Origin of the sequence: Streptomyces sp. NPDC048664 (assembly GCF_040650555.1) — a bacterium.
Classification (GTDB): domain Bacteria; phylum Actinomycetota; class Actinomycetes; order Streptomycetales; family Streptomycetaceae; genus Streptomyces.
Genome location: NZ_JBEZHK010000017.1, coordinates 55,799 through 112,206, shown reverse-complemented (window position 1 = coordinate 112,206; position 56,408 = coordinate 55,799). Strand labels below are relative to the sequence as shown.

Here is a 56,408-nt window from a genome sequence, read left to right as displayed (position 1 = left end):
CGAGCACGTCCAGGGTGAGGGGTTCGCCGAGCCGGTGCAGCGCCCACTCACGGGTGGCCGCGAACCGCTCCCCGAGCGGCTCGGGCACGCTGCGCGGCACGTACTGCGCCTGGCCGCCGCTGCGGTAGGGGGCGGCCACCAGGCGGCGGGCCGCGTGGTTGGAGGCGGCCACCCCGAGGTCGCCGCGCAGGATGTGCAGGCACAGGTCGATGCCGGAGGCGGCGCCGGCCGAGGTCAGGACGCTGCCCTCGTCCACGAACAGCACGTTCTCGTCCACCCGCACGAGCGGATGCCGTGCCGCGAGGGCCGCCGTGTAGTGCCAGTGCGTCGTGGCCCGCTTGCCGTCCAGCAGCCCGGTGGCCGCGAGCGCGAAGGCGCCGGTGGAGATGGCGGCGAGCCGTGCGCCCCGGTCGTGGGCCGCGAAGAGCGCGTCCACGACGGGCCGCGGGGGGTCCTCGCGGTCCGGGGAGCGGTAGCCGGGGATGAAGACGATGTCCGCCCAGGCGAGCGCGTCCAGGCCGTGGGCGACGTGGTACGACAGCCCGTCGCCGCCGGTCACGAGCCCGGGGGCCGCACCGCACACGCGGACCTCGTACGGCATGCTCGCCCGGGTCGTGAAGACCTGTGCGGGGATGCCGACGTCGAGCGGCTTCGCGCCGTCGAGCACGAGGACGGCGACGCGGTGCAGGCGGGCGGCGGGCGCGGGGAACGGCATGGTGAGAGGCCAGGCGGTGGTCGGGGGCGGTGGGCGTCAGGCGGTCGGGGCGTGCGGCGCGGTCCCGATGCCGGGGTCGCGCTCGGCCGCCGCCAGGACGTGGTCGAGGAGGCCGGGGAAGCGCCGGTCGAGATCCTCGCGGCGCAGGCTCAGCATCAGCCGCCGTCCGTCGCGGCGCTGGTGGACGACTCCGCCCTCCCGCAGGACCCGCCAGTGGTGGCTCGCCGTGGACTTGGCGACCTCCGGGAGCAGGTCCCCGCAGGCGATCTCCTCCCCGGTCGGGTGGCGTGCGGCGAGCCGGTGCACCACCAGCAGGCGCACGGGGTGCGCCAGGGCCTCCAGCACCTCGGTGAGGCGGATGTCCTCGGTGCGCGGGGTTCTCAACGTGCTCACAGTTCGATGGTACTCGAACTTTGACGTGGAGCGGCGGGCGGTCTACCGTGAGCGACGTCGCGAACAGTTCGCGAACATACGAACAATCTGATCCGCCCGGACCGAGGAGCATCCCCATGACCGATCACCACGACAGGCAGCGCGTGGGCGAGGCCTTCCACACCGCGCTCACCCGGGCCGACTGGGACGGGATCCGCGCCCTTCTGCACGACGACGCGGTCTGGGTCCTGCCCGGCGACAACACGGTCTCCGGCCGGGTCGAGGGCGCCGACGCCATCGTGGAGCGGGCCCGCAGGATCGCCGGCTACGGGCTGTCCTTCGAGCTGCTCCACATCCTGGTCAGCGCGCACAACGTGGCGCTCTCGCTGCACAACACCGCCCGCCGGGGGGACGTGGTGCTGGACGAGCACCTCGCCACCGTCTGCGCCCTGAGGGACGGCAGGGTGGAGTCCATCGAGACCTACCTCTCCGACGTCGACGGCATGAACGCCTTCTTCGTGTGACGTCCCTCCGTATGACGTCCGGACGCCGCCGTCCGGACGTCAGCCCGACACGGCTCTCGGCCAGCCCTTGACGACGGTCGCCCACGCCTTGTTCAACTGCGCGTCCGTGGGGAACTGCGGCGTTCCCTCCACGGCCGGCAGTCGTGCCGCGGCCGCCAGGTCGAGGGTGCCGGCGGCCTTCATGGCGTCCAGGAGCACGGGGCGGGCGTAGCCGAGCAGGCGGAGGTTCTGGCCCTCGGCGCTGAAGAGGTACTCCTGCCACAGGCGCGCCGCCGCCGGGTGCGGGGCGTTCTTGCTGACCGCCTGCGCGTAGTACTGGGCGTAGCTCCCGTCGAAGGGGATCGCGGTCCGCCAGTCCACCCGGCGGTCGCGCAGCTGCTGCCCGTACGCGAGGTTGAGGTAGTCCCAGTTCACGCTGACGGGCGTACGGCCGTCGGCGACCGTCTCCATGGTGGACGCCAGGGGGTTGAAGTTGCCCTTCCTGGCGAGGTCGGCGAAGAAGTCCAGGCCCGGCTGGATGTCGTCGAAGGACCCGTTGTTCGCCAGTGCCGCCGCGAAGACGCCGGAGAAGGCGGCCTCGGAGCGGGCCGGGTCGCCCTCGAGCGCGACCCGGCCCGCGTAGACGGGCTTGAGCAGGTCGCTGAAGGTCTCCGGGCACGGCTTGACGCGCCGTGCGTCGCAGCCGATCGAGATGTAGCCCCCGTAGTTGTTGTACCAGTGCGCGTCGGTGTCCTTCTGCTCCGCGGGGATCGAGTCGTAGGGGAGGACCTTGTAGCGCGCGAGCAGGTCCTGCCGCGCGGCCGCCCGCGCGAACGTGTCGCCCACGTCGATCACGTCGGGGGCGTCGGGGCGGTGGCCCCGCTCCTTGACGGCGTTGATCTCGTCCTCGCTGTGGCCGTCCGGGTTCTCGACCCTGACCCGGATGCCGTACTTCTTCTCGAAGCCGCTGATCAGGCCGCCGTAGTTGGCCCAGTCACGGGGAAGCGCGATCGCGGTCAGCGCGCCCTCCCGCCGCGCGGCGGTGACCAGCGCGGACATCCCGCCCGCGTCCTTGGCCGAGGTGGCCTTCGAGGGGGGCTCGGTCGGGGCGGCCGAAGGGCTCCCGCAGGCCCCGGCGCCCAGTGCCACCAGGACGAGGCAGCCGAGTACGGCCGCTGCTCGGGCACGGGGTGCGCTCACGTCGGCTCCAGCGAGTGGGATACGAGTCAAGGGGCCGCCGAGGCCAGCGTACCCGGGCACCCGGTGCGGGGGCCGGTGACGGCGCGCGCTCGGCTCACGGCCCGACGTCGTCCCACTGGTCCAGCAGGGCCTCCCCGAGGACGTCCGACTCGGGGGCGGTGCCCGCGTGGAGGGACTGCTCGGCCCAGATGACCTTTCCGGTCGGGGTGTAGCGGGTTCCCCAGCGTTCGGCGAGCCGGGCCACCAGGAAGAGTCCTCGCCCGCCCTCGTCGGTGACGCGCGCGCGGCGCAGCCGGGGCGAGGTGCTGCTGGCGTCGGAGACCTCGAAGATCAGGCAACGATCGCGGATCACCCGGACGCCGATGGGTTCGCTGCCGTAGCGGATGGCGTTGGTGATCAGCTCGCTCAGGATGAGTTCGGCGGTGAAGGCGGCGTCGCCCACGCCCCACTCCGCCAGCCGGCGGGCGCACGCGGAGCGCACCCGGGCCACCGCCGCCGGGTCCCGGGGAACCTGCCACTGGGCGACCTGGGCCTCGGGGAGCCGCCGGGTGCGGGCCACCAGGAGCGCGATGTCGTCCCGGGGCCGGGTGGGCAGCATGGCTTCGAGCACCGCCGTGCAGGTCTCCTCGGGGGTGCGCCGCCCCGCCGCGGACGCGGCGAGGGCGGCGCGCAGGGCCGCCAGACCCGCGTCCAGGTCGCGGTCCTCGAACAGGCCGTCGGTGTAGAGCACCAGTTCGGAGTCTTCGGGCACGGTCAGCTCGGCGGACTCGAAGGGCATGCCGGCGCCCAGACCCAGCGGTGGGGCGATGGGCAGCTGGGGGAAGTCCACGGTGCCGTCGGGCCGGACGACGGCCGGGCCCGGATGGCCCGCGGTGGCGATGGTCAGCCGCCCCTGGACGGGATCGTAGACGCCGTACTGGCAGGTCGCGCCCGTGACCATCCCCTGCCCGTCCCCCTCGGCCGCGCCCTCCTCCGCGTCGATCTCGGCCACCAGCTCGTCCAGTCGGCCCAGCAGTTCCTCGGGGGGCATGTCCAGGCCGGAGAAGTTGTGCACCGCCGTGCGCAGTCTGCCCATGGTCGCCGCGGCGTGCAGCCCGTGCCCGACAACGTCGCCGACCACCAGCGCCACCCGGGCGCCGGACAGCGGGAGGACGTCGAACCAGTCGCCGCCGACACCGGCCTGGGCCGGCAGATAGCGGTAGGCCACCTCCAGAGCGGACTGCTCGGGCACCCCGCGGGGCAGCAGACTGTGCTGGAGGGCGACGGCCGTGCTGTGCTCGCGGGTGTAGCGGCGCGCGTTGTCGATGCACACGGCCGCCCGGGCGGCGAGTTCCTCGGCGCAGGAGACGTCCTCGTCGTCGAACGGCGGGGAGCCCTCCACCCGCCAGAAGTCGGCGATGCCGAGCAGCACCCCGCGCGCCCGCAGGGGCACCACCAGGAGCGAGTGCACGCCCAGTTCCCGCATCCGCTCGACGCGCCCGGCGTCCGGGGTGCGCCAGCCGTCGAACGCGGCCGGGTCGGTCACCAGGACCGCCGGCCCCTCGGAGAGTTCGGCGCACACGGGGCTGGTGACGACGAACGGGATCAGCCCGACGGGGTGGTCCGGGCGGGTCTCGGGCGCTCCCTGGACCGCGACGAGCCGCATCGGGGCCGGGGCGGCGGGCGACTCCTCGCCGCGCAGCACCGGCTCCAGCAGCTCGACGGTGACGGCGTCGGCGAACCGCGGCACGACGACGTCCGCCAGTTCCCCGGCGGTGCGTTCCACGTCCAGGGTGGTGCCGATGCGCGCCCCGGCGTCGTAGAGCAGCTTCAGCCGTTCGCGTGCGACCTCCGCCCTGCCGGACAGGGCGCGCAGCTCGGTGGTGTCGCGCAGGGTGATCACACTGCCGTCCGGGCCGTGGGGTCCGGTGAGCCGCTTGTTGACCGCGAGGAGCCGCTCGCCGGCCGGATGCACCTCGTCGGTGGCCGGGCGGTCGGAGGCCAGCAAGCGGACGAGGTTGTCCTCCAGGCCCAGCTCCGCGGCGCGGCGCCCCTCCGCGTCCGCCGGAAGGTCCAGCAGCCGCCGTGCCTCGTCGTTGGCGAGCACCAGGACGCCGTCGGCCCCGAGGATGAGCACTCCCTCCCGCACGGTGTGCAGGACCGCGTCGTGGTGCTCGTACATCCGGGTCATCTCGGCCGGCCCCAGTCCATGGGTCTGGCGCCGCAGCCGGCGGCTCACCAGGCCGGCGCCGCCCGCGGCGATCACGAGCGCGCCGGCGGCACCGCCGAACAGGACGGCCACCTGCTGGTTGAGCGTGTGCTGCACCTTCTCCACCGTGACGGGCGCGGAGACGATGGCGACCACCGACCCGTCGGGCGCCCTGACGGGGACCGCGGAGACCACGGAGAGACCGAGGGTTCCCTGGAAGGTCCGAGTGAACGCCTTGCCGTCGGCCGCCTCCCCGTAGGGACCGATGACGTGTTTGCCGATCTGGTTCGGGTCGCTGTTGGTGAGCGCGATCCCGTCCAGCGCGTAGACGATGACGGCGTCCACCCCGGCGGCCTTGCGCGCGCGTTCGGCGTACGGCTGGAGCACCGAGGTGGGGTCGGAACTCCTCAGCGCCTCCACGATGCCCGGGGAGTTCGCGAACGCCTGGGCCGCGGCGAGCGTGCGGTGCCGGGCGTCCGCCATGCTGTCACGCCCGGCCTGCACCACGAGGGCCGCCACCGCCGCGGCCACGAGCAGGACGACGACCGCCAGTTGCAGCAGGAACACCTGGCCGGCGAGGCTGCGCACCCACGGCAGGGAGCGCGGACCCCGTTCCGGCCCCTTCGCCCTCGAAGGATCAGGCACATGGGGCGATCTGCCACTGAATCGCCCTGAAGCTCCGCGCATACCCCCTTTCTATCCTTGCCGGACGCCGATCACGGGGAGTCGGGGGCGTGCCGCGACGCCGGGAACGCGCACGGGCCCTCGCACACACGCGGGTCCCGCCCTCATCGGATGAGGGCGGGACCCGGCGTCCGGTCCGTCCGCCGCTACCAGCGGTGGCCCTTCGAAGACTTCGAGTGCTTCGAGTGCTTCGAGTGCTTGGACGGCTTGGAGGGCTTGGACGGCTTCGAGGGCTTGGGGGTCTTCACCCTCGCGCTGGACACGGCCGTCACGGCGGGCCCGGTGGGGGGTGTGCCGGTGGCCTCGGCGGTGTTCTCCACCGATCGGGCACGGGCGTCCGAGGAGGTGATCCGGTAGACGGCCGTGCAGGTCATCGACGCGCCCGGGTCGAGCGTCGCGCGGGGGCAGGAGATCCTCGGCGAGCCTCCGGTCCCGGTGAACCGGGTCTCGGTCACCTTGACGTCCGTCAGCGGCACGTCGCCGGTGTTCGTGACCACGAAGCGGTACGTGATCCGCCCGCCGTCATGGCCGCCACCACCGCCGCCGCCGGCGCGCCACTTGTCCAGCGAGCCGGTCTTGTCCAGGGTGATGCCGGCGGCGTAGACGTGCGTCACGGTCGTCGTGGCGGTGGAGGTCGAGGTGACCGTCGCCCCGGTCGGGGGATCACCGGCGGCCCGCGCGGTGTCGGAGATCTCCGGCCGGCTCAGGTCGGACTGCGTGACGGTGTACTCCCCGGTGCAGAGCATCGACACCCCGGGCGCCAGCACCGTCTGCGGGCACGACACCTCGGGGGCCGGCCCGGTGCCGGTGAACTCCACCTCCCCGACGCTCACATGGGACATCGTCACATTGCCGGTGTTGGTGACCTGGTAGGTGTAGGAGATGTGCTGACCGGCGGCGGTGACCGTGCCGGGCACGGCCGTCTTGAGCAGCGTCAGGGACGGGTTCACCCGGGGGGTGAAGGTGCTCGTCGACTGGCTGGTGACGGGGGTGCCGCCGGGCGGGGTACCGGTGGCGCGGGCGGTGTTGGTGATCAGGCCCGCGTCGGTGTCCGCCTGGGTCACGACGTACTGCGCCGTGCAGGTCGTCGAGTCGCCCGGGGCCAGGCTGGTGCGGGGGCAGGAGATCTCGGGCGGTGTGCCGCTGCCGGAGAACGCGATGTCGCTGACGCCCACCTCGCCCAGGGTCACGTTTCCGTCGTTGTGGACCAGGAAGGAGTAGGTCAGCACCTCGCCGACCCGGAAGTCGCCGCCGTCGCCGACCACCGTCTTGACCACGGTCAGGTTCGCCGACTCCTGCGCCGTCACGGTCTGCCCCGAGGTCGCCGACACGGCGGGCCCGGACGGCGGAGTGCCGGTGGCGCGCGCGGTGTTGGTGATCTCGCCGGTGTCGACGTCGGCCTGCGTCACGGAGTAGAGCGCCGTGCAGGTCATCGACCCGCCGGGGGGCAGGGACGACGCGGGGCAGGAGATCTGCGGCGCGGTGCCGGTGCCGGAGAACGCCGTCTCCGCCACCGCGACGCCGGACAGCGTCACGTTGCCGGTGTTCGTGACCGCGAAGGAGTACGACACCTGCTGGCCCGCGGCGGTGACCGTGGCGGGCGACGCGGTCTTGGTGAGGGCGATGCCCGACTCCTGGCGTGCCGTCACCGACGCGTCGGCGGTCGCGCTCACCGCGCCGCCGCCGGCGGCCGTCGCCGTGGCGCGGGCCGCGTTGGTGACCTGGCCGGCGTCCATGTCCGCCTGGGTGACGGTGTAGGTGGCGGTGCAGGTGACCGTCTCGCCGACGGGGAGCGCCGTGCTCGGGCAGGTGATCGCGGGGGGTGTCCCGGACCCGCTGAAGTCGGTGTCCTCGACGTCCAGACCCCTCAGCGTCACGTTGCCGGTGTTCGTCACCTGGTAGCCGTAGGAGACCTCCTGGCCCGCCGCCGTCACCACGGCCGGGGTCGCGGTCTTCAGCAGCGAGAGCGCGGGGTTCCTCGCGGGGGTGAACCGCGCCGACGCCTCGTTGGACTCGGTCGCCGTCCCGCTCGGGGGCGTCCCGGTGGCCACGGCGGTGTTGGTGATCAGACCGGCGTCCACGTCGGCCTGGGTCACGACGTACTGCCCCGTGCAGGTCATCGACTCGTCGGGCGCGAGCGTGTCCTCCGGGCAGGAGATCTCGGGCGGGGTGCCCGATCCCGAGAACGCGGTGTCGGCGACGTCCACGTGGTTCAGCGTGACGTTGCCGGTGTTGTGGACCAGGAAGGAGTAGGTCAGCACCTCGCCGACCCGGAAGTCACCGCCGTCACCGACCACCGTCTTCGCCAGCGACAGGCTCGGGCTCTGCTGTGCCGTCACCGTCTGGCTCGACGTCGCCGAGACCGCCGGACCGGACGGCGGAGTGCCGGTGGCCCGCGCGGTGTTGGTGATCCGGCCCGCGTTCACGTCGGCCTGGGTCGTGCGGTAGTCGGCCGTGCAGGTCATGGACCCGCCGGGGGCGAGCGACGACGCCGGACAGGAGATGTCGGGCCTGGTGCCGCTCCCGGAGAACGCCGTCTCCGCCACGGCGATGCCGGTCAGTGTCACGTTGCCGGGGTTGGTCACCACGAACGTGTAGGAGACGTCCTGTCCCGCCGCCGACACCTGGGTCGGGGAGGCGGACTTGTCCAGGGTGATCGCCGGAGCCGCGGCGACCGGCGTGTTGGTGAACGTGCACACGATGCGCGGGCTGTTGCGGCCGGCTTCGGTGCGCGGGAAGTTCAGCTCGAACGAGGTGGCGGAACCCGAGGTGACGGGGGCGTCCTCGTTGGCCGTGTCCACGCAGGCGTAGTCCGTGGTGTAGTCGCCGAGGTCGCCCCCGGCCACGGCGGTCTCGGACAGGTGGTACGTCGTGTCGGCCACGCCCACGACCGGTCCCGCCACCTGGGACTGCACCCCGGTGCTGTCGCCGGTGGTGGTCGCGCTGGTACCGGACTGGTCGCCCGCGCCCGCGATGGCCAGGTGGAACTGGTCATGGGAGTCGGTCGACGTCTCGAAGCGCCCCACGATGTTCTTCTGCAGGACGAGCGAGGGGTTGGTCGAGCAGGCACCGAGGTCCACGGAGGTGAACGTCGTGTCCGACAGCAGCTTCGGCTGGGCGATCAGGGCACCGGTGTTCGGGTTGACCGCCTGCAGATAGGTCTGGCTGGAGTTCGGATCGCTGAACTCGATGAACAGCTCGCCGTCGTTGCTGAAGGCGATCCCGTTGTACTGGCGCTGCTGGGGGTTGGCGATGGTGGTCAGCCGCTTCATCTGCAGCTGCGCGCCCGTCTGCGAACCGGTGGTAGGCAGGGGCCCCTGGACGACGCCGATGGCGGCGTTGTCGGCGCCGTTGGCGGAGGTCACGACGTACAGGTTGCCGGAGCCGTCGAAGGCGATGTCGCCGTTGGCGCTGGCCCTGCTGGTGATGGGCATGTCGAAGCGGGCGATGACGCCCGGGATCGCCTGCTTGGTCACCGTGTTGAAACCGTAGACCGTGACCTGGCCCGGGGTGGTGGCCGTGCCGCTGCCGAGCACGGCGTAGTAGTAGATCCGGGAGGCCGGGTCGATCGCGCCGGCGACGACGACCACGCCGCTTCCGGGAGTCGTGCCCGCGTACTGCGTCCAGGTTCCGGTGCTCGCGTCGTAGCCGTGCACCACGATCGAGGACGCCGAACCCGTCCTGTTCACGAGGAACGCGCCTTCTCCGCCCGGTAGCACGCCCAGGGCGTTGGTCTGACCGCCCTGCGGGATCTTGCTGACCACGGTCGCCGTCACGGTCGGCGAATCCGTCTGCAGGGTGTGCGTGTTGAGCGCGAGCAGGGTGCCGTCCGCGGACGCGTTGGCTCCGTTCTGCAGGGCGTAGATGGTGTCGCCGGTGCACTCCAGCGGCGCGGCGGCCCTCTCGCGCGCCGCGGGCACGGAGGTGGCGCCGGCGGCGGGGGCGAAGGACGACGGGACGGCCCCGGCGCCCGTCGGGCTCGCGAGGAGCAGCGCACCGAAGCCGACGGACAGCCAGCGTTGCGACAATCGGACTGCACGCATCCTTGCGGGGACGCGTCTGGATCCCCCAGGGGATCGGACGAACGGCATACGGAAATCTCCCGAGATCGCGCGGTTCACATCGAACGCAGCCAATTCACCACAGACGACGATCGATCACCGGATCACCGCAACCGCGACACCACGGAATGGCGCCAAATGCCATTCCTACGGCGCACAGGACGCACCGAGGCCCGCACCCCTGCCGGTTGACGTCCCTCCGCGCCCGATGATCGGATGTCGATCATGAGTGACGACACGGAGCCTTCCGGGGCGGACGGTCTGGACGACGTCCTGGTAAGGGAGTTGATTGCCCGTCAGTTTCCTCGCTGGCAGGGGTTGGCCGTACGGCACCTGCCCTCCGGCGGCACGGTCAATGCCATGTACCGACTGGGCGATGACATGGTTGTCCGACTGCCACGTACGCGGGGCGGGGCGGACGACGTGCCGCTGGAGCACGAGTGGCTCCCGCGCCTGGCCCCCCATCTGCCCACGCCCGTACCCGAGTTGCTCGGAGCCGGGGAACCGGCCCTCGGGTACCCGTGGGCGTGGTCGGTCTACCGGTGGCTGCCGGGCGGACACCCGGCGGAGGGCGCCGTGACGGCGCCCGTGCCGCTGGCCCGGGATCTGGCCGCCTTCGTGGCGGCGATGCGGAGCATCACGCTGCCGGGCGCGCCGACGGCGCACCGGGGCGGACCCGTCGCCTCCCTGGACGCCGAGACCCGTGAGGCGATCGGCCTGCTGCGTGACATCCCGGCGGAGGGCGTCGACTGCGATGCCGTGACCGCCGTGTGGGAGGAGACGCTGTGTGCCCCGGAGTGGGACGGGCCGCCGGTGTGGCTGCACGCCGACCTGATGCCGGGCAACCTGCTGGTGGACGACCGGGGCGCACTGGCCTCGGTCATCGACTTCGGATGTGCGGGCGTGGGCGATCCCGCCTGCGATCTGTTCCCGGCGTGGAACCTGCTGCCCGCCGACGCCAGGGAGGTCTTCCGCGAGACGCTCGCCGTGGACGACGCCACCTGGATCCGGGGCCGGGGCCGCACGCTCTCGCAGGCGCTGATCGCGCTGCCGTACCACCGCGGGACGAATCCCGCGATGGCACACAACGCGCGCCATGTGATCCGCACCGTGCTGGACGAGGCCGCGGCCTGACGCGGTGACGCCCAGCAGGTCTCCGCTCTCCTGCCGGGTGTGCCCGGCGTCCCGGGCCTGCCCCACGCACAGCCGGAGCGCCTGCCCGGGTCGGCGGGGAGTCCCGCACCGTATGGACGAGTGCCCACCCCTCGGTGGTGCACCCCGGCACGGTCTGTGCAAGGCTCATGTCGACGTCCCAGGGCGGCCGGCGTGCGACAGACCCGGTCCGAGCGCGGCCGGCGGCCACCGGGCCCCCGGCGCGGTTCCCGACATCCGCGTGCCGCGCCCCGCCGCCCGGCTCCCCATGAACGCGACCGGCTCCCGTGTCCGTATCCACCGGGCGGACCGGGAAGCTCCGAAGGGCAGGAGGAACAATCGATGAAGGCACGTGCACGACGGCGCCGGAGCCTGCGCTCCACGACCCTGCGGACCGCGGCCCCCCTGGTCACCCTGATGCTGGCCGCCACCGCCTGCGGCGAAGGATCCTCGCACGGCGGCGGCACCTCCCGACCGGCCACCACCAGCCCCAGCGCCGCGAGTTCCGTTCCCAGCCGCAGCGGAGCCGCCTCCTCCACGGTCCCCGCCGCCGCCAGTTGCACCGACCGGTACTTCTCCGGCATGACCACCGCCCAGCGCGTGGGACAGCTGATCATGGGCGGCATATCCGCGGCCAAGCCCGACCAGGCCCAGATACGCACGCTGCGGGACAACCACGTCGGCTCGATCATGCTCACCGGACGCAGCAACGCCGGTGTGACGGCCACCAGGAAGGTGGTCGACGGGGTCCAGGGCCAGGCGGACAAGGTCGGCGGCAAGCGCGTCGGCATGCTCGTCTCCACCGACCAGGAGGGCGGCCAGGTCCAGGTCCTCAACGGGCCCGGGTTCTCGGCCATGCCCAACGGGCTGACCCAGGGCGGCTGGTCGACCGCGACCCTGCAGAGCCGGGCCGCCGGGTGGGCGGCGCAGCTCAAGGCCGCCGGACTCAACCTCAACCTGGCGCCGATCGCCGACGTGGTCCCGGCGAGCCTGGGCACCCGCAACCGCCCGATCGGCGCCTTCTCCCGCGAGTTCGGCCACACACCCGACACCGTGGCCGCGCACAGCAACGCCTTCGCCGCGGGCTTCAGGCAGTCGGGCGTGATGACCACGCTCAAGCACTTCCCCGGGCTCGGCAACGTGATCGGCAACACCGACGTCACCGCGAACGTGGTCGACTCCGTGACCACGGCGAACAGCCCCGACCTCATGCCCTTCCGCAGCGGCATCCAGGCCGGTTCGCCCTTCGTGATGGTCTCGTCGGCCACCTACTCCAAGATCGACCCCAAGCACATCGCGGCCTTCTCACCGACGGTGATCGGCCAACTGCTGCGCAACCAGCTCGGTTTCAAGGGCGTGGTCATCTCCGACGACATCGGGCAGGCGGTCGCGCTGAAGGCCTTCACCCCGGCGCAGCGGGCGGTGAACTTCCTCGCGGCGGGCGGGAACCTGATCCTCACCGTCAACCCGAGCGTCGTGGCCGCCATGACCCAGGCCGTCCAGGCCAAGATGAAGCAGGACCCCTCCTTCGCGGCCAAGGTGAACGACAGCGTGCACCGCGTCCTGGACGCCAAGCGCACCGCCGGTCAGCTCATGTGCGGTTGACGGGGGCCCGACGCGGGGACCGCTCCCCGCGTCGGCACCGCCGCACCGGCCGCGACCGGACGTCAGAGGTCGGAGTCGATGCCGGTGATCACCGCGGGGCCCAGGGGAGCGGTGGACTCGTCCAGTCCCGCCGCCCGCAGGGCCCCGTCCGCGAGGTGCTTGGCGCCCTGCTCCGCGTGGGGTCCGCTGTCCGCCTCGACGGTGAGACGGATCGTGAACGTGTTGTCGTCGTTGACGGTGAGGACGTCGAGATCCTCCTCCGCGCCCATCTGGGTGCGGTGCGGATCGGCCGGGCGCAGGGCCCTGGCCAGGTCGGCCCTGGTGCCGGCCCCGACGGTGCCGGTGAACGTGCCGGGCACGGAGATCACGTACGTCGTCATGGCGGTCCTTCCCTCGGATATCTGCCCACGTACCCCGTCAGCGGCGCCGCGCACATGATCGGCCGGGCTGTTCAGGTCAGCCGCTGGTTGAGCCTGCCGAACGGGACGTGGACGCTGGGAGTGGTGCGGGAGGTGCCCTCCAGATGGGTCACCTGGTCGTCGAAGAAGATGTGCGGATCGAGGACCCCCATGACGGCGCCCTTGTCGATGCCGCCGAGGAAGAAGGCGTCGTTCACGGTCAGCCCCCACTTCTTGAGGCTGGTCACCGGCCTCTCGTGCGCCGGGGCGTTACGGGCCGTGACGATGGAGACATGGACGCGGGGCCGGTAGCCCGGATCGCTCCTGCGGCGTTCCTCCTCGCGGCGCTGGATCCGGTTGACTCCGGCGAGGAAGTCGCGCAGCGGCCCGGGATCGTGCGGGGTCTCGGCGTGGCGGGCCTCGTGGGCACGGAACTCCTCCAGGCCGTCGCTCTGGTAGATCTGCTCCGAGGCGTCGCCCGCGAGGACCCCGTCGAAGTCGAAGGCGATGCGCAGGTCCTGATCGGCGAGATCGTCCGCGTGCGAGGAGCCCAGGACGTGCCCCGCAGGCCGCCCGGCGCTCACGGCCTCCCTGACGTCGTCCTCGTTGGCGGACAGGAACAGGGACATGTTCAGCGCGGGCATGAACGGGTGGGGCGAGCGGCCCTGCATGAAGATGGCCCGGCTGATCGGCAGGCCGTGCGTCTGGATGGAGCGCATGACGCGAAGGCCCGTGTCGGGGTCGTTGCGCGAGAGGATGATCACCTCGACGAGCGGGTCGCCGGGCTCACCGAGGTCGTTCAGCGCCAGCAGACGGCGTATGAAGGAGAACGCGACCCCCGGGCGCAGCGTCCGGCTCACATGCTCTTCCTGGTGGGCCCGGTACGCCTCCTCGCCGTGCTCGCGGAACACCTCGTCGGATTCGCTCAGGTCGAACAGAGCGCTGGAGGCGACGCCGACGACGAGTCGGTCCGCGAGTTCGTACGGTGGCATCGACAGGCCCTCTTGCTGGTAGGACGGTGGCGCTCCCCCATCATGGCAGCCCGCTCTCGCCCGGCCGCCGTCCAGGGAGGACGATGGGGGGAGGACGACCTAGGGAGGCGCGTGATGAAGGCCAAAACCCCTGGTGACGACACCTGGATCTACTCCCACACCCCGTCCCAGGCCGAGGGGGAGCGCGAGGAGCCCCCGGGGAGCAGGACCGTGCAGCACCCCGACGTGCCGAGGACCGAGCCGTCCCAGGCCGAGGGCGAGCGGTTGGAGGACCCCTGGGACACCCGGGGGCCGTCACAGTGAGAGCAGGCGCGCCGCGTTGCCGTGGCACACGGCGCGCAGCCATTCCTCGCCCAGGCCGAGCCGGGCGAGCCCGTCCAGGGCGTGCGCGTACGGATAGGGGATGTTGGGGAAGTCGCTGCCGAACAGGACGCGGTCGCCCAGGTCCGCCAGGCGCGGCAGCAGCGCCGGGGGGAAGGGCGCGTCGGCCTCGCTGAAGTCGGTGAAGGCCATCGTGGTGTCCAGGTGGACCAGGGGGTGGCGGTCCGCCATGTCGAGGAAGTCCGCGTACTCGGGCATCCCCATGTGCGCGACGATCAGGCGCAGGCGCGGGTGGCGCCGGAGCAGCCGGCCGATGGGTCCGGGGCCGGTGTACGCGGCCGGCACGGGTCCGGACCCGCAGTGGACGACGACCGGGATCCCGGCCTCGGCCAGCAGCCCCCACACCGGGTCGAGCAGGGCGTCGTTCGGGTCGAAGGCGCCGACCTGCAGATGGCACTTGAAGACGCGGGCGCCGGCCTCGACGGCCTCGCGCACGTACCGCGCCGCCTCCGGTTCGGGGAAGAACGTGGCGGTGTGCAGGCAGTCGGGGGTTCGGGCGGCGAACTCCAGAGCCCAGGAGTTCAGCCAGGCCGCCATGGCCGGCCGGTGCGGGTAGACCATCGCCGTGAAGGCGCGCACCCCGAAACCGCGCAGGGTGGCCAGGCGCTGGTCCTCCTCGCCCCGGTAGGCGATGGGCCAGGGCCGGCCGACCAGCGGTCCGGCCGCGTCGAAGTAGGCCCACACCTTGGCCATCACCCGGTCGGGCATGAAGTGGGTGTGCACGTCGATGACGCCCGGCAGCCCGAGCCCCTGCCAGAAGGCCGTCACCGCCCCGCCGGTGTCCCCACCATCGGTGCCCTCACCATCGGTGTTCTCGTCGTGCGACCGCACCGTGCCACCTCCCCGTCCGCCGCTGGGACTGTACCCGTCCCCGTCCGCCGTCCGGCAGGGGGAGGGCGGCGGCCCGGGCCACCGCACGGACGCCCGCCGTACATCCTCCGTCCGCCCGGACGGGGCAGGATCGGGTCATGAGCAGCACGACGACACCGCACGAGCCCGTGGAGTCCGTGGCGGCACTCCTCGCCCTCCTGGCCGACTGCGAGGACGTCTGGGACACCCCGGACCGCTCCGGTGACCCGGTGGACATCCTCGACCACGGACTGCAGGTGGCCGCGGTCCTCGCCGAGCGGTGTCCGCACGACGAGGAGCTCCAGGTCGCCGGGCTCGTGCACGACATCGGCCACCACCTGGTGCCCGCCGACGAGGCCGGGCACGGCGAGCACGCCGCCACGGCCGTCGCCGCCCTGCTCGGGCCGCGCACCGCGCGCCTGGTGGCGCTCCACATCCCCGCCAAGCGCTACCTCGCCGCCACCGACCCGCACCTGGCGCTGTCGCCCGAGAGCGCGCGCACGCTCGGCTGCCAGGGCGGTGTCATGTCGCCGGAGGAGATCACCGTGTTCGAGGCCGACCCCGACTTCGCGGCGGCGGTGGCGCTGCGCCGCGCCGACGACGCGGGCAAGGTCGTCGGCCTGCGGACGAAGGGCCTGGAGCACTGGCGTGCGGCGCTGGAGCGGGTGGCCGCCGCCGCGGCCGCGAACGGCGCCCGCCCCGTCCTCGACGCCGGCTGACACGCCCGGCGGCCCCGCCGCCGGGCACCTGATCCCCGGTACGGGAAGTCGGACCGCCCGGCGAGCGTTCGCACATGGTGTGAGGAATGCGCGACGCCGTGGAGGCGGCTGGAGCAGTTCCCTGAGGGCGCGGGCCGCCTCTCCCCTGGCCTGCCCCTTGATGCTGCTCGTCGGCATCGTCGGGATCAGCCTCGTCATCCCCCACGACGTCCACCTGGCGTCCCTGCTCATCGCCGTGCCCGCGGTGGCGGCGGTCTCGGCGACGGCGCGGGCCACCGCCGGTGTGGCGGGCCTGGCCCTGGTCGGCGCCGTGTTCTGCGACCTGTACGACGGGCTGCTCCACTCCCCCATCCTGCCGATCCACGCCGCGGGGCTGCTGACGGTCTCCGCCCTGCTCGTCGCCGCCTGCCGCACGCGGGAGCGCATCCTGCGCGAGGCGAGCCGGCTGCGGGTGGTCTCCGAGGCCACCCAGCACGTCGTCCTGCGACCGCTGCCCCGCCGTATCGCGAACCTCCAGGTGGCCTCCGTGTACCGCGGCGCCGAGACCATGGCGGAGGTCGGCGGCGACCTCTACGCCGCGGCGGGGACGCCGTACGGCACCCGGCTGGTGATCGGGGACGTCAAGGGCAAGGGCCTGCAGGCGCTGGACGACGCCGCGGCCCTGCTCGGCGCCTTCCGGGAGGCGGCGTACCTGTACCCCACCCTTCCCGACCTGGCCGCGGCGCTGGAGAACAGCGTGCGCCGGCACGTGGCGGAGGCGAGCGCGTCCGACGCGGACGCCCAGGAGCGCTTCATCACCGCGCTGCTGCTGGAGTTCCCGGCCGACGACGCCGTCATGAGGACGGTCAGCTGCGGGCATCCCCCACCGCTCCTGCTGCGCGAGAGCCGGCTGAGGTTCCTCGCGAGCCGCTCCCCCGCTCCCCCGCTGGGTCTGGCGAGCCTGAGCCCGGCGGCCTACCGGCAGCAGGACTTCCCGCACGCCCCGCGCGACGTCTTCCTGCTCTACACCGACGGCCTCGCCGAGGCCCGGGACCGTTCCGGCGCCTTCTACTCCATCACCGACCGGAGCATCCCCTGGCACACCGTCGCGAACGATCCGGAGGCCCTCCTCCAGCGGGTCCTGGCCGACCTGCTCCGGCACACCGGCGGCCACCTCAACGACGACGTGGCCCTGGTGGCACTCCAGTGCCTGCCCTGCCTGCCGCCCCCGGACGCCCCGGCCCCGCCGCGGGACGCCGCCGGGCCGTAGGGAGAACGCCGTAGACCGTCTCCCGTGCCCCCTGGTCAGGGGCGGGGGTGGCCGAGGAGGGCGGTGCGCAGGTCCAGGCGGTCGCCCAGGCGGGACAGGTCGCGGCCGGTGAGGTCCTCGACGCGCCGGATCCGGTAGTGGACGGTGTTGACGTGCAGGTCCAGGGCGGCGGCGGTGCGCGTCCAGGAGCCGTCGTGGGAGAGGTACGTCTCCAGGGTCCTCAGCAGCATGGCGGTCGAGGCGCGCCCTCCCTCAGCAGGGGTCCCAGCACGGCGTGGCTCAGGGCGGCGCGGACCTCCGGGGGCACCGCGGCGACCAGGTGCGGGAGACCGGTCGGGATGTCCGCGGCGGCGGGCGCGGCGTCGTCCGGTCGAAGGTCGTGGACGTGCATGCGCTCCGGCTCCTCACCCCTGGCTGGTCTCGCATTCACCAGGTGAATGCGGGTCCTGGCATCGTAAATGCAAGGGGCAGGGAACGGTATGCCGTCGAGCCGGCCGGCCGGACCGCTCGCCCGGTCGTTGGGCCGTAGGGGGCGAGCGCGGCCCTCCCGGCTCGCGCCTGCCGCCCGGTGCCCGGCGCGCACCCGACAATGGCGCTGCCCCGAGGCAGGCCCCGTGCGGGCGGGAACGAGGAGAGCATCGATGGACGCGACCGGGTTGCCCGAACGCAGGGCCCTGCTCATGGGCGCACTCGCGGCGGCGGCGACGACCGCGCTCGCGGGCTGCTCGCACACCAGGGCCGCTCCCGTCGCGGCCGGGGCCTCCCCCACACCGAGAGCGTCGGGCACTCCCTCGGCGTCCGGGGCCTCGCCCACCGCACGGCCGACCACGCCCGCGGCGGCCTACGCGAGACTCGTGGAGGGCAACAGGCGCTGGGTGAGCGGGCGCCTGGAGCATCCCGACCGGGATCCGGACCGCAGGCAGTTCGTGGCCCAGACGCAGGAGCCGTTCGGGTCGGTCCTCGCCTGCATCGACTCGCGGGTGCCGCCCGAGCTGATCTTCGACACCGGTCTCGGCGACCTGTTCGTGATGCGCACGGGCGGCGAGGCGGTCGGCCCGGTGGTCACCGGTTCCGTCGAGTACGGTCCCCTGACCAGCGGCACCCCACTGATCGTGGTCCTCGGACACCAGCGCTGCGGCGCCGTCAAGGCGGCCTACGAGTCCCTGCGCGACGGCAAGCCGCTTCCCGGCAACCTGGAGGCGATCGCCAGGGCGCTGCGCCCGGCGTACGAGGCGACGGTGCGGGCGGGCGACGGCGCGGACCCGGTGGAGACGATGGCCCGCGCCCAGGTCAAGCTGACCGCGACCGATCTGCGCTCCAACGGCGACCTCGCCCCGCTGGTGGGCAAGGGCCGCCTCGCGGTCGTCGGCGCCTACTACTCGCTGGACACGGGCGCGGTGGAGGTCCTGACCGGCGCGCCCTCCTGAACCGCGCCCGCGCGCGTTCAGAGCATCATGTGCTTGACCTGCGTGTAGTCCAGCAGCCCGGTCAGGGACAGGTCGCTGCCGTATCCGGAGTGCCGTACCCCGCCGTGCGGCATCTCGGAGACGGTCGTGCCATGGGTGTTGACCCACACGATGCCCGTGTCCAGGGCGCGGCCCACCCGCATGGCGCGGTCGTGCCCCGCGGTCCACACGCTCGCGGCCAGGCCCTGGGGGACGTCGTTGGCCAGTCGTACGGCCTCCTGCTCGTCGGTGAAGGACTGCACGGTGACCACCGGACCGAACACCTCGTGCTGCACGATCTCGTCGTCCTGGCGCACCCCGGCCACGACCGTCGGCTCGTGGAAGAAGCCGGGACGGGACAGGGCCCGGCCCCCGGTCACGATCCGGGCCTCGTCCGGCAGCCGCTCCAGGAGCCCGCGCACGGAGTCGAGTTGGGCTGCGCTGCCGAGCGGTCCGAAGTCGGCGTCCGCGTCCGCGGGCGCGCCCGGTACCTGGCGGGCCGCGTGTCGTGCGAAGGCGTCGAGGAAGGCGTCGTGGACCGGCTCGTGCACGAGGACCCGGGTGGCCGCCGTGCAGTCCTGGCCCGCGTTGTAGTAGGCCGACGCGGCCAGTTGCCCCGCCGTCCCGTCCACGTCCGCGTCCTCGAAGACGAGCACCGGGGCGTTCCCGCCGAGCTCCAGGTGGAGCCGCTTGAGATCGGGCGCCGCAGCGGCGGCGATCTCCCGTCCGGCCCGTACGCTGCCGGTGAGCGCGACCATCCGGATGCCGGGGTGGGCGACGAGTGCCCGCCCGGTGTCGCGGTCCCCGCACACCACGTTCAACGCCCCGGGCGGAAGGTGCTCCGCGGCGAGCCGGGCGAGGAGCGCGGTGGAGGTGGGGGTGGTGTCGGAGGGCTTGAGGACGACGGTGTTGCCCGCGGCGAGCGCCGGGGCGATCTTCCACGCCGCCATCATCAGCGGATAGTTCCAGGGGGTGATCTGGGCGCACACGCCCACGGGTTCACGGCGCAGGATCGAGGTGCGGCCCGGGGTGTACTCGGCCGCGGCGGGCCCGGGCAGGTTGCGGGCCGCGCCGGCGAAGTACCGCACGCAGTCCAGGATCGCCGGGAGTTCGTCCGCGCGGAACCGCGCGGGCGGCTTGCCGGTGTCGGCCACCTCGGCCGCGACCAGCTCGTCCGCCGCGCGCTCCATCGAGTCCGCGATCCGCAGCAGGGCGGTCTGCCGTTCGGCGGGCGTCGTGAGGGACCAGCGGGCGAACGCGGACTCGGCGGCCCGGTGCGCCGCGTCGACGTCCGCTGCGCCGGAGAGCGCTGCCGAGCCGGTCGCGGTCCCCGTCGCCGGGTCGATCAGGGTGAGCACCTCCCCCGACCCGGCGGGCAGGTCGCGGCCTCCGATGTGGTTGAGCACGAGACGGTCAGCCATGGCGCAGTGCCTCCTTCGCCGCCGCGCGGCCGGTGCGGACCGCGCCCTCCATGTATCCGGCGACCCACTGGTCGGACCCGCAGACGTAGAAGGGTGGTTCGTGGGTGCCGTGCAGGGGGCCCACGGCCATCACGTCGCCGGGCGCCCACTGGGTGACGTAGCCCTGGGTCCAGGGGTCGGTGCCCCACAGGCGCAGATGGGCGGCGAGCGGCTCGTGGGCGTGCTCGCCGAACATCCGGGCGACCTCGGCGAGCAGTTCAGGCAGCCGCAGGTGCGGGGGGACGCCCAGCAGCACCCCGTAGCGCTCGGGCGGTACGAGCGCCGAGAGCAGGCCCTCGCCCTGGGGCCAGGTCGAGCCGAGGACGCCCTCGGACTCGGAGAGTCCGCTACGGCCCCGGGAGCGCCAGAACGGCTCGTCGTAGGCGACGGCGAGCTTCGCGGTGGTGGCGTTGCGCTGACGGTGCAGCGACGCCGTCCGCGCCTCGCTGACGCCGGTGACGGCCACCGACCTGAGCGGGCCCACGGGCAGCGCGCACACCACGGCCCCCGCGGTGAGGGTCTCCCCGTGCGCGAGCCGGACGGCGCATCCGCCCGGGCGTACGTCGACGGCGGCGACCGGTGAGCCGAGCCGGACGCGCGGGACCAGTTCGCGGCCCATGACCTCGGCGAGCGTGGCCGAGCCCCGCGCCAGGCGCAGGCCCTCCCAGTCCTCGTAGTCGTAGTGGCCCTTGCTGGGCACCGCCGCGTGCTTGCGCAGCGCGGCGAGCAGGGACGTGCGCTCGTAGGACCCGGCGGCGAGGGCGAGTTGCCCGATCTCCCACAGTCGTACGACGGCGGGTGACGCGTGCCGTGAGCGCAGCCAGCCGTTGACCGAGAGCCGGTCCAGGACGGCCGCCTCGTGGTGCGCCCAGGGGTCGTCCGGGTCGACGGACGCGGCCATGGCCACGAACTCCGCGGTGAGCTGTTCGTGCAGGGCCGCGTCGCCGGGGCCGAACCAGTGCGGGGGGTCGCCGGCCGAGGTGCCCTCGGGGGTGGAGCGGGTGATCTCGCCGGGTTCGGCGACATAGCTGGGGACCAGGTCCAGGCCCAGTTCCCGGGCGAGTTCCCGGTAGGCGGTGTGGGCGCGGCCGACGACCTCGCCGCCCAGTTGCAGGGTCCTGCCGTCGGGCAGCCGTACCTGCTCCACCCGGCCGCCGATCCTGTCCCGCGCCTCCAGGACGAGGACGTCGGCCCCGCCGGCGGCCAGGTCGCGTGCGGCGCAGAGCCCGGCCAGCCCCGCGCCCAGCACGATCGCATCGTGGTGCATCTCGTCGCTTCCTTCGTCAGTCCAGGACCAGGCAGTGCTCGGGACGCCAGGCGAAGTCCACCGTCTCGCCGCCGCTCCACCGGTCCTCCATGCGGGCGCGATCGGTGTTCTGCTCCAGCGCCGCGAGGGTGACCCCCGGCGCCAGCTCGATGAGGTAGGTGGTGGTGGGGCCCGAGTAGACGGTCTGGCGGATCACCCCCTGGTGGACGGACATGCCGGGCTCGAAGTCGGAGAGCCAGATCTTCTCGGGCCTGACCGACACGCTGACCCGGTCGCCGTCCCCGATGCCCTCGCGCCGGCCGACCGTCAGCACCGGTCCCTGTTCGAGGACGACCTTCCCGTCCCGGTAGGTGCCCCGCACCAGGTTGGAGGTGCCCATGAAGGAGGCGACGAAGCGGCTGGCGGGATGCTCGTACACGTCCTCCGGGGTGCCGCACTGCTCGACGCGGCCCTCGTTCATGACCGCGACGCGGTCGGACATGGTGAGCGCCTCGTCCTGGTCGTGGGTGACGAAGACGAAGGTGATGCCGACCTCGCGCTGGATCTGCTTGAGCTCGACCTGCATCTGGCGGCGCAGCTTGAGGTCCAGGGCGGCCAGCGGTTCGTCCAGCAGCAGGACGGCGGGACGGTTGACCAGGGCGCGGGCCAGGGCGACGCGCTGGCGCTGGCCTCCGGAGAGCGTGCGGGGCTTGCGCCGGGCGTGGCCGCCCAGTTGCACCAGCTCCAGCATCTCGCCGACCCGCTGCTTGATCTCCGTCTTGTCGACTCCCTTGCGTCTGAGACCGAAGGCGACGTTGTCGGCGACGCTGAGATGGTCGAACAGGGCGTAGCTCTGGAAGACGGTGTTGACGTTGCGCTTGTCGGGCGGCAGGTCGGTGACGTCCGTGCCGGCCAGGAGCACGGCGCCCTCGGTCGGGTCGGAGAAGCCGCCGATCATCCGCAGCGAGGTGGTCTTGCCGCAGCCGGAGGGGCCGAGGAGCGAGAAGAACTCGCCGGTGTCGATGTCGAGGTCGATCCCGCGGACGGCGTAGGAGCCCGCGAACTGCTTGGAGACGCCGTCGAGCCGGACGGCGGGGATGGTCGCGTCCATGCGATCAGCTCCCGGAGAGGATGTCGAGGCCGCCCTTGCGGCCGAACAGGCGCGGGATGAACAGGGCCATGGCGATCAGTGCGATGGACCCGGCGAGCATCAGGGTGCCGACGGCGTTGATGGTCGGCTGGACCCCGAAGCGGATGGCGGAGTAGATCCGCACCGACAGCGGCTGCGGGTCCACCCCTGTGGTGAAGTACGCGAGGACGAAGTCGTCGAAGACGAGCGCGAAGATCAGGACCGCGCTGGCGAGCACGGCCGGCAGCAGCGCCGGGAGCGTGACCAGGCGCAGCGCCTGCCAGCGGGTGGCCCCGAGGTCCATCGCGGCCTCCTCCACCTCCGGGTTGAGCGCGGCCACCCGGGAGCGCAGGATCACGGTGACGTAGGAGATGGAGAAGGTGATCTCCGCGAGCATCACCGTCGTGGTGGACAGGGTCACGCCGAGGCCCTTGAAGAGCAGCATGGACGCCACGCCGGTGACGATCTCGGGGGTGATGAGCGGAACGAGCATCACCAGGCCGGCCAGGGAGCCCAGCCGGGCGCGGCAGCGGACGAGTCCGAGCGCGAGCGCCACCCCGAGGACCACGGAGCCGGCCGTGGCCACCAGCGAGATCCGCAGGCTGGTGCCCAGCGACGAGATGAGGACGTCGTCGTGGGCGAAGGCCCGGTACCAGCGGAGGCTGAAGCCGCCGAAGACGGTGAGGGACTTCTTGGAGTTGAAGGAGTACAGCACGACGACGGCGATGGGCAGGTACAGCAGGGCGAAGAACACCGCGGTGACGGCGAGGGCCACGCGCGGCCTGCGTCCGGCCCGGCCGCGCCGGCGCCGGGTGCGCGGGCGCGCGGCGGGCTCGGCGGGTGTGCCGGTGGTGGGGGTGGTCGTCATCGGCGGGCCTCCGCCTCGTCCTTGCGGGTGCGCCGCAGGTAGCCGAGCATGCCCACCAGCAGCACCAGCATGAGCAGCATGGTCAGCGCGGAACCGAGGGGCCAGTTCTGGCCCTGGAAGAACTTGTCCTGGATCAGGTTGCCGATCATGATCTGGTCCGGGCCTCCCATGAGCTGCGCGCTGACGAAGTCGCCCATGCAGGGCAGGAACACCAGGACCAGGCCGGCGGCGGCCCCCTGGCGGGTGGCGGGCAGGGTGACGAACAGGAAGGTCCTCAGCGGCCCCCCGTACAGGTCGCGGCCGGCCTCGATGAGCGAGGTGTCGAGCCGCTCCAGGGCGGCGTACAGCGGAATGATCATGAAGACGACGAAGCCGTAGACGAGTCCGGCGATCACCCCGAACCCCGTGTTCAGGATCTTGGTGTCCGGGCCCGCGAGCCCCACCCTGCGGAGCATGCCGAGCAGCGGGCCGCCGTCGGAGAGCACGACCGACCAGCCGTACATCCGCACCAGGTAGTTGGCGAAGAAGGGCACGACGATCGCGGCGATCAGCGCGTTCTTGAAGCGCCCGCCGTGCAGGGCGATCGAGTAGGCGACCGGATAGGCGATCAGCAGGCAGATCACGCAGGTCGCCAGCGCGTAGCCGAGGGAGCGCAGCAGCACGTCGGCGTAGGCGGGGTCGGCCAGGGCCCGGACGCTGGAGAGGTCGAAGCCGAAGCGCGGATTGCCCAGTTCGTCGGTGGTGCCGACGGCGAGGACGGCCACCAGGACGAGGGAGGCGATCAGGAACGCGGTCATCCACAGGGTGCCGGGGATCATGAACCAGGTCCAGATCCGCGCTCCGGAGGCGTCCGGGCCGCGCCGCGGGCGCTTGGCGGTCGGGCGGCCGGGGTGGGGGCGGCCGGTGCGCGAGGAGCGGTTGAGCACGGCCATGTCAGCCCGCCTTCACATGGGTCCAGGCGGTGTCCCGGGCGTTCTCCTGGGCGCGCGTGCCGTTGCGGAAGAACAGATCGGCCTTCAGGTCGGCCTCGGTGACGACGCATTCGGGAAAGGGAGCGACCAGTTCCGCGTAGGTCTTCTCGGTGCCGGCGACGGGCATCGGGTAGCCGATGTACGCGATGTTCTTCCTGACGTTCTCCGGGCGGAGCATGTAGTCGATGAAGAGCATCGCGGTGCCGGGGTGGCGCGCGTTCACCGGGATGGCGTAGCAGTCGGAATTGATGGGCGCGCCCTCGCGGGGCGCGTGGAAGCCGTAGATCGTCGGATCCTTGGCCTGGTTGAGTATCGCCGCGATGTCACCGCTCCACGCCTGGGTCATGACGGCGTTGCCGTTGAGGAGGTTGCCGTAGTCGTCGCTGGCGAATCCGCGCAGGTTCGGGCGCAGGGTCCCCAGCAGCGACGTGATGCGGTCGAGGTCCTGCCGGTCGCCGGTCGCGACGTCGAGGCCGAGGGCGAGGGCGGCCATGCCGAGCACCTCGTCGCGGTCGTCGAGCAGGAAGACCTTGCCCTTGGCCCGCGGGTTCCACAGGGTCTTCCAGGAATCGCCGAGATCGCCGAGGAGGTCCTTGCGCCAGCCGATTCCCGTCTTGTACGCGGTGAACGGAACCGTGTGCGCGGAGTCCCGGTCGTACCAGGGGTCGGCGAAGTACGCGTGCCGTCCGAAGACCGACGGGGCCTGGGTGAGCTTGGAGTGGTCGATGCGGCGCAGCATTCTCCCGCGTACGAGCCGCTGGGCCCATTTCGCCGAGGGGAAGACGACGTCGTAGCGGTTGCCCGCGTTGAGTTTGGCGACCATGCCTTCCATCGAGTCGAAGTTCGACTGGATGACGTCGACGCCGTACTCCTTCTGGAAGCCCTTGAAGACCGACGGGTCCACGTAGTCGGCCCAGTTGAAGTAGACGAGGTCGCCGTCGACCTTGACGTCGATGGGCGCCTCCTCCTGTCGGGCGGACATGCGGGCCGGCATGAATCCGCAGGCGCTCAGCGACGTTCCGAGCGCTCCCAGGGCGCCCGCGCGCAGCAGCGTCCGCCTGGAGGGTGGTGGGGGTGGGGAAACCTCGGGGGACACGGATCGTCCTCTCCATCGAGGATGGCAGTGCGTGTCAGGGACGGGGACCGGGGTCGTCGGGGTGCACGGAGGCCCTGACTCCGTGGCGATGACCGGTCGGTGCGAGGCGGGGACGGCTCAGCGAGGGGGCGCTAAGCGGTGCGCTCCCCGGCCGCGCGGGCCGGGCCGGGCCGCGGATTCGGTCCGTCGTCCGGGTGCGCGCGTCATCGGACCTCCCCGTCGAGGTCCCACCGGATCCTGCGGGCGAACCAGCCCACCGCCGCCTCGCGGCGCGAGAGCGGTCCGGGCTCGTATCCGGGGGTGGACAGACCGGTCTGCACCCGCTCGACGAGTTCGGCGTCCTCGTCGTTGGTGACCCAGCCGATGTGGATGTTCAGCCGCCGGGCGAGCCGGGTGCGGACGCTCTCGCCGTGCCGGGTGTAGAAGGCACCCGGGATCGCCGCCCGGTCCTGGGCGGTGGGCAGGGCGGTCCACGCGAGCACGTGGTCAGGGTAGAAGTCGATGAGTGTGTTCGGATAGATCACGGCGTAGCGCCATACCCGGCGGTCGGCCTCGGTCAGGCCCGGCATGGGCGACGCGAGCCGCTGGTAGAGGCGCTCGGTCCGGTTCGAGGACGGTTTGTCGCGCAGCGGGGACTCGAAGAGGGCGTACGACTCCTGGATGTCGACCGTGTACCCCTGGTAGTCGAGCAGCCGCATCAGGGCCGGGTGGGCGACCGGCACGTGGTAGCCCTCCAGGTAGTTGTCGACGATCACCTTCCAGTTGGCGTGCTGCTCCTCGGCCGTGGAGCGGTCGTGGATGCGGTACTTGCCGACGGGGACCAGGTCGGGCCCGGCGTAGTGGCCGATCGCCTCGGCGAGCCCCGCGCAGCTCTCGGCGAGCGGCACGGCCGCCGGGTCGAGGTTGACGAAGACGAAGCCGAGGAAGGACTCCGCACCGACCCGGTGCAGGCCGAGCCGGGGCTTGTCGAGACAGGGGATCTGCCGGGCCTCCGGCGCGCCCACCAGCGTTCCGTCCAGTTTGTAGGTCCACCCGTGATACGGGCAGCGGATGGCCTTGCCGGACGGCTCGGGGGCGGTGACCAGGCGGGTGCCGCGGTGGCGGCAGACGTTCAGGTGCGCGGCGAGGCCCCCGTCCTCGGTCCGGACCACCAGGACCTCCCGGCCGGCGACGGTCGCCGAGAGCCGGGCGCCGGGGCCGGGCAGGTCGGACTCGTGGCAGACGAGCTGCCAGGACTTCTCGAAGACGCGCCGCGTCTCGGCGGCGGCGATGTCCGGGTCGGTGTAGTAGCGGGCCGGAAGCGCTTCGAGCGCTTCGTCCGGGGTGGCCCCGGTACTCCCCGGGGGGCCTGTGGCCGGGGCGGGAGCCGGGGTGGTCTGGGGATGCATCGGATCCTCCTCCGCGCCGCGGGGCGGCGATGGGCGGTGAGGCTGCACAGGAGTCGGCGTGACGGCTGGGGGCGGCCTGGCCGCACCGCCTGCGCTGACTGATTGGTTAGTCAGATTGATGCGGGGTTCCGTGCCTGTCAAGGCTTGCGAGCTGACTAATCAGTTAGTTAGTCTCCAGCCTAGTAGCAGCACGACGAACCGCCGCGCACCCCGCCCCGGCCCGGTGCGCGAGCGGACGGCACGTCCGGGCGCTCCCCCGCTCCGGACCGGCCCGCGCGGGGCACGTCCGCCGGCCGGGTGACACCCGGCCCGGACCTGCCGTCCCCCGTGTCCGGCACCCCCTGCCCCCCCCTTCCTCGCATCACCCTCCTGGTCCTACCGCGCCGCCTCCCGTCCCGCGTGGCCGGGCCGGAGGTCTCCTTCCCGTCGAGCCGGAGGCATGCAATGAGCGGTCGTCGAAGCCTCGTCTGGCTCGGGCTGACCCCCGAGCCGGAGCGCGAGCTGCCCGCGGCGGTGGCCGCACTGCGCCCCGACACACCCGGCGTCTCCCTGGCCGCCGCCACCGCGGAGGAGCGGCGCCGGATCGAACGGCTCGTCCTGCGCGGCACCCAGCGCGCCTGGCTCGGCTATCTGGCCGAGGTCACCGCCCTGGTGGTCGACGCCGCCGTGACGCCCGGGCGCGACAGGGCCGCCGCGGCCCTGCTGGCGGGCGAGGTCGTCCTCGACCACCACCGCATGCTCATAGGCCTTCCCGGAGCCGGATACGACCGTGCGGCACCCCAGCGGCACGCGCTGGAGGAGGCCCTGCTCAGGCTCGGGGACCGTCCGTCGAAACGAGGCACCGCATGACCGCGCTCCAGCCCCTGGCCCCCTCCGCCGGCCGGCAGCCCCGTCTGCTCGTCCCGCAGCCGGCCGGCGGCGAGTCCCCGGCCGCCTACCTGGCCACCGGCGGCTACCCGGCGGCGCCCGCACCGGACCGGATCATCGAGCGGACCGCAGCCGCCGGACTGCGCGGTCGCGGCGGCGCCGGATTCCCCACCGCCGTCAAGCTGCGCACCCTGCGCGACGCTCCCGCCCGGGGCGTCGTCGTGGCCAACGGCGAGGAGGGCGAGCCCGGTTCGGTCAAGGATCGCTGGCTGCTGCGCCACCGGCCGCACACCGTCCTCGACGGGATCCGGCTCGCCGCCCACGCGACGGGCGCCACGCACGCCTACGTCTACCTCTCCGACCGGCCCGCGGCGGACTCCGTGCGCCGCGCCCTCGCGGCCCGCCCCCCGTCCGTGCCGGTGCGGATCGTGCTGACCGAGCACACCTATGTCGCGGGCGAGGAGAGCGCGGTGGTCCGCCGTATCGACGGCGGCCCCGCGCTGCCCACCGCCAAACCCCCGCGCCCCTACGAGTCCGGGGTGGGCGGCGCCCCGACCCTGGTCGCCAACGTGGAGACGCTGGCCCGTCTCGCGCTGCTGGTCGCTCACCCCGAATCCGCCGAAGCGGTCGCCTCCACCTATCTGGTCACCCTGTCCGGCGGCGAGGAGCCCCCCGTGCTCGGCGAGGTGCCCCGAGGCACCCATCTCAAGGAACTCGCCGACCTCGTGGGCCGTGGCGACTGCTCCGCCGCGCTCCTCGGAGGCCTCTTCGGCGGCCTGTACGGGCACGGCTGGGACGGCCTGCGCCTGGACCCGGACGAGCTGGGCGACGCGGGCGGCGCGCTCGGCTGCGGCGCGATCCGTTTTCTGGGCCCCGAGGACTGCCCGGTCGGTCGCGCGGCCGACGCGGCCGGCTATCTCGCCGACCAGAGCGCCCGGCAGTGCGGGGTGTGCGTCTCGGGCACCCGGGCGCTCGCCGCGACCCTCACCGCCGTCGCCCGGGGCACGGGGGGCGAGGAGGACGTCGACAAGCTGCGCCGCTGGTCCCTGGGCCTGCCCGGACGGGGTGCGTGCGGGCTGCTCGACGCGGCGGCGCGGATCGCCGGCACGCTGCTGCGGCACTTCCCCGACCGGGTCCTGGCCCACCAGGGAACCGGATGTGCGTCCTGCCGCACGGCCGGGCCCCCTGACGGAAGCCGTCTCACGGTCGACGTCCCCTGACCGTTCGCCTCACCCCTCGGCTCCCGCCTCCTCCTCCTTCCCGCTCCCCCGCCTCCCGCTCCCGCCTCCCGCCTCCCGCTTCCTGAAGGGACACCGCCATGAAACTGCTGGTCGACTCGACGCTCTGCCAGGCCTACGGCCTGTGCCAGGAACCCGCCCCCGAGCTGATCGACACCGATGAGTGGGGCTATGCCCAGGTGCTGGTGGCCGAGGTGCCCGAGGGCGCCGAGGACAAGGCCCGCGAGGCCGTCGCCGCCTGCCCGCAGGCCGCGCTGCGTCTGGTGAACTGACATGGGCCGCGACCTGTCCGCCCTGTTCGCGCCGCTCTCCGTCGCCGTCGTCGGCGCCAGCGACGATCCGGCCAAGTACGGCCACGCCATCGCCACCCAGGCCCTCGGCGCCGGCCACACCCGCCCCGTCCACCTGGTCAACCGGCGCGGCGGCACCGTGCTGGGCCGCCCGGCCGCCACCAGCGTCGCGGCCATCGGCGAAGCCGTCGACCTGGCCGTGATTTCCGTGCCCTCCGCCGGGTTCGAGGACGCCGTGGACGAGGCGCTGGCCTGCGGGGCGCGCGCCATCGTGGCCATCACCGCGGGGTTCGCCGAGACCGGAGCGGCCGGACGCGCACGCCAGCGGGCGGTGGCCGAACGCGTCCGCGCCGCCGGGGCCGTCATGGTCGGCCCCAACTGCCTGGGCATCGCCGACAACACGACCGGACTGCTGCTGGCCTCCGGCCACTTCACTCCCGGCTCGGTCGCGCTGCTCAGCCAGAGCGGCAACCTCGCGCTGGAGGTGCAGCTCCGGTTCGCACCGCACTCCCTCGGCTTCTCCCGCTTCGTCTCCCTCGGCAACCAGGCCGACGTCACCCTCGTGGACCTCCTCGTGGACTGCGCCCGCCATGACGGCACCGAGGCCATCGCCGTCTACGCCGAGGACTTCGCGGACGGCCGCGCCTTCGCCCAGGCCGCCGCCACCGCCGGGAAGCCCGTCGTCCTGCTGACCGCCGGACGCGGTGACGCCTCGGCCCGCAGCGCGCGGTCCCACACCGGCGCGATGACCACCTCCGGCGACGTCGTCACCGCGGCGTGCCGGGACGCCGGGGTCGAACTCGTCGCCACCCCGCGTGAACTCACCACCGTCCTCGCCGCGTTGCGGGGTCGCCGCCGGGCGGCGGGCCGCCGGGTCGCCGTCCTCACCGACGGCGGCGGCCACGGGGTGGTCGCGGCGGACGCCGTGGAGGCGGCCGGCATGAGCGTGCCGGAGCTGTCCGACACCACCCAGCAGGGCCTGCGGCACGTCCTGTGGGAGCAGTCCTCCGTCGCCAACCCCGTCGACCTGGCCGGCATGGGCGAACAGGACCCCTCCTCCTACTCCACGACCGTGGCGGCCCTGTTGGACGCCGAGGAGTGCGACGCCGTCCTGATGACGGGCTACTTCGGCGGCTACGCGGCCTCCGAGGGCGGCCTCGGCGGAAGCGGAACACCCCTGTCCCAGGGCGAGCAGGCCGCCGCCCGCGCCATCGCCGCGCGCCTGGCCGGCGAGGGCAAGCCGCTGGTCGTCCAGTCGATGTACCCCGACTCGCCGAGCTGCCGCGTGCTGGCGGCCGCCGGCGTCCCCGTCTTCGGGGCCACGGAGGACGCGGCCCGCGCCCTGACCGCCCTGACCGCGACAGCCCGTCCCCGGCCCCTGGGCGCGGCGCCGCTGCCCGCGCCCGCGCGGCCGCTGCGCGTGAGCGGCTACCTGGAGACCCGCCGGGCCCTGGAGGCCGCCGACGTCCCCTTCCCCGCCGCGCGGGAGGTCCGCGACGAGGGGGAACTCCTGGCCGCCGCCGAGGACATGCCCGGCCCCCATGTGCTCAAGGCGCTGCACCTGCTGCACAAGTCGGACGCCGGCGGTGTCGCCCTCGGCCTGTCCGGTCGGGACGAACTGCTCGCCGCCTTCCGGGACATGCACGGTCGGCTCGGCGCACCGTCGTACTCGCTGGAGGCCATGGCCGATCTCGCCGACGGCGTCGAGCTGATCGTCGGCGTCCAGCGCGATCCGCGCTTCGGGCCCATCGCCATGGTGGGACTCGGCGGGGTCCTGGCCGAGTCCCTCAAGGACGTCGCCTTCGGCCTCGCCCCGCTGTCGGCGGACCATGCCCTGGAACTGCTGCGCGGCCTTCGGACCGCCGCCCTCCTCGACGGTGTCCGCGGCCGTCCGGCCCTCGACGTCGAGGCCGCCGCACGGGCCGTCGAGCGGATCACGGCCTTCGCCGCGGCCCATCCCGAGATCGCCGAACTGGAGGTCAATCCCCTGCTCGTGCGGCCGGACGGCGTCCTCGCCCTCGACTCCCGCGCCGTACTCGCCTGAACCGCTCCCCGCCCGCCGCGTCCACCCCCTCGCCCCGATCCGCCCCGCCCCGCCCCGCCCCGCCCGTACCGAAGAGGTCCCCATGGACATGCGTTACACCCCCGAACAGGTCGATCTGAAAAGGCGTGCCGCCGGGTACGCCGAGCTGCTCATGACCTACGAGAACCAGGCCGAGGACGCCGGCGGCCCGCTCCCGAAGGACCTGGTGGCCGAACTGACCCGCGCCGCGATGAAAGCCGGGGTCTACGCCATCAACATGCCCGCCCGGTGGGGCGGCGCCGGGCTGAGCCTGCTCGACCAGGTCATCGTCGAGGAGGAGTTCGGCAAGGCCACGAACTGCCTGTGGGACATCCCCTGGCGGCCGGCGAACGTGCTCGCCCACGGCGACGAGCGCCAGCGGGAGAAGTACCTGCTGCCGGTGATCCGCGCCGAGAGGTTCGACGCGTTCGCCGTCACCGAGCCGGGCGCCGGCTCCGACCCCTCCTCGGGGCGGTCCACCGCCACCCGCACCGAGGGCGGCTGGCTCCTGAACGGCGAGAAGTGGTTCGTCACCTGCGGCGACATCGCGGACTTCCTGCTGGTGCAGGCCGATGCGGGCCCGGAGCGGCAACCGACCCTGTTCTTCGTGGACAAGTCCGCCGAAGGCGTGGCGATGACCCGCGTCCCGCGCTTCATGCACTCGGCCGTCAACGGGCACCCGGAGTTCACCTTCACCGATGTCCTCGTGGCCGACGAGGACGTGCTCGGCGGCGTGGGGAAGGGCTACGAGCTGACCAAGGAGTGGTTCACCGACGAGCGGCTGATGATCGCGGCGCGCACCGTCGGCGCCGCCGAGCGCGCGCTCCAGCTGGCCCGTGGCTGGGCCCTGGGCCGGGAGCAGTTCGGCTCCCGGATCGCCGACTACCAGATGATCCAGGCGATGCTGGCCGACTGCGCGGTGGACATCGCCGTCAACCGGGCCTACACCCACCAGGTCGCCTGGGAGGCCGGCCGGCCGGACACCGACCCCAAGACGCTGCACGCCAAGGCCTCCACCGCCAAGCTCGCCGCGAGCGAGGCGGCGGGCCGGGTGATCGACCGCTGTCTGCAGATCTTCGGCGGACGCGGATACGACCGCTCCTACCCCGTGGAGCGCATGTACCGCGAGCTGCGCGTGGACCGGATCTGGGAGGGCACCTCCGAGATCCAGCGGCTGATCATCGCCAACGAACTGATCAAGCGCGGCACCAGGGTCCTGGCCCTGCCCACGCGCTGACCCCCCGCACCGCCCTCCCCACCAGTCCAGACCCCAGCAGCGAGGACCCCATGGACTTCCGTCTCACCGCGCGTCAGGCGCAGCTCAAGGCCGACGCACGCGACCTCACCGAGTTCATCATGAAGTACGAACTCGACTGCGAGGAGAACAACGGCCTTCCCGCGAAGGCGCACACCGAGATCCGCGACGCGGTGCTCGAATCCGGGCTCCAGGCCGTCAACATGCCCGCCGAGTGGGGCGGTGCCGGACTCACCATCGCCGAACAGGCCACCGTCCAGGAGGAACTGGGCAGGCTCACCGGCGCCTTGTGGGACATGGTGTGGCGTCCCGCCAACGCGCTGCGCTTCTGCACGCCCGAGCAGCGCGAGCGCTACCTCGTCCCGGTCATCCGGGGACAGCGGCGCGACTGCTACGCGGTCACCGAGCCCGGCGCGGGCTCCGACCCGCAGAACCTGTCGACCACGGCCACGAGGAACGACGCGGGCTGGGTCCTCGACGGCGAGAAGTGGTTCGTCACCGTCGGGGACCACGCCGACTTCATGATCGTCCTGGCCGCGGCGGGGCCGGAGCGGGCGCCCACCCTCTTCCTCGTCGACAAGGACACACCGGGCATCGAGATGACCCGGGTGCCGCGCTTCATGCACACCTTCGTCTACGAGCACCCCGAGTTCACCTTCACGGACGTCCAGGTCGGCGACGACGCCGTGCTCGGCGGGATCGGGGAGGGCTACGACATCACCCGCTCCTGGTTCACCGAGGAGCGGCTGATGATCGCGGCGCGGACCATCGGCGCGGCGGAGCGCGGCCTGGAGCTCGCCCGTGACTGGGCCGTCGAGCGCGAGCAGTTCGGCTCCCCCATCGCCGACCACCAGATGATCCAGGCGATGCTGGCCGACAGCGCCGTGGACATCGCCGTGAACCGGGCCTACTTCCACCAGGTCGCCTGGGAGGTGGACCAGCCGGACACCGACCGCAAGACCCTGCACGCCAAGGCCTCGATCGCCAAGCTCGCGGCCAGTGAGGCGTCGGGGCGGGTGATCGACCGCTGTCTGCAGATCTTCGGCGGGCGCGGGTACGACCGCTCCTACCCCGTGGAGCGGCTCTACCGGGAGCTGCGGGTGGACCGGATCTGGGAGGGCACCTCCGAGATCCAGCGGCTGATCATCGCCAACGAACTGATCAAGCGCGGCACCGGGGTTCTGGACCTTCCCGTCGCGCCCTGAACGACCGCCGGCCGGGGCGGACCGCACCACGCGGCCGCCCCGGCCGCCGAGCAACTGTGTCGCACTGTCGGAAGGAGCCCTCGGTGAGCGGTGGTACGGAGCGGGTCGGAGTGGTGGGATGCGGTCTGATGGGGGCCGGTGTCGCCGAGGTCTGCGCACGCGCGGGCGCACGGGTGACCGTGGTGGAGCGGGACGCGGCGTCCGCCCGGGCCGGTCTCGAACGGATCACCCGATCCCTGGACCGCGCCGTCAGGGACGAGAAGCTGACCGGGCCGGGGCGGGACGCGGCCCTGGAGCGGGTGCACGTCGTCGACGACCTCGCGGCGCTGCACGACAGCGGTCTGGTCGTGGAGGCGGTCGCCGAGGACGAGCGCGTCAAACTGGACGTCTTCGCGCGGCTCGACGGCGCGGTCCGTCGGGCGGACGCCGTCCTCGCCACCAACACCTCCTCCCTGCCCGTCATCCGGCTGGCCACCGCGACCTCGCGGCCGCAGAACGTCATAGGCGTCCACTTCTTCAACCCCGTCCCCGTGCTCAGGCTGGTCGAGCTGGTGCCCTCGCTGCTCACCTCGGAGAGCACCGCGCGCCGGGCCGAGGCCTTCGTGGTGGACACCCTGGGCAAGGAGGTCGTCCTCGCCCAGGACCGCGCCGGATTCGTCGTCAACGCCCTTCTCGTGCCGTATCTGCTGGCCGCCATACGGATGGTCGAGTCGGGCGCGGCCCGCGCGGAGGACGTCGACCGCGGCATGGTCATGGGCTGCGCCCACCCGCTCGGACCGCTCGCGCTCACCGACCTGATCGGCCTGGACACCACCCGGGCCATCGCGGAGTCCCTCTACGCCGAGTTCAGGGAGCCGCTGTACGCTCCCCCGCCGCTGCTGTGCCGGATGGTCGAGGCGGGACTGCTCGGCCGCAAGTCCGGCCGCGGCTTCCACACGTACTCCGGGGACGGGACGCGGGGTGAGCGCCTGGCGGCGGGGGGAACGTGAGGCAGGATGGGGGTGACGACACACCGGCCGACGAGCAGGGGAGCAGCGAGCGTGGCGACCAACGGGCGCACGGCCCAGACCCGCGAGCGCATTCTGTCCGCCGCGTGCGAGGTCATCGCGGAGACCGGCTTCGAGAAGATCCGGATGCGGATGGTCGCGGAGCGGGCCGGGGTGTCCACGGCGCTGCTCCACTACCACTTCGAGACGCGCGAGAAGCTCTTCACCGAGGCGATGACGCATTCGTTCGCCAACTCCACGTTCGAGGTGGAGCATGACGCGGACGTCGTGCCCGCGGCGGTGATCCTGGCTCGTATCGTCCGCAACCTGCTGCCGATGGACGCGGAACTGCGCCAGGACTGGCGGTTGTGGCAGGAGTTGTGGGTGCGCTCGCTGCGCGACGGGACGACCCGGGACTTCGCGGTCGACCTCTACGCGCAACTGCACCAGTGGGTCGCCGGGGCGATCAAAAGGGGCGTCGAGTCGGGTGAGTTCACGGACACGGACGTCGACGAGCTGAGCACGCTCGTCCTCGCCCTGTGCGACGGCTACGGCATCCGGGTGATGCTGGGCGATCCCGCGGTGTCGGCGCAGGGCGCGCTGGAGCGGGTCTGGGGCCATCTGTGCCGCGCGCTCGGGCTTGTCGGGGAGATCCCCGGCAGCTGAGGCGACGGTCCTGGCAACCTTCCCGGCCTCCACGCCCTCTTCCTGGTCGAACCGCGACCGGGGAAGGGGGCAGCGATGATGCGTGTCGCTGTGCGGGTCATGGCCGTCACCGTTCTCGCCCTGGCACCGTCGCCGGCGGCCGCGGCCGCGGTGACGCCGCCCGCCACGGGCAGTGCCGCGCGCTCCGCGGCCCGACTGGACTACTTCGTGTCCGAGGACGGACTGCTGGAACCGGGCGACGCGCTGTGGTTCAGCATCGAGGGCATGCCGCGCGGCTGGGACCGTGTGACGGTCACCTCGCCCGCGTTGGTGGAGCCGGTCACGCTGACGCCCCGGCACAAGGGGGCCACGCAGTCCCGGGGAACCGCGGAGGCGGGCTCGCACCACGTCCGCTCCGGGCTGCGCGCGGGCTCCTATCCCGTCACCGCGACGAGCGGCGGCCGCGTCGTCGCCACCGCGCGCATCAAGGTCGCCGCCAAGGGCTCGGCGGTGATCGGCCGGTTCGACATCCGCCCCAAGGGCGCGTCGCCCGGCGACGCCTCCTCCGCTCCCGTGCGGCCGGGCGGTGAGGTCGTCGTGGTCCTCACCGACCTCAGGGCCGCCCCCGGCGAGGACGCGCTGACGGTCACCTCGCCCGTGTTCGGCGCGCCGCTGACGATCCGCACCGACAGCGAGGACGACCCCGGCTGCAAGTGCGACGACGGGGCGACCCTCTACGCGGGACACACCAGGCTGCGGCACGATGTCGCCCAGGGCCGCTATCCGCTCACCGTGGTCAGCCACCACGGCACGCAGACCACCCGTCGGCTCGTGACCGTCACCGGCGCCCCCGCCGGCCGGGGCCGCTCGTGGATGGTGCCGGGTGCCGTCCTGGCGGGTGCTCTGGCGCTCACGGCCGGCGCCGCGGCGGCACGACTGCGCCGCGCGCACCGGGCCACCGGGGCCGTGAAGGACCGCTGAGCCGGAGCGGGGCTCAGGGGATCCGGGCCACCGCGCCGTAGATGCCGCTGAACTCGGGTTCCGGCGCCGTCTCCGGGTCCTTGAACCACTGCGTGACGGTCACCAGACCGGGTTCGACCAGGTCGAGCCCGTCCAGGAAGCGCGCGACCTCCCCGCGGGGGCGGATGGCGAGCCGGATGCCGCCCTTGGCGTACTCGGAGATGGCCTGCTCCGCGAGTTCCGGGTGGATGTCCGAGGCGGCGTGCGACAGGACCAGATAGCTGCCCGAGGGAAGGACGGCCAGCAGGTCGCGCAGGATCCCTCGCGGATCCTGGTCGTCGGGGATGAAGTGCAGCAGCGCGATCAGCGACAGCGCGATCGGGCGCCCGAAGTCCAGGACGTCCCGGGCGTGTTCGATGATCTCGGCGGGTCGGCGCACATCGGCCTGGATGTAGTCGGTCACCCCCTCGGGGCTGCTGACCAGCAGCGCCTCGGCGTGGCGCAGCACGATCGGGTCGTTGTCGGCGTAGACGACCTTCGCGCGCGGCTCGACGCGCTGGACGACCTGGTGCAGGTTCGGCTCGGTCGGGATGCCGGTGCCGACGTCCAGGAACTGGTCGATCCCCTGTGCGGCCAGCCAGGCGGCGGCGCGGTGCATGAACTGGCGGTTCTGGTGGGCGCCGTCGCGTGCCTGCGCGGGCAGCCGCTCACCGACGGCCTCGTCGACGGGGTAGTTGTCCTTGCCGCCCAGCAACCAGTCGTAGACACGGGCGGGATGCGCCGTGCCGGTGTCGATCCGCACGGGTTGGGGGGTACCGGCCGTCATGACGGACTCCAGGGTCGCGAGTGGATCGAGCAGCTGTCCATCACCGCAGTCTCGCACACCATCTCCCCAGCTTCTGAACGGAGTTGACCGCGCCGGCGGCCGCCGCACGCGGGGCGGCCGCGCCGCGCACGGCGATCGTGACCATTTCCTTACCCGCACGGACCCATCAACGTCCCGGTTGCGAGCACCCGCATCCACATCCGGCCGAGCCGAGCCGAGGAGATGGCATGGTCTTCGTCGCAGTACTGCTCCTGCCGCTCATGTCCGTGGTCCTCCTGGTCATGGACCGCGTGGAGGACCGCGTCCTCGATCCGATCCCCCTGCGCCGGCGGCGCGGACGGCACCGCGTGTAGCGGACGAGGCGGTCGGACGACACCGCGTACAGCGGCGCGCACCGTCCGTGCAGGCCGGCCCTCACGTGGTGCAGCACCGCGGACGCGATGCCTAGGCTGGAACCAGGTGTCGCATGCGCAGGGAGTGTGGGCCATGACCGACCAGGAGACGCCTCGGCAGTCCACCGCGGGCGCCGACGCCCGTCCGTCGCCGAAGTTCCACCCCTACCACCACCCGGCCGCGGGCTGGGGAGCGGCCAGGAGCGTCACACGGTTCCTGCTGCGGGAGCGTGAACTCGCCGCGGGCCCGCGCGCCATCCAGCGGATGAACCACGAGGGCGAGGGGTTCGACTGCCCCGGCTGCGCCTGGCCCGACGACACCAAGGGCCTGCACCTGGACATCTGCGAGAACGGGATCAAGCGCGTCGCCTGGGAGATGACCCACAAGCGGGTGGGACCCGAGTTCTTCGCCGCCCACACGGTGAGCGAGCTGTCCACGTGGAGCGACCGGGAACTGGAGGACCGGGGACGCCTCACGCACCCGATGACGTACGACGCGGACTCGGACACCTATGTGCCGATCACGTGGCAGGACGCCTTCGCCCTGGTCGGCGACACCCTGCGCGGTCTGGACGACCCGAACCGGGCCGCGTACTACACCTCCGGGCGGCTAGGGAACGAGGCCACCTCCCTGTACCAGCTGATGGCGCGCGAACTGGGGACCAACAACCTCCCCGACTGCTCCAACATGTGCCACGAGGCGAGCGGGCGCGCCCTCCAGGCGTCTCTCGACACGGGCAAGGGCACGGTCGACCTCAAGGACTGGGAACTCGCCGACGCCCTGTTCATCATCGGGGTGAACGCCGCGTCCAACGCGCCGAGGATGCTGACGTCCCTGGCCGAGGCCCCCAAGCGCGGCGCGCGAATCGTGCACGTCTGTGGAGGACTCGATGAGCATGGTGCACCTGTCCACGGGGATGAGGCGCCCCGCCTCGTCCCACCTGCTCTCCGAGCCCGCCATCATCGCCGGCATCGCCCGCGCCGCCCTGCCGGACAGCGGCACACCGTGGGAGTGGTACGTCGAGGACTACGACCGGATCCGCGACACCATGGCCCACGCACTGGACGGGTTCGAGGACCTCAACCGCCGGGTGCGGCTGCCCCTGGGGTTCCGGATCCACCAGCCGGCCCGCGAACTGGTCTTCCTGACCCCCTCCTCGCGCGCGGAGTTCTCCACCGCACGGCTCCCCGACGTGCTGCCGGCAGTCGGGATGCTCAGACTGAGCACGATGCGCTCCCACGACCAGTGGAACACCACCATCTACTCGGACAACGACCGCTACCGGGGCATCAGGAGCCTGCGCACGCTGGTCTTCATGGACGCCGAGGACATGCGCGAACGCGGACTGGACACGTTCGACGAGGTCGACGTCACGAGCACGGCCCGGGACGGCACGACCCGGAGCGTGCACCGCTACCAGGCGATCGCGTACGACATCCCGCGCGGCTGCGCGGCGGGCTACATGCCGGAGATGAGCGTGCTGTGCGCCATCGGCGACCACAGCACCCAGAGCGACCAGCCGCTGATGAAGAGCGTCGACGTCACGGTGCGCGCGTCCCCATCCGCGCCGGCGAACTGAGCGGCCGGGTGTCCGGGCGCGGCCGGGGCCCACGCCCCGCACCGCCATCGCGCGAGGAGGAAGCATGGTGCATCATCACAAACCCAACCGAGCGGTCGAGGGAGACCCGGGAACGGGGCACGGCCGGGGCATGCCGATGAGGCCCGACGACGACGCGCTCGCGGCGCGGGCCGCGGTGGACCGCCGAGAGCTCGGACTGGCCACGGAGGCGGACCTGGCATCCGTGCGCGGTGGGGCCGCGGCGCGGTACGGGGACCTGGAGGCCGAGATGGACCGCCAGGTCGCACTGGGCGAGATCCCCGCGGACGCCGGGATCCCACGCAAGGGGCGCGCGCCGTTCCCGCCGACGCGCTACGACGGCTGACCGGGGCGCGTCACGGCCTGCCATCCCCGGGACAACCGGTCGAGCAGGCCGTGGGCGCGTGCTTCCGCGGCGGCGGGTTCGGCGGGGGGCGATCCCCGCCGACCACAGCTCCCCCGCCACCGCGTCGTCCGCCTCGCGCAGTTCCACCACCGCCGCGGCGAGCGTCAGCCGGGCGGCCGGGTGCGGCGCGGTGCGCGCGAGGGCCCGCTGGGCACGGTCGGTGGCGCGCACGCACGCGGCGAGCGCGGGCCCGTCCGGCCAGGAGCGGGGGCAGGGCCGCCAGGGCCGTGGTCGGCGCCGCGCGCACGGCGAAGAGCGGCGCTCCGTCCACCGGGTGCGGGGTGAGGGCGCCGCGCAAGGTCAGGACGCGCGTCACACCCAGGGACTATCGCCGCACGGCCTCGGCGGGCGCCTCCTCGATGTCCTGCCGGCAGTGCTCCATCAGTTCGGCCAGGTCGTGGGCCTTGGGGTCGAGTTCCGCGGCGCGCGGCGCGATCTGCCGGACCCAGTCCGCCGTGGCCAGGCCGAGGTCGCGGGCCGCGTCGTAGCGGCCGTCGCCGAGCAGCTCCTCCATGGCGAAGCCCAGGCTGGCGAGGGTCTCGTCGTCCGTGGGCGGGACCAGGTGGCCCTTGAGGCCCGGCGGGAAGGGCGTGTGCTCCCGGTACTCGCGCAGTGCCGCCACCACGCCCGGGTCGGCGGTGTACTGGTCGAGGAGTCCCATGAGGACGTACAGGCGCGCCACCAGCCGTGGCCGGCCCGGGTGGCGGTCCAGCCAGGCCGCCAGGTCGCGCCGGCCGCCCAGGTTCTCGATGAACGCCGTGATCTCCTCGCGCAGCGAGGTGGGCAGGTTCCAGTGGAACGGCAGCAGCCGCGCCACCTGTCCGGCGAGGACCGCCTCGCCCTCGGGGTCGATGGTGCCGGAGACGTAGGCGTTGACGAGGCCGTCGTCGAGCTTGAAGCCGACGGGGCCCGACCCGTCCGACGCGTGGTGCGACAGGCGGTGGCGCACGCGCGACAGTTCGTCCTCGATCCTGCTCAGCGGCTTCTCCCGCATGGAATCCTCCCAGCTCGCCCCGCGCCGATCCCCCGCACGCACCTGCCCGGAGTCTGCACCACCGGGGCGGCCCGGGCGGCCCGCGGCGCGCTTCGCGTAGCCCGCGCGGGCTACGGACCCTCCCGTGGTCGCCGGCGGGCGCGCGCCGACCGGCCGGGCGGCTCAGTCGACGTCCTCGCGGTGCGGCAGCGGATGCGGCTGGATCCCGCCGAGCACCGACGCCCCGCCGCCCTCGTGGCCGAAGATGTGGGACCGGGCGCCCACGATGTACTCCTCGCCGCGTCCGCAGTGGGTGAGCAGTGCGCACAGGTTGCTCTGGGTACCCGAGGAGACGAACAATGCGGCGGGGAAGCCGAGCAGTTCCGCCACCCTGTCCTGCAGGGTGTTCACCGTCGGGTCGTCGCCGAACACGTCGTCCCCGACCGCCGCCCGCGCCATGGCGGCACGCATCGCGTCGGTGGGGCGTGTGACGGTGTCGCTGCACAGGTCCATGTGGTGGTCCATGCCTCCTTCCTACAGGAACGTCGCGCCGGCGGCGTCCAGGCAGAGGAGCACACCGTGACCGAGGACGCGAGCAGCGCGTGCCACCCGACCGCGTGGGAGCACCGCACCGACCCGCTGGTACGGCTGTCACTGGACCAGTTGCGCAGGCGGACCAGCATGAAGTGGCGCACCTATCCGCAGGACGTGCTGCCGCTGTGGGTCGCGGAGATGGACGTGCCGCTCGCCGAGCCCGTCACGAGGGCGGTGCGGGACGCCCTGGCGATCGGCGACACCGGATACCCCCACGGCACCGCCTACGCCGAGGCGCTCGCGGCGTTCGCCGCGGACCGCTGGGGGTGGGAGGGGCCGGGGATCGAGAACATGGCCCTGGTGCCGGACGTCATGATGGGCGTCGTCGAGATGCTCCGCCTGGTCACCGGCCCCGGGGACGCCGTCGTGGTCTGCTCACCGGTGTATCCGCCCTTCTACGCCTTCGTCGCCCACGACGCCCGCCAGGTCGTCGAGGCGCCGCTGGGCCCCGACCTGCGCATGGACCTCGGCGCGCTGGAGGACGCGTTCGTCCGGGCGCGCCGGCACGGCCGGCGTGCGGCGTTCCTGATGAGCAGTCCGCACAACCCGACCGGTGTCGTGCACACGCGCCAGGAGCTCGAGGCCGTCGCGGAGCTCGCCCGCCGGCACGGGGTCCGGGTGGTCTCCGACGAGATCCACGCCCCTCTCGTGCTCTCCGGCGCGGCCTTCACCCCCTTCCTGAGCGTGCCCGGCTCAGAGAACGGCTTCGCGCTGACCTCCGCCTCCAAGGCCTGGAACCTCGCCGGCCTCAAGGCCGCCCTGGCGATGGCGGGCCCCGAGGCCGCCGCCGATCTGCGGCGCATGCCCGAGGAGGTCGGCCACGGGCCCAGCCATCTGGGCATCATCGCCCACACGGCCGCCTTCCGGGAGGGCGGTGACTGGCTGGACGAGCTGCTGACCGGGCTCGACGCCAACCGGGCCCTGCTCGGGCGACTGGTGGCCGAGCAGCTGCCCGAGGTGCGCTGCCTCCCGCCCCAGGGCACCTTTCTGGCCTGGCTGGACTGCACCGGGCTGGCCCTGCACGACGACCGCCCCCTGGACGGGCCCGGCGTGGTGAGCGACCTGGCCGGACCGGCACGGATGTTCCGCGACGAGGCCCGTGTCGCCCTCAGCTCCGGGCATGTCTTCGGCACGGGCGGCGCGGGCTGCGTCCGGCTCAACTTCGCGACCTCGCCCGCCATCCTGTGCCAGGCGCTGACGGCCATGGGGCGGGCGGTGCGGGAGCGGGGCCGGGCGCCGCGCCGCTGACGTCGGAGCCGACGGGTCAGATCGGCAGCAGGCGGGCGACCAGCGCGCCGAGCTGGCGCACGTCGCGGCACTCGTGCATCTCCACGAGTTCGGCGTAGGCGGGTGCGGCGGAGTCGCCCGTCCCCCACAGGGAGCGTCGTTCGGGGTTCAGCCAGTAGACGCGGCGGGCGCGTTCGCGGACCTCGCGCAGCGCCGCGAGGTTCGGGTCGCCCATGTTCGTACGGGCGTCGCCCAGGACGAAGACGGTGGTGCGGGAGGTGACCGCGGCCGTGTACCGCTCAGCGAACTCGCCGAACGCCATGCCGTAGTCGCTGCTGTCGTGCCACTGGGTCAGCGCCGCCTCGGCCCGGATCCGGTCCTGCAGCCCGGTGGGGTCGGACGCCCCGTGCCGCAGCAGCCCGGTCACCTCGTCCACCCGGTTGACGAAGGCGAAGACGCGGACCTTGCTGAACTGCTCGTGCAGCGCCCGCACCAGCAGCATCGTGAAGTCCGAGAATCCCGACACCGACCCCGACACGTCGCACAGCAGCACCAGTTCGGGCCGGACGGGACGGCGCCGGCGCAGCACCGGACGCATCGGCACGCCACCGGTGGACAGCGACCCGCGCAGGGTCCGCCGCAGGTCGATGCTGCCGCGGGTGGCACGGCGGCGGCGTGCGGCCAGCCGTGTCGCCAGTTTGCGTGCGAGGGGCCGTACCGCCTTGCGCAGTTCGCCGAGCTGGGCCTGCCCGGCGGCCAGGAAGTCGACCCGGTCCGGGGTCGGGGCGATGGCGCGCCGGGCGATCTCGTCCCGGCCGCGCCGTTCGGCCACGCGGCGTCGCGCCTCGGTGGCGACCAGCGCGCGAAAGGCCTCGATACGGGCCCGGACCTCGTCCTCCAGGAGCCGGTCGGTGAACTCGCCCGCCCCGGCCCGGCTCCTGACGCCGTCACGGACGCGGGCCATGAGCGTCTGCGGGCGCAGCCGGTCGAGCGTCTGGTAGGAGGACCAGCCGTCGCCTCCCGGCGAGGAGCCGTATCCGCCGAAACCGTCGACCGCCTCCACGGCGAGTCGGGCCATCATCGCCCGGTCGTCCGCCGCGAGCGCGGCGGCGAGCCGTTCGCGCAGCGCGTCGCGGTCGGCGGCCGCCCGGGTGTCCGGGCCTCCGACGCGGCGCGGGAAGTACACGTCGAAGACCGGGTCGAACACGGCCCGCTGCGCCGGACCGTGCAGCAGTGTCGCGGCCAGTCCCTCGCGCAGCAGCTCGCGGTCCCCCAGGCCGAGCGCCTCCAGGGCCCGGGCGGCGTCCACGGTCTCCCCGGTGCCGATCCGCAGGCCGTGCGAGCGCAGCGCGCCGACGAGCCCGGTCAGGCGTTCCGTGAGCCCGGCGGGCGGCTCGGTGGTCGCGGCGGGCTCCCACGCCCCGCAGGGCCGGGGGGTCCCGGCGGCCGGCGGCGTGGTCACAGGGCGTCCAGGTCGAGTTTGGCCGCCGCCTTGAGGACGTCCTCCTGGTGCTTGAGCAGCACCCCGAGGGTGTCGCGCACGACCGCCTCGCCGAGCGTGTCGGCCCCGAGCGCCAGCAGGGTGCGCGCCCAGTCGATGGTCTCGGCGACCGAGGGGACCTTGCGCAGGTCCATCTCGCGCAGCGCGGTGACGACGCGGACGACGGACTCCGTGAGCGCCTGGGGCAGGCCCGGCACCTTCAGCCGGACGATGCGCCTCTCCAGCTCCTCCTCGGGGAAGCCGATGTGCAGGAAGAGGCAGCGGCGGCGCAGCGCCTCCGACAGCTCGCGGCTCGCGTTGGAGGTGAGGACGACGAAGGGGCGCCGGGACGCGGTGATGGTCCCCAGTTCGGGGACGGTGACCTGGAAATCGCTGAGCACTTCGAGGAGGAGGCCCTCCACCTCCACGTCGGCCTTGTCCATCTCGTCGATCAGCAGGACCTTGGGGTCGGTGCCCCGGATGGCGGTCAGCAGCGGACGCGTCAGCAGGAACTCCTCGCCGAAGACGTCCGTGCGTGTCTCCTCCCAGCTCTCGCCCCGGCCCGCCGTGATGCGCAGCAGCTGCTTGGCGTGGTTCCACTCGTACAGGGCGCGTGACTCGTCGACGCCCTCGTAGCACTGGAGCCGGACCAGCCGTGCTCCGGCGACCTCGGCGACGGCCTTGGCCAGTTCGGTCTTGCCGACGCCCGCGGGCCCCTCGACCAGGAGCGGCTTGCCGAGCCGGTCCGCCAGGAAGACGGTGGTGGCCACGGCGGGCGAGGCCAGATAGCCGGTGTCGGCGAGACGCGCGGCGACGTCCTCGACGGATGCGAACAGCAACGGGGCCTCCAGCTCGGTGCGGCGGGTCGGCGCGGCGCATCGGCCCGGCGACAACCTGACACCCCTATCTAAGCGCTTGCTCACTCCCCTGTCACTCCCCTGCCGCTCCCCGCCGAATTACTTACACTTGATTGAACAGTCCAGACTGATAAACCTAGTATCGGTGGTCATGACGGTGGACACAGAACCAGGCCGCGATCACGGCGGCACCCCGCACGACAGCGCACGACTGGCCTCCGACCTCCGACTGGCGGTGGGCCGGCTGACCCGACGGCTGCGCCAGGCCCACGCGGTCGGGGACGTCTCGCTGTCCGGCGTCTCCGTACTCGCGCGACTCGCCGCGGACGGGCCCGACTCCCCGACGTCGCTCGCCGATCTGGAACGCGTGCGTCCGCAGGCGATGGCGAGCACCCTGGCCGTGCTCGAACAGCGGGGCCTGGTCGGCCGATCGCCCGACGCGGCGGACGGCCGGCGCTCCATCGTGGCGATCACCGACGAGGGGCGGACGATGCTGGCGGAGCGGCGCTCGGAGTCCGTGCACCGGCTGGCCGCCGTCCTCGACGGCTTCAGCGCGCCGGAGCGCGACGCCCTCGCGGCGGCCCTGCCCCTGCTCGACCGACTGGCGGAGCGACTGTGACCGCGCGCGGCACCTCCCCCGCCCGCCCCCCGCGCTCCCCGCGACGGAGCCAGACGCCCCCCGGCCCCGGCTACAAGTGGGTCGCGCTGTCCAACACCACGCTCGGGGTGCTGATCGCCACGATGGACGCCTCCATCGTGATCATCTCCCTGCCCGCGATCTTCCGGGGCATCGGACTCGACCCGCTCGCACCGGGCAACATCGGCTATCTGCTGTGGATGATCCTGGGCTATCTGCTGGTGTCGGCCGTGCTCGTCGTCGTCCTCGGGCGGCTCGGGGACATGTTCGGCCGGGTCAGGATCTACAACCTCGGGTTCCTCATCTTCGCCTGCGCCTCGGTCGCCCTGTCCCTGGACCCCTTCCGCGCCGGAGCGGGCGCCCTGTGGCTGATCCTGTGGCGCGTCGTGCAGGCCTTCGGCGGCTCCATGCTCACCGCGAACTCGGCCGCCATCCTCACCGACGCCTTCCCCGCCCGGCAGCGCGGCATGGCCCTCGGCATCAACCAGATCACCGCGCTCGCGGGCCAGTTCCTCGGCCTGCTCGCCGGAGGCCTGCTGGCCGTCGTGGACTGGCGTGCCGTGTTCTGGGTGAGCGTGCCCGTCAGCGTCACCGGCACCGTCTGGTCGTATCTGAGCCTGCGCGAGACGTCGGCCGGGCGCCGGGGCCGTGTCGACTGGCTCGGCAACGTCACCTTCGCGGCGGGCGCCGGCATCCTCCTCGCCGGTATCACCTACGGCATCCAGCCCTACGGGGCCAGCGCCACCGGCTGGGGCAACCCGTGGGTGCTCGCCGGCGTCATCGGCGGCGTCGCCCTGCTGCTGTTCTTCTGCTTCGTCCAGACGCGGGTCGCCGAGCCCATGTTCCATCTGGCGCTCTTCAGGATCAGGGCGTTCGCCGCGGGCAACGTGGCGGCGCTGCTCACCTCCGTCGCGCGCGGCGGACTGCAGTTCATGCTCATCATCTGGCTCCAGGGCATCTGGCTGCCGCTGCACGGCTACGCCTTCGAGGACACCCCGCTGTGGGCCGGGATCTTCATGCTGCCGCTGACCCTCGGCTTCCTGATCGCGGGACCGGTGTCCGGTTATCTGTCGGACAGGTTCGGGGCGCGCATGTTCTCCACGGCCGGACTGGTCCTGGTCGCGGCGTCCTTCCTCGGGCTGCTCGCCCTCCCGATCGACTTCGGATACCCGCAGTTCGCCGCCCTGCTGCTGCTCAACGGGATCGGCCAGGGCATGTTCTCCTCCCCGAACACCTGCTCCATCATGGGCAGCGTTCCACCGGAGTACCGGGGCGTCGCCTCGGGTATGCGCTCGACCTTCCAGAACTCGGGCACCGCGCTGTCCATCGGCGTGTTCTTCTCGCTGATGGTCTCCGGCCTGGCCTCCTCACTGCCCGCCGCCCTCGGGGGCGGCCTGAGGGCGCACGGCGTGCCCGCCGACGCCGCCGCGCACGCCGCCTCGCTGCCGCCCGTGAGCACGCTGTTCGCCACGTTCCTCGGCAACAACCCGATCGAGCACCTGCTCGCCTCCGACGGGACCCTGGACCGTCTCTCCTCGGCCCAGCGCGCCGCCCTGACCGGTCACACCTTCTTCCCGCACCTGGTCTCCGGACCGTTCCACGACGGGCTGACCATCGTCTTCTCCGTCGCCGCGGGCATGGCCCTGGTCTCGGCCGTCGCCTCGGCCCTGCGCGGCGGCCACAGCCCCGCGACGGACACCGCGCCGCCGGCACGGGAGCCGGCCGCCGAAGCGGGGACATCGCGCGAGGCGGCACAGCCCCGGCCCGACACGCACGCGTGAGCGCCGCCGTCCGTACCCGTGCGTGCGGGGGCCGGGACGGACGGCGACCATTTCACGGTCCGGACGCCACGACGGCGCATCATTTGCGGCAGCGACGGCGCCGCGCAGGACAAAAGCGCGTGATTTGGAACCGTGTCGGGCGGTGGCCGAACATGAGCCGGTCCGGGTGGTCCCGGGCATCAGTTCGATGAGAGGCGCACCACCCCATGCACGACACCGGAACCGTCCCGCCCCCGGCTCCGGCCCAGCACACCGCCGGCACGCCGGCCTCCCGGACGGCCGGCGGCTACGGTGACGGCGGGCACGCCCGCCGCTTCGGACTTCCCGTCGCCACCGCCCTGGTCATGGGCAACATCATCGGCGGCGGCATCTTCCTGCTGCCGGCCTCCGTCGCCCCGTACGGCACGATCAGCCTGGTCGCCTTCGGGCTGCTGACCGTCGGCGCGATCGCCCTCGCCCTGGTCTTCGGGCGGCTCGCCGAGCGCCACCCGCGGACCGGCGGCCCCTATGTCTACGCCCGCGAGGCCTTCGGCGACTTCGCCGGCTTCCTCGCCGCGTGGTCCTACTGGATCACCACCTGGGTGTCGAACGCGGCGCTCGCCGTGGCGGCCGTCGGCTATCTCGACGTGCTGGTCCCGGTGGCCGGCCACCGCTGGACCGCGTGTCTGGCCGCGCTCACCCTGCAGTGGCTGCCCGCGCTCGCCAACTTCGCGGGCACCCGCTACGTGGGCGCCGTGCAGCTCGTCTCCACCGTGCTGAAGTTCGTGCCGCTGCTCCTGGTCGCCGTCGGCGGGCTGTTCTTCTTCGACCCGCGCAACCTCGGCCCGTTCCAGGCGGGCGGCGGCAGCGCGATCGGGGCCGTGTCCGCCTCCGCGGCCATCCTGCTCTTCTCCTATCTCGGCGTGGAGTCCGCCGCCGTCAGCGCGGGCGAGGTAGACGACCCTCGGCGCAACGTCGGGCGGGCCACCGTCATCGGGACGGCGGGCGCGGCGCTCGTCTATCTGCTGGGCACGGTCTCGGTGTTCGGCACGGTCGCCCACGACCGCCTGGTGGCCTCCGCCGCGCCGTTCTCGGACGCCGTCGACGCCATGTTCGGCGGCACGTGGGGCGGATGGGCCGTCGCGCTCGCCGCGCTGGTGTCCATGACCGGCTGCCTCAACGGCTGGACCCTGATGAGCGCCCAGACCCCCTACGCCGCGGCGCGGGACGGCCTGTTCCCGGCCGCCTTCGCCCGCCGGCGGCGCGGTGTCCCGACCGTCGGCGTGGGCGTCACCGTCGTCCTGGCCTCGCTGCTGACCGTCTACAACTACGCGTCCGGTTCGGGCAAGGTCTTCGAGATGCTGGTGCTGATCACCACGTTCACCGCGACCGTGCCGTATCTGCTGGCCACCGCGGCGCAGCTGTCCCATCTGGTGGCGGGGCGCCACGAGGGGGTGGACCGGGCGCGGCTGGTCCGGGACGGTGTGGTCGCGGCCGTCGCGGTGGCGTTCTCGATGTGGCTCGTCGCGGGTGCCGGGTACGCGGCCGTCTACCAGGGCGTGCTCTTCCTGTTCGCGGGCGTCGTGGTCCACGCCCTGCTGTCCGCCCGGCGCAAGGCCGGGGCGGCGGACGCGGGCTGACCCGGCACCGCGCCTGCCCGGCCGCGGGCGTGCGAGGACACGGGGAGGCCGTTGTGAGACGGTGGTGCAAGGCACTTCCCTGTGAAGGGGGCCCGCACCATGGCGCTCAGGGACCATCGGGACGCGGCGCACGAACACCGGGGCGAGCTGTTCGGGAGCCGTGAGCCGTTCGTTCTCGGTGACGCTCACGGGGCCGGTGATCCGTTCGGGATCACGGCCGCCGCCCTCGTCCTGGTGGACGCCCACGGCCTGATCCGGTACTGGAGCCGTCGCGCCGAGGCCCTGCTGGGGCATCCCGCGGCCCGTGTGATCGGCCGGCCCGCGGGGTTCCTGCTGGCGGGCGAGGACGCGGCGGCGTCCGCCCTGTCCGGGGCACGGCGCGTCGGCGAGGGCTGGGAAGGCGTGTCGGCCGCGCTGCACAGCGCGGGCCATCGGGTGGAACTCGCCTTCCGGGCATGCCCCCTGCGCACCGAGGACGGGGACAGCTGGCTGATCGCGGCGTGCGAGGTCTCCGCGTCGTTCCGCTGGGAGGTGGACCACCCCGTCCTGTGGGGCGTCGGCGCGGAGCCGCCGCCCGACGCCCTGACCGCGCACGGCGATCTGCCCGTGCTGCTGCCCTGTCGGCGGCAGGACGGTCCGGGTGCCGGGACCGCGGGGAGGGGCGACCGGGACCGGACCGGGCCGCGCGGGCCCCTCGCGCCGGCGACTGCCGGGGAGCGGCGCGGCGCCGCGCGCTCGGGGCCCGCCTCGTCGGGGCCGCCGAAGCGCCCGGCCGAGGACCGGGCACGCGAACGGCTGGCCTCGCTGGGCGAGGCCGGGCACCGCATCGGCACCACCCTGGACCTCGACCGCACGGTGTGCGAACTGGCCGAGGTGCTGGTACCGCGCCTGGCCGACTTCGTGGCGGTCGACCTGTTCCAGGGCGTTCTCGCGGCGCTGGAGCTGACTCCCGGGCGCCTGGTCGGCGGCTCCCTCCTGCGGGCGGCCCACCTGTCCGTCCGCGAGGACCTGCCCGAGGTGGTCGTCGCCGTCGGGGAGCCGGCCCACTACCGCGAGCAGTCCCCGCAGTGGCGTTGCGTGGCGAGCGGAGGCCCGATCCACGACCCGGTGCTGGACGAGGCGACGTGGTGGCTCCAGGGGGATCCTGTGCGCCGGGAGAAGCTGCGGGCGCTCGGGGTGCACACGCATCTGACGGTGCCGTTGACGGCGCGGGGCGTGCCGATGGGCGTCGTCACGCTGATGCGCTGGGAGAACCCGGACCCCTTCGACGAGGACGACCTGCTGCTGGTGGAGGAGGTGGTCGCCCGCGCGGCGATCTGCGTGGACAACGCCCGCCGCTTCGCCCGCGAGCACAACGCGGCCCTCACCCTGCAGACGAGTCTGCTGCCGCCCGAACTGCCGGGGCACAGCGCGGTCCAGGTCGCCTACCGCTACCTCCCGGCGGACGCGGAGGCCGGTGTCGGGGGCGACTGGTTCGACGTCATACCGCTGTCCGGCGTCCGCGTCGCCCTGGTGGTCGGCGACGTCGTCGGCCACGGCATCCACGCGGCCGCGAGCATGGGGCGGCTGCGCGCGGCCGTCCAGACCCTGGCCGACCTGGACCTGCCCCCCGACGAGCTGCTGACCCATGTGGACGATCTCGTCGTCCGCCTGGCGGACGAGGCGGAGGCCGCCACGGACGGCCCGCAGGTGATGGGGGCGACCTGCGTCTACGCCGTGTACGACCCGATCTCGCGCAAGCTCAGCGTGGCTCGCGCCGGGCATCCGAGCCCCGCCGTCGCCCATCTGGACGAACCCGTCGAGTTCCCCGACATCCCCGCGGGCCCACCGCTGGGGCTGGGTGGACTGCCGTTCGAGTCGGTGGAGTTCGACGTCGAGGAGGGCAGTGTCATCGCCCTGTACACCGACGGCCTGATCGAGGCCTGCGACCGGGACGTCGATGTCGGCTTCGAGCGGCTGTGCTTCGCCCTGGCCCACCCCGACCAGCCCCTGGAGGAGATCTGCGACACGATGGTCCGCACGCTGCTGCCGGACCACCCGCACGACGACGTGGCCTTCCTCATCGCACGCACCCGCTCCTTCCCGCCCGACCAGGTGGCCTCCTGGGAGGTGCCCGCCGACCCCTCGGCCGTGCACGAGGTGCGGGAGAACACCGCGCGGCGACTGGACGCATGGGGCCTGGACGACCTCGCCTTCACCACGGAGCTGATCGCGAGCGAACTGGTCACCAACGCCATCCGGCACGCCTGCGGGCCGATCGGCCTGCGCCTGATCCGGGACCGCACCCTCATCTGCGAGGTGTCGGACGGCGGCAACACCTCTCCCCACATGCGCCGTGCGCACACCACCGACGAGGGGGGACGGGGCCTGTTCCTGGTCGCGCAGCTCGCCCAGCGGTGGGGCACCCGGTACACGGCGACGGGCAAGACGATCTGGGCCGAGCAGCTCATCCCGCCCTCGCACACCGCGACCTGAGCCCGGCGGCGGGCCCGGCACGGCGGCGGCGCCGCGCCGGGGGCCGCGGCTCACCGCCGGTAGGCGTGTTCGAGTACGGCCACCAGGCCGCCCGACAGCAGGAGGGTGATCGCGGCGAGGGCGATCACCTTCGCGTGGGGTCCGGTGCGCAGGGAGAACACCCGATCACGCCCGGTGGTACTGGACGGGCGAGGTCGTCCGTGCGCCGAGTTCCCCGGCGGCGCGCCGCGGCCAGTACGGGTCGCGCAGCAGTTCACGCCCCAGCAGGACGGCGTCGGCCCGACCCTCCGAGACCACGGCCTCGGCCTGAGCCGGCTCGGTGATCAAGCCGACGGCCGCCACGGGAAGTCCGGTCTCCTCACGGACGCGCTCGGCGAAGGGCACCTGGTAGCCGGGGCCGGTGACGATCTTGGCGTCGGGGACGTTGCCGCCGGTCGAGACGTCCAGCAGGTCCACACCGCGCGCCCGCAGCTCCCCGGCGAGGCGGACGGTGTCGTCCGCGGTCCAGCCCTCGCGGTCGTCCGCCGGGTTCTCGGCGAGCCAGTCCGTGGCGGACACCCGGAAGAAGAGGGGCAGTTCCCGCGGCCAGACGGCGCGGACGGCGTCGACCACCTCCAGGGCGAACCGGGTGCGCCCCTCGAACGAGCCTCCGTACGCGTCGGTGCGGTGGTTGCTGTACGGGGACAGGAACTGGTGGATCAGGTAGCCGTGGGCGCCGTGGATCTCGACCACCTCGAACCCGGCGGCGAGCGCGCGCTCGGCGGCCGCGGCGAACTGCCGGACGATCTCGGCGATGCCGTCCGGGGTCAGCTCCTCGGGCACGGTGGAGGCCTCGGCGAAGGGGACGGCGCTGGGGCCGACGGGGGTCCAGCCGAGGGGTTCGCCGGGGGCGATCGGCCGGCCGCGGTCCACCCAGGTGCGTTCGGTCGACGCCTTGCGCCCGGCGTGGGCCAGCTGGACGGCGGGGACGGTCCCCTGGGTCCTGAGGAAGGCGGTGATCCGGCGGAACGCGGCGGTCTGGGCGTCGTTCCAGAGGCCGAGGTCGTAGGGGGAGATGCGGCCCGCGGGGCTGACGGCGGTGGCCTCCGTGACGATCAGGCCGGCACCGCCGGTGGCTCGGGCGGCGAGATGGGCGAAGTGCCAGTCGGTCGGGACACCGGTCGCCTCGCCCTCCGGTTCCCCACTGTACTGGCACATCGCCGCCATCCAGACACGGTTGGCGACGGTCAGCGAGCGGAGCGCGAAGGGGCTGAACAGGGACGTCAAAGCGATCTCTCCTCGTACGCGGACGCGGACAACGACAGCGACAATTGCATGCGCCGGTCATTTATTCCGTCACCGTGGTCGCCTCTCCGTCGCGCGCGTCGACCCGCGCGCATGCGGCACCCAGGGGGGCGACCTAGAGTGAAGGAGTCGTTGCCGTGCGCGATCCGGGAGGGTGGTGTGACCGTGCCGCAGCGCTCTCCCGAGCCGGTGCCCCAGTCGGTCCTGTCGCCCCTGACGGCGTCCGCGATCTTCCTCGTGGTGACGGTGGACGAGGGCGGCGAACCGACCGCGCGCTCGCTGCTGTCCGACCTGAACGGCCTCCAGCGCGCCGTGGGCTTCCGCGCCGGCCCGGGCGGACTGCTGAGCTGTGTCACGGGCATCGGGTCGAGGGCCTGGGACCGGCTGTTCCACGGACCGCGCCCGGCCGAGCTGCACCCCTTCCGCGAACTGGCCGGCCCGGTCCACCACGCGGTCTCGACACCGGGTGACCTCCTGTTCCACATCCGGGCCGCCCGGCTGGACCTGTGCTTCGCGCTGGCCGCCGAGATCATGGACCGGCTGCGCGACGCCGTGACGGTGCGGGACGAGGTCCACGGGTTCAAGTACTTCGAGATGAGGGACCTGCTCGGTTTCGTGGACGGCACGGAGAACCCGGTGGGTCCGGTGGCCGAGGCGGCGGTGCTGATCGGCGACGAGGACCCGCCCTTCACCGGCGGCAGCTATGTGATCGTGCAGAAGTACCTGCACGACCTCCGGGCCTGGAACGCCCTTCCCGTCCGGGCGCAGGAGGACGCGATCGGGCGCAGCAAGCTGTCGGACATCGAGATGGACGACGACCTCAAGCCCGCCGACTCCCATGTCGCCCTGACCTCGATCGTGGACCCCGACGGCACGGAGCACCGGATCCTGCGCGACAACATGCCGTTCGGCACGGTCGGCGAGGGCGAGTTCGGCACGTACTTCATCGGGTACGCCCGCACCCCGGCGGTGACGGAGAGCATGCTGGAGCGCATGTTCCTGGGGGCGCCGCCCGCCTCGCACGACCGGATCCTGGACTTCTCGGTGCCGGTCACCGGTTCGCTGTTCTTCGTCCCCACGAGCGACTTCCTGGACGACCTCCCGGGCGCGCCCGAGGCACCTCAGCCGGGGGTGGCGGGGCGGGCCTCGTCGGGCGAGAGGTAGGAGTGGAAGACGTTCCCGGGGTCGTGGCGGGCCGCGAGTTCCTCCAGGCGCCGCCACGCCTCGGGCCTGAAGCACCGCCGGGCCCGCGACGGTGCGGCGGTGAGGTCGGTCTCGGCGACGTAGTGCCCGGTGATGAGGGGTTCCACCGCGCTCATCGTCCGGTGCAGCCAGGCGGTGTTGGCGGCGTCCTCGCGCGGGTCGTCCCAGACGGCGTACGAGACGGCGTAGCTTCGGCCGAGCACGGCGAAGGCCATGTCCTGGCCGGTGTCGGCGGCGGGCGAGACCGGCACGAGCACCAGGGATCTGCCGGACGGGGCCGTCTCGACCGCTTCGGCGAGACGCGCCAGGAGGGTGAGGTGATCGGCGTCGGACCACAGGGTGTCCGCGGCGTAGCGGTGCTCCGGGGGCCATGCGGCGGCCGAGGCGTCGTAGAGCGCCTCGAACGTCATCGGTTCCTGCCGGCGCCGCAGCACGGCGCGATCGCCGAAGGGGCAGGAGGCGAGCGGTTCGAGCAGGTCCCCGGCCTCGCGCCGTGACCCGGCGAAGGCCGTCGCGCCGACGGTCACGACGGGGCGGCGCGGCGTCGCGCCCGGGTCCGCGGCGCCCAGGACGAAGCTCAGTTCGACCCGCGGTGACAGCCCATCGGCCGCCGTGAGGGCCCATCGTGCGACCTCGGCGACCTCGGCGATGGGAAAGCTCCAGGTGATACCGGTGATCGCGCCGGGATGCGGGTGCAGTCGCAGCCGGAAGGCGGTGACGGCGGCGAAGAACCCCGGGCCCGCGCCCCGCGCGGCCCAGAACAGGTCGGGGTGCTCTGCCGCCCCGCACGTCAGGAGCTCCGCGTCGGCGGTGACCACGTCGACCGCCTCCACGTCGGCGCACGCGGGCCCGCGGACACCGGAGTTCCAGCCGAGGCCCCCGCTCAGCAGATAGCCGCCGAGGGCGACGGAGCCGCAGTGGCCGGCCGGGAAGGCCAGGCCGTGGCGCGCGAGTTCCCCGGCCAGTTCCCGGCCGGTGACGCCGGGCCCCACGGTGGCCGTCGAGGAGGCGGGATCGACGACGCAGGTACGCAGCCCCGACAGGTCGATGAGCATGCCCGCGTCGCGCAGCGGGGACGCGCACCAGCTGTGCCCGCCCGACCGCAGGGCGATCCTCGCCCCCCGCGACCGGGCCAGCCGCACCGCCGAGACCACGCCCTCGGCCGACTCCGGGTGGATGATGACATCCGGGTGGCGCGCCGGCACGAGCCGGTTCCACACCATGGCCCGGCGGATCTCCTCGTAGGAGGCCTCGCCCCGTTCGACCATCCCCGCACCGGGGCCGTGCCCTCGCGTCTGCCGGACCATGGGCGGTGCTCCTCGGGTCGAAGAGGTCTGATGCGCGGTCAGGTGGTGAGCGCGAACACCGTGATGAGCGCCGCGTAGCAACCGGCCACCACCAGCGCGCCGATCACGTCCCGGCGACGCGAACGCGGCCGGTCCGGTGCCAGCCAGAACGCGAACGCCCGGTTGACGACCTTGGGCATCAGGATCCAGGTCAGGATGCTGACGCTCAGCACGTTGCTGACGAACAGGCCGAGCACCCCCGGGACGCCCGCGTCGGTGAGGAGCCGGCCGACGGTCAGGTTCAGGACCATGACCGTGGGATAGAGCGCGAGCAGGACCGACATGGCCTGCTTCCAGTTGGGCGGCACGCCCGCCTGCTCCGCGTCGCCGAACCGGAACCACCCGCTGAAGGCGGAGGAGATCCGCCGCACGTCGTAGCGGGCGACGTACTCACGCCCCTCGTCGAGCAGCTTCCCGCGCGCGTCGGACGCCAGCCACTGGTCGAGGTGTTCACGCGTGTCGAACCGGAAGACGACCACCCATCGGTCCTGGATGCCGTCCACCGGTGCGAAGAGTTCGGAGCCCATGAACCCGGGGCTCCTCTCCTGTGCCCTCAGCACCTTCTCCTGCCAGCACTCGAAATCGCGTTCCCGCCCTGTCCTCACCTCGTGGGACACCACCGCGGTCACCGCCTCCTGGGCGGGCCGGCCACCGCTGAGCACCTCCTGGGAGGGCTCCTCCTCGAAGAAGTGGCGGCCCTCGTCGAGGAGTTCCCGCCGTTCACCCGAGGTGAGCCAGGCGCGCAACCGCTCCACGTCCGAGAAACGGAACACGACGACCCACAGGTTGTCCCCGCGGGAGTCGGGCGGGTACGACTCGGTCCCCTCGAAGCCGTCGAAGTCCCGTACGGCCCGATTCACCTGTTCCTGCCAGCGCTTGTAGCCCTCCTCCAGCCCGGCCACGACCTTCTGCGAGGTCACGACGGTGGCCCCGGCGTCGCCCTGGTCGCGGTTTGCGCTGGCGCTCATGCGGAGTAGCGTAATCATGCGTGGACTTGTGCGACAAATCGGGATAAAGGAGTGTTGAGCCGTGACGGACCGCGTCCGACAAGGCCGGTGGCGTGGATCGGAGAGCGACATGGGGCACAGGGAGTTCCTGGAAGAGGCGGTACGCCTGGCCACGGAGTCGGTGGAGCAGGGATGGGGAGGCCCGTTCGGCGCCGTCCTCACCCAGGGCGGCGAGATCCTCGCCCGCGGCCAGAACCGGGTGCTGCTGACCGGTGACCCCACCGCGCACGCCGAGGTGGAGGTGATCCGCAAGGCGGTGCAGCTCCTCAACCCGGAGGCGCCCTCCATCGCCAAGGAGCACGTCAACGAGAGCACCCTCGCCTATGTGCCGCGCCCCGAGGGGTCACCGGACCCGGTCCCCGAGCGGGCCAGGATGCTCCAGGGCTGCTCCATCTACATCAGCGGCGCGCCCTGCCCGATGTGCATGAGCGCCATCTACTGGTCGCGCATCGACGCCGTCTACTACTGCTGCGATCTCCAGGCCACCGCCGAGATCGGCTTCGACGACGCCTTCCAGTACGAGG

At 73.0% G+C, this 56,408-nt stretch carries 50 protein-coding genes and 1 pseudogene (2 of these 51 running past the window's edge); 26 read left to right on the top strand and 25 right to left on the bottom strand.

Annotation, left to right across the window (positions count from 1 at the left end):
* Together AB0C59_RS19950 and AB0C59_RS19945 are read right to left on the bottom strand one after the other, a co-directional pair.
* On the bottom strand, positions 1-715 hold the 5' portion of the coding sequence (locus tag AB0C59_RS19950; protein ID WP_363006288.1) for a helix-turn-helix domain-containing protein. The gene continues 254 nt to the left of window position 1, outside the view; only the first 715 of its 969 coding nucleotides appear in the window; it begins with the start codon at positions 713-715; its stop codon lies off the left edge, out of view.
* Between the two features lie 36 nt (positions 716-751).
* Positions 752-1,108: a helix-turn-helix domain-containing protein gene (locus AB0C59_RS19945; RefSeq protein WP_363006286.1), complete on the bottom strand. Its 357-nt coding sequence runs from the start codon at positions 1,106-1,108 to the stop codon at positions 752-754.
* Between the two features lie 116 nt (positions 1,109-1,224).
* Here AB0C59_RS19945 and AB0C59_RS19940 point away from each other — a divergent pair, with 116 nt between their 5' ends.
* Entirely contained in the window at positions 1,225-1,611 is a 387-nt protein-coding gene (locus AB0C59_RS19940) for a nuclear transport factor 2 family protein (RefSeq protein ID WP_363006284.1), read from the top strand.
* 39 nt (positions 1,612-1,650) lie between these two features.
* Here AB0C59_RS19940 and AB0C59_RS19935 read toward each other — a convergent pair whose 3' ends face one another.
* The 3 genes from AB0C59_RS19935 to AB0C59_RS19925 all read right to left on the bottom strand — a co-directional run bounded on the left by AB0C59_RS19935 (position 1,651) and on the right by AB0C59_RS19925 (position 9,690).
* Entirely contained in the window at positions 1,651-2,790 is a 1,140-nt protein-coding gene (locus tag AB0C59_RS19935) for an extracellular solute-binding protein (protein WP_363006282.1), read from the bottom strand.
* Between the two features lie 94 nt (positions 2,791-2,884).
* Positions 2,885-5,566, bottom strand: coding sequence for a SpoIIE family protein phosphatase (locus AB0C59_RS19930; RefSeq protein ID WP_363006280.1), 2,682 nt, complete (start codon positions 5,564-5,566; stop codon positions 2,885-2,887).
* 242 nt (positions 5,567-5,808) lie between these two features.
* The gene (locus AB0C59_RS19925) at positions 5,809-9,690 is read right to left on the bottom strand and encodes a hypothetical protein (protein ID WP_363006278.1); all 3,882 of its coding nucleotides are present in this window, start codon (positions 9,688-9,690) and stop codon (positions 5,809-5,811) included.
* A gap of 258 nt (positions 9,691-9,948) precedes the next feature.
* On the opposite strand from AB0C59_RS19925, the gene AB0C59_RS19920 reads away from it, so the two are divergent.
* Together AB0C59_RS19920 and AB0C59_RS19915 are read left to right on the top strand one after the other, a co-directional pair.
* Positions 9,949-10,857, top strand: a complete 909-nt coding sequence (locus tag AB0C59_RS19920; RefSeq protein WP_363006276.1) for an aminoglycoside phosphotransferase family protein — start codon at positions 9,949-9,951, stop codon at positions 10,855-10,857.
* A gap of 360 nt (positions 10,858-11,217) precedes the next feature.
* Positions 11,218-12,480: a glycoside hydrolase family 3 N-terminal domain-containing protein gene (locus tag AB0C59_RS19915; protein WP_363006274.1), complete on the top strand. Its 1,263-nt coding sequence runs from the start codon at positions 11,218-11,220 to the stop codon at positions 12,478-12,480.
* A 62-nt stretch (positions 12,481-12,542) separates the two neighbouring features.
* On the opposite strand, the gene AB0C59_RS19910 is transcribed toward AB0C59_RS19915, so the two are convergent.
* Positions 12,543-12,860 (bottom strand): hypothetical protein, encoded by a 318-nt coding sequence (locus tag AB0C59_RS19910; RefSeq protein WP_363006272.1) that lies wholly within the window; start codon positions 12,858-12,860, stop codon positions 12,543-12,545.
* Positions 12,861-12,931: 71 nt separating this feature from the next.
* The gene (locus tag AB0C59_RS19905; RefSeq protein WP_363006270.1) at positions 12,932-13,870 is read right to left on the bottom strand and encodes a 5'-nucleotidase; all 939 of its coding nucleotides are present in this window, start codon (positions 13,868-13,870) and stop codon (positions 12,932-12,934) included.
* 114 nt (positions 13,871-13,984) lie between these two features.
* Here AB0C59_RS19905 and AB0C59_RS19900 point away from each other — a divergent pair, with 114 nt between their 5' ends.
* Positions 13,985-14,173 carry a hypothetical protein gene (locus AB0C59_RS19900; RefSeq protein ID WP_363006268.1) on the top strand — a complete coding sequence of 63 codons (189 nt, stop codon included), beginning with the start codon at positions 13,985-13,987 and terminating at the stop codon, positions 14,171-14,173.
* Here the strand turns inward: AB0C59_RS19900 and AB0C59_RS19895 are convergent.
* Positions 14,165-15,019 (bottom strand): amidohydrolase family protein, encoded by an 855-nt coding sequence (locus AB0C59_RS19895; RefSeq protein ID WP_363006384.1) that lies wholly within the window; start codon positions 15,017-15,019, stop codon positions 14,165-14,167. The genes AB0C59_RS19900 and AB0C59_RS19895 overlap by 9 nt on opposite strands.
* 200 nt (positions 15,020-15,219) lie before the next feature.
* On the opposite strand from AB0C59_RS19895, the gene AB0C59_RS19890 reads away from it, so the two are divergent.
* Together AB0C59_RS19890 and AB0C59_RS19885 are read left to right on the top strand one after the other, a co-directional pair.
* Positions 15,220-15,819 (top strand): HD domain-containing protein, encoded by a 600-nt coding sequence (locus AB0C59_RS19890; protein ID WP_363006266.1) that lies wholly within the window; start codon positions 15,220-15,222, stop codon positions 15,817-15,819.
* Positions 15,820-15,898: 79 nt separating this feature from the next.
* Positions 15,899-17,068, top strand: coding sequence for a PP2C family protein-serine/threonine phosphatase (locus AB0C59_RS19885; protein WP_363006264.1), 1,170 nt, complete (start codon positions 15,899-15,901; stop codon positions 17,066-17,068).
* A gap of 35 nt (positions 17,069-17,103) precedes the next feature.
* Here the strand turns inward: AB0C59_RS19885 and AB0C59_RS19880 are convergent, their stop codons facing one another.
* Positions 17,104-17,298: a helix-turn-helix domain-containing protein gene (locus AB0C59_RS19880; protein WP_363006262.1), complete on the bottom strand. Its 195-nt coding sequence runs from the start codon at positions 17,296-17,298 to the stop codon at positions 17,104-17,106.
* Positions 17,289-17,459, bottom strand: coding sequence for a hypothetical protein (locus tag AB0C59_RS19875; RefSeq protein ID WP_363006260.1), 171 nt, complete (start codon positions 17,457-17,459; stop codon positions 17,289-17,291). Before AB0C59_RS19875 ends, AB0C59_RS19880 begins: the two co-directional genes overlap by 10 nt.
* A 250-nt stretch (positions 17,460-17,709) precedes the next feature.
* On the opposite strand from AB0C59_RS19875, the gene AB0C59_RS19870 reads away from it, so the two are divergent.
* Positions 17,710-18,495, top strand: coding sequence for a carbonic anhydrase (locus AB0C59_RS19870; protein WP_363006258.1), 786 nt, complete (start codon positions 17,710-17,712; stop codon positions 18,493-18,495).
* Between the two features lie 17 nt (positions 18,496-18,512).
* Here the strand turns inward: AB0C59_RS19870 and AB0C59_RS19865 are convergent, their stop codons facing one another.
* The 7 genes from AB0C59_RS19865 to AB0C59_RS19835 form a co-directional block, all read right to left on the bottom strand.
* Positions 18,513-19,934, bottom strand: coding sequence for an aminobutyraldehyde dehydrogenase (locus AB0C59_RS19865; RefSeq protein ID WP_363006256.1), 1,422 nt, complete (start codon positions 19,932-19,934; stop codon positions 18,513-18,515).
* Positions 19,927-21,240, bottom strand: coding sequence for an NAD(P)/FAD-dependent oxidoreductase (locus AB0C59_RS19860; protein ID WP_363006254.1), 1,314 nt, complete (start codon positions 21,238-21,240; stop codon positions 19,927-19,929). Before AB0C59_RS19860 ends, AB0C59_RS19865 begins: the two co-directional genes overlap by 8 nt.
* Positions 21,241-21,256: 16 nt before the next feature.
* On the bottom strand, positions 21,257-22,330 hold the full coding sequence (locus tag AB0C59_RS19855; RefSeq protein WP_363006252.1) for an ABC transporter ATP-binding protein: 1,074 nt from the start codon (positions 22,328-22,330) through the stop codon (positions 21,257-21,259).
* 4 nt (positions 22,331-22,334) lie between these two features.
* Positions 22,335-23,216 carry an ABC transporter permease gene (locus tag AB0C59_RS19850; RefSeq protein WP_363006250.1) on the bottom strand — a complete coding sequence of 294 codons (882 nt, stop codon included), beginning with the start codon at positions 23,214-23,216 and terminating at the stop codon, positions 22,335-22,337.
* Positions 23,213-24,148, bottom strand: a complete 936-nt coding sequence (locus AB0C59_RS19845; RefSeq protein ID WP_363006248.1) for an ABC transporter permease — start codon at positions 24,146-24,148, stop codon at positions 23,213-23,215. Before AB0C59_RS19845 ends, AB0C59_RS19850 begins: the two co-directional genes overlap by 4 nt.
* A 1-nt stretch (position 24,149) precedes the next feature.
* Positions 24,150-25,283 (bottom strand): spermidine/putrescine ABC transporter substrate-binding protein, encoded by a 1,134-nt coding sequence (locus AB0C59_RS19840; RefSeq protein WP_363006246.1) that lies wholly within the window; start codon positions 25,281-25,283, stop codon positions 24,150-24,152.
* A 203-nt stretch (positions 25,284-25,486) separates the two neighbouring features.
* Complete coding sequence (locus tag AB0C59_RS19835; protein WP_363006244.1) at positions 25,487-26,671, bottom strand: aromatic ring-hydroxylating dioxygenase subunit alpha; 1,185 nt, start codon at positions 26,669-26,671, stop codon at positions 25,487-25,489.
* Positions 26,672-27,115: 444 nt separating this feature from the next.
* On the opposite strand from AB0C59_RS19835, the gene AB0C59_RS19830 reads away from it, so the two are divergent.
* The 9 genes from AB0C59_RS19830 to AB0C59_RS19790 all read left to right on the top strand — a co-directional run bounded on the left by AB0C59_RS19830 (position 27,116) and on the right by AB0C59_RS19790 (position 36,200).
* Positions 27,116-27,520 (top strand): hypothetical protein, encoded by a 405-nt coding sequence (locus tag AB0C59_RS19830; RefSeq protein WP_363006242.1) that lies wholly within the window; start codon positions 27,116-27,118, stop codon positions 27,518-27,520.
* Positions 27,517-28,758: an NADH-ubiquinone oxidoreductase-F iron-sulfur binding region domain-containing protein gene (locus tag AB0C59_RS19825; protein WP_363006240.1), complete on the top strand. Its 1,242-nt coding sequence runs from the start codon at positions 27,517-27,519 to the stop codon at positions 28,756-28,758. Before AB0C59_RS19830 ends, AB0C59_RS19825 begins: the two co-directional genes overlap by 4 nt.
* A gap of 98 nt (positions 28,759-28,856) precedes the next feature.
* Positions 28,857-29,048, top strand: coding sequence for a ferredoxin (locus tag AB0C59_RS19820; RefSeq protein WP_363006238.1), 192 nt, complete (start codon positions 28,857-28,859; stop codon positions 29,046-29,048).
* A gap of 1 nt (position 29,049) precedes the next feature.
* Positions 29,050-31,110, top strand: a complete 2,061-nt coding sequence (locus AB0C59_RS19815; protein WP_363006236.1) for an acetate--CoA ligase family protein — start codon at positions 29,050-29,052, stop codon at positions 31,108-31,110.
* Positions 31,111-31,192: 82 nt separating this feature from the next.
* Complete coding sequence (locus AB0C59_RS19810; protein ID WP_363006235.1) at positions 31,193-32,365, top strand: acyl-CoA dehydrogenase family protein; 1,173 nt, start codon at positions 31,193-31,195, stop codon at positions 32,363-32,365.
* Positions 32,366-32,415: 50 nt separating this feature from the next.
* On the top strand, positions 32,416-33,588 hold the full coding sequence (locus tag AB0C59_RS19805; protein WP_363006234.1) for an acyl-CoA dehydrogenase family protein: 1,173 nt from the start codon (positions 32,416-32,418) through the stop codon (positions 33,586-33,588).
* Between the two features lie 83 nt (positions 33,589-33,671).
* Positions 33,672-34,577, top strand: coding sequence for a 3-hydroxybutyryl-CoA dehydrogenase (locus tag AB0C59_RS19800; RefSeq protein WP_363006232.1), 906 nt, complete (start codon positions 33,672-33,674; stop codon positions 34,575-34,577).
* A 51-nt stretch (positions 34,578-34,628) separates the two neighbouring features.
* A complete protein-coding gene (locus AB0C59_RS19795; protein WP_363006230.1) occupies positions 34,629-35,240 on the top strand; it encodes a TetR/AcrR family transcriptional regulator in 612 nt (203 codons plus the stop codon).
* A 75-nt stretch (positions 35,241-35,315) separates the two neighbouring features.
* Positions 35,316-36,200 carry a hypothetical protein gene (locus AB0C59_RS19790; RefSeq protein WP_363006228.1) on the top strand — a complete coding sequence of 295 codons (885 nt, stop codon included), beginning with the start codon at positions 35,316-35,318 and terminating at the stop codon, positions 36,198-36,200.
* A 13-nt stretch (positions 36,201-36,213) separates the two neighbouring features.
* Here AB0C59_RS19790 and AB0C59_RS19785 read toward each other — a convergent pair whose 3' ends face one another.
* Complete coding sequence (locus AB0C59_RS19785) at positions 36,214-37,005, bottom strand: SAM-dependent methyltransferase (protein WP_363006226.1); 792 nt, start codon at positions 37,003-37,005, stop codon at positions 36,214-36,216.
* A 227-nt stretch (positions 37,006-37,232) separates the two neighbouring features.
* Between AB0C59_RS19785 and AB0C59_RS19780 the strand changes: the two genes are divergently transcribed.
* The 3 genes and pseudogenes from AB0C59_RS19780 (at position 37,233) to AB0C59_RS19770 (ending at position 39,341) form a co-directional block, all read left to right on the top strand.
* Positions 37,233-37,358, top strand: coding sequence for a hypothetical protein (locus tag AB0C59_RS19780; protein ID WP_363006224.1), 126 nt, complete (start codon positions 37,233-37,235; stop codon positions 37,356-37,358).
* 133 nt (positions 37,359-37,491) lie between these two features.
* Positions 37,492-38,977, top strand: a pseudogene (locus tag AB0C59_RS19775) (molybdopterin-dependent oxidoreductase).
* A gap of 64 nt (positions 38,978-39,041) precedes the next feature.
* Positions 39,042-39,341, top strand: coding sequence for a hypothetical protein (locus AB0C59_RS19770; RefSeq protein ID WP_363006222.1), 300 nt, complete (start codon positions 39,042-39,044; stop codon positions 39,339-39,341).
* 385 nt (positions 39,342-39,726) lie between these two features.
* On the opposite strand, the gene AB0C59_RS19765 is transcribed toward AB0C59_RS19770, so the two are convergent.
* Positions 39,727-40,395, bottom strand: coding sequence for a hypothetical protein (locus AB0C59_RS19765; RefSeq protein WP_363006220.1), 669 nt, complete (start codon positions 40,393-40,395; stop codon positions 39,727-39,729).
* A gap of 162 nt (positions 40,396-40,557) precedes the next feature.
* Positions 40,558-40,899 (bottom strand): beta-eliminating lyase-related protein, encoded by a 342-nt coding sequence (locus AB0C59_RS19760; RefSeq protein WP_363006218.1) that lies wholly within the window; start codon positions 40,897-40,899, stop codon positions 40,558-40,560.
* A 54-nt stretch (positions 40,900-40,953) separates the two neighbouring features.
* Between AB0C59_RS19760 and AB0C59_RS19755 the strand changes: the two genes are divergently transcribed.
* Positions 40,954-42,216: a MalY/PatB family protein gene (locus tag AB0C59_RS19755; RefSeq protein WP_363006216.1), complete on the top strand. Its 1,263-nt coding sequence runs from the start codon at positions 40,954-40,956 to the stop codon at positions 42,214-42,216.
* Between the two features lie 16 nt (positions 42,217-42,232).
* Here AB0C59_RS19755 and AB0C59_RS19750 read toward each other — a convergent pair whose 3' ends face one another.
* Together AB0C59_RS19750 and AB0C59_RS19745 are read right to left on the bottom strand one after the other, a co-directional pair.
* Positions 42,233-43,564: a VWA domain-containing protein gene (locus AB0C59_RS19750; RefSeq protein ID WP_363006382.1), complete on the bottom strand. Its 1,332-nt coding sequence runs from the start codon at positions 43,562-43,564 to the stop codon at positions 42,233-42,235.
* Positions 43,565-43,653: 89 nt separating this feature from the next.
* Positions 43,654-44,511 carry a MoxR family ATPase gene (locus AB0C59_RS19745; RefSeq protein ID WP_363006380.1) on the bottom strand — a complete coding sequence of 286 codons (858 nt, stop codon included), beginning with the start codon at positions 44,509-44,511 and terminating at the stop codon, positions 43,654-43,656.
* A gap of 172 nt (positions 44,512-44,683) precedes the next feature.
* Here AB0C59_RS19745 and AB0C59_RS19740 point away from each other — a divergent pair, with 172 nt between their 5' ends.
* The 4 genes from AB0C59_RS19740 (at position 44,684) to AB0C59_RS19725 (ending at position 51,044) form a co-directional block, all read left to right on the top strand.
* On the top strand, positions 44,684-45,151 hold the full coding sequence (locus AB0C59_RS19740) for a MarR family transcriptional regulator (protein ID WP_363006214.1): 468 nt from the start codon (positions 44,684-44,686) through the stop codon (positions 45,149-45,151).
* 107 nt (positions 45,152-45,258) lie between these two features.
* On the top strand, positions 45,259-46,950 hold the full coding sequence (locus tag AB0C59_RS19735; RefSeq protein WP_363006378.1) for an MFS transporter: 1,692 nt from the start codon (positions 45,259-45,261) through the stop codon (positions 46,948-46,950).
* Positions 46,951-47,156: 206 nt separating this feature from the next.
* A complete protein-coding gene (locus AB0C59_RS19730) occupies positions 47,157-48,569 on the top strand; it encodes an amino acid permease (RefSeq protein WP_363006212.1) in 1,413 nt (470 codons plus the stop codon).
* Between the two features lie 99 nt (positions 48,570-48,668).
* Positions 48,669-51,044, top strand: coding sequence for a SpoIIE family protein phosphatase (locus tag AB0C59_RS19725; protein WP_363006210.1), 2,376 nt, complete (start codon positions 48,669-48,671; stop codon positions 51,042-51,044).
* A 165-nt stretch (positions 51,045-51,209) separates the two neighbouring features.
* On the opposite strand, the gene AB0C59_RS19720 is transcribed toward AB0C59_RS19725, so the two are convergent.
* Entirely contained in the window at positions 51,210-52,310 is a 1,101-nt protein-coding gene (locus tag AB0C59_RS19720; protein WP_363006208.1) for an NADH:flavin oxidoreductase/NADH oxidase, read from the bottom strand.
* Positions 52,311-52,493: 183 nt separating this feature from the next.
* Here AB0C59_RS19720 and AB0C59_RS19715 point away from each other — a divergent pair, with 183 nt between their 5' ends.
* Positions 52,494-53,492: a Dyp-type peroxidase gene (locus AB0C59_RS19715; RefSeq protein ID WP_363006376.1), complete on the top strand. Its 999-nt coding sequence runs from the start codon at positions 52,494-52,496 to the stop codon at positions 53,490-53,492.
* On the opposite strand, the gene AB0C59_RS19710 is transcribed toward AB0C59_RS19715, so the two are convergent.
* Both AB0C59_RS19710 and AB0C59_RS19705 read right to left on the bottom strand, forming a co-directional pair.
* The gene (locus tag AB0C59_RS19710) at positions 53,450-54,838 is read right to left on the bottom strand and encodes an FAD-binding oxidoreductase (RefSeq protein ID WP_363006206.1); all 1,389 of its coding nucleotides are present in this window, start codon (positions 54,836-54,838) and stop codon (positions 53,450-53,452) included. The genes AB0C59_RS19715 and AB0C59_RS19710 overlap by 43 nt on opposite strands.
* A 38-nt stretch (positions 54,839-54,876) precedes the next feature.
* Positions 54,877-55,845, bottom strand: a complete 969-nt coding sequence (locus AB0C59_RS19705; RefSeq protein ID WP_363006204.1) for an antibiotic biosynthesis monooxygenase — start codon at positions 55,843-55,845, stop codon at positions 54,877-54,879.
* A 109-nt stretch (positions 55,846-55,954) separates the two neighbouring features.
* On the opposite strand from AB0C59_RS19705, the gene AB0C59_RS19700 reads away from it, so the two are divergent.
* A protein-coding gene (locus AB0C59_RS19700) for a nucleoside deaminase (RefSeq protein ID WP_363006202.1) crosses the window boundary here: on the top strand, positions 55,955-56,408 show its 5' portion. The gene runs 113 nt beyond the window's last position; only the first 454 of its 567 coding nucleotides appear in the window; its start codon is at positions 55,955-55,957; its stop codon lies off the right edge, out of view.

What these genes read in the sequence shown, in the direction of transcription:
- AB0C59_RS19940 (WP_363006284.1), top strand. Translation starts at nt 1,225, where the DNA reads ATGACCGATCACCACGACAGGCAGCGCGTGGGCGAGGCCTTCCACACC.
- AB0C59_RS19920 (WP_363006276.1), top strand. Translation starts at nt 9,949, where the DNA reads ATGAGTGACGACACGGAGCCTTCCGGGGCGGACGGTCTGGACGACGTC.
- AB0C59_RS19915 (WP_363006274.1), top strand. Translation starts at nt 11,218, where the DNA reads ATGAAGGCACGTGCACGACGGCGCCGGAGCCTGCGCTCCACGACCCTG.
- AB0C59_RS19910 (WP_363006272.1), bottom strand. Translation starts at nt 12,860, where the DNA reads ATGACGACGTACGTGATCTCCGTGCCCGGCACGTTCACCGGCACCGTC.
- AB0C59_RS19905 (WP_363006270.1), bottom strand. Translation starts at nt 13,870, where the DNA reads ATGCCACCGTACGAACTCGCGGACCGACTCGTCGTCGGCGTCGCCTCC.
- AB0C59_RS19900 (WP_363006268.1), top strand. Translation starts at nt 13,985, where the DNA reads ATGAAGGCCAAAACCCCTGGTGACGACACCTGGATCTACTCCCACACC.
- AB0C59_RS19890 (WP_363006266.1), top strand. Translation starts at nt 15,220, where the DNA reads ATGAGCAGCACGACGACACCGCACGAGCCCGTGGAGTCCGTGGCGGCA.
- AB0C59_RS19880 (WP_363006262.1), bottom strand. Translation starts at nt 17,298, where the DNA reads ATGCTGCTGAGGACCCTGGAGACGTACCTCTCCCACGACGGCTCCTGG.
- AB0C59_RS19875 (WP_363006260.1), bottom strand. Translation starts at nt 17,459, where the DNA reads ATGCACGTCCACGACCTTCGACCGGACGACGCCGCGCCCGCCGCCGCG.
- AB0C59_RS19870 (WP_363006258.1), top strand. Translation starts at nt 17,710, where the DNA reads ATGGACGCGACCGGGTTGCCCGAACGCAGGGCCCTGCTCATGGGCGCA.
- AB0C59_RS19865 (WP_363006256.1), bottom strand. Translation starts at nt 19,934, where the DNA reads ATGGCTGACCGTCTCGTGCTCAACCACATCGGAGGCCGCGACCTGCCC.
- AB0C59_RS19860 (WP_363006254.1), bottom strand. Translation starts at nt 21,240, where the DNA reads ATGCACCACGATGCGATCGTGCTGGGCGCGGGGCTGGCCGGGCTCTGC.
- AB0C59_RS19855 (WP_363006252.1), bottom strand. Translation starts at nt 22,330, where the DNA reads ATGGACGCGACCATCCCCGCCGTCCGGCTCGACGGCGTCTCCAAGCAG.
- AB0C59_RS19850 (WP_363006250.1), bottom strand. Translation starts at nt 23,216, where the DNA reads ATGACGACCACCCCCACCACCGGCACACCCGCCGAGCCCGCCGCGCGC.
- AB0C59_RS19845 (WP_363006248.1), bottom strand. Translation starts at nt 24,148, where the DNA reads ATGGCCGTGCTCAACCGCTCCTCGCGCACCGGCCGCCCCCACCCCGGC.
- AB0C59_RS19835 (WP_363006244.1), bottom strand. Translation starts at nt 26,671, where the DNA reads ATGCATCCCCAGACCACCCCGGCTCCCGCCCCGGCCACAGGCCCCCCG.
- AB0C59_RS19830 (WP_363006242.1), top strand. Translation starts at nt 27,116, where the DNA reads ATGAGCGGTCGTCGAAGCCTCGTCTGGCTCGGGCTGACCCCCGAGCCG.
- AB0C59_RS19825 (WP_363006240.1), top strand. Translation starts at nt 27,517, where the DNA reads ATGACCGCGCTCCAGCCCCTGGCCCCCTCCGCCGGCCGGCAGCCCCGT.
- AB0C59_RS19820 (WP_363006238.1), top strand. Translation starts at nt 28,857, where the DNA reads ATGAAACTGCTGGTCGACTCGACGCTCTGCCAGGCCTACGGCCTGTGC.
- AB0C59_RS19815 (WP_363006236.1), top strand. Translation starts at nt 29,050, where the DNA reads ATGGGCCGCGACCTGTCCGCCCTGTTCGCGCCGCTCTCCGTCGCCGTC.
- AB0C59_RS19810 (WP_363006235.1), top strand. Translation starts at nt 31,193, where the DNA reads ATGGACATGCGTTACACCCCCGAACAGGTCGATCTGAAAAGGCGTGCC.
- AB0C59_RS19805 (WP_363006234.1), top strand. Translation starts at nt 32,416, where the DNA reads ATGGACTTCCGTCTCACCGCGCGTCAGGCGCAGCTCAAGGCCGACGCA.
- AB0C59_RS19790 (WP_363006228.1), top strand. Translation starts at nt 35,316, where the DNA reads ATGATGCGTGTCGCTGTGCGGGTCATGGCCGTCACCGTTCTCGCCCTG.
- AB0C59_RS19785 (WP_363006226.1), bottom strand. Translation starts at nt 37,005, where the DNA reads ATGACGGCCGGTACCCCCCAACCCGTGCGGATCGACACCGGCACGGCG.
- AB0C59_RS19780 (WP_363006224.1), top strand. Translation starts at nt 37,233, where the DNA reads ATGGTCTTCGTCGCAGTACTGCTCCTGCCGCTCATGTCCGTGGTCCTC.
- AB0C59_RS19770 (WP_363006222.1), top strand. Translation starts at nt 39,042, where the DNA reads ATGGTGCATCATCACAAACCCAACCGAGCGGTCGAGGGAGACCCGGGA.
- AB0C59_RS19765 (WP_363006220.1), bottom strand. Translation starts at nt 40,395, where the DNA reads ATGCGGGAGAAGCCGCTGAGCAGGATCGAGGACGAACTGTCGCGCGTG.
- AB0C59_RS19760 (WP_363006218.1), bottom strand. Translation starts at nt 40,899, where the DNA reads ATGGACCACCACATGGACCTGTGCAGCGACACCGTCACACGCCCCACC.
- AB0C59_RS19740 (WP_363006214.1), top strand. Translation starts at nt 44,684, where the DNA reads ATGACGGTGGACACAGAACCAGGCCGCGATCACGGCGGCACCCCGCAC.
- AB0C59_RS19730 (WP_363006212.1), top strand. Translation starts at nt 47,157, where the DNA reads ATGCACGACACCGGAACCGTCCCGCCCCCGGCTCCGGCCCAGCACACC.
- AB0C59_RS19725 (WP_363006210.1), top strand. Translation starts at nt 48,669, where the DNA reads ATGGCGCTCAGGGACCATCGGGACGCGGCGCACGAACACCGGGGCGAG.
- AB0C59_RS19710 (WP_363006206.1), bottom strand. Translation starts at nt 54,838, where the DNA reads ATGGTCCGGCAGACGCGAGGGCACGGCCCCGGTGCGGGGATGGTCGAA.
- AB0C59_RS19705 (WP_363006204.1), bottom strand. Translation starts at nt 55,845, where the DNA reads ATGAGCGCCAGCGCAAACCGCGACCAGGGCGACGCCGGGGCCACCGTC.